The organism is Streptomyces sp. NPDC041814 (assembly GCF_055590565.1).
This window is the reverse complement of the sequence record NZ_JBVJAM010000003.1, coordinates 173,014-229,650: the sequence shown is the minus strand read 5'-3', so window position 1 is coordinate 229,650 and position 56,637 is coordinate 173,014. Positions and strand designations below refer to the sequence as shown.

Genomic DNA, 56,637 nt, shown 5'->3' with positions numbered 1-56,637 from the left:
GCCCTGATCACCACGGACGCGACCGCCCTCGCCAAACGCGGCGACCTCGACGTCGTCATCGAGGTCATCGGCGGCATCGAGCCCGCCCGCACGCTGATCAGGACCGCCTTCGAGCACGGCGCGAGCGTGGTCTCCGCCAACAAGGCCCTGCTCGCCGAGGACGGCGCGGCCCTGCACGCCGCCGCCGAGCAGTACGGCCGGGACCTCTACTACGAGGCCGCCGTGGCCGGCGCCATCCCGCTCGTACGGCCGCTGCGCGAGTCCCTGGCCGGCGACAAGGTCAACCGGGTGCTCGGCATCGTCAACGGCACCACCAACTTCATCCTCGACAAGATGGACACCAGCGGCGCCGGATACTCGGAGGCGCTGGACGAGGCCACCGCCCTCGGTTACGCGGAGGCCGACCCCACCGCCGACGTGGAGGGCTTCGACGCCGCCGCGAAGGCCGCGATCCTCGCCGGGATCGCCTTCCACACCCGGGTCCGCATCGGCGACGTGCACCGCGAGGGCATCACCGAGGTCACCGCCGCCGACATCGCGTCCGCCCGCCGCATGGGCTGCACCGTCAAGCTCCTCGCCATCTGCGAGCGCGCCGCCGACGGCGCCTCCGTGACGGCCCGCGTGCACCCCGCGATGATCCCGCTCAGCCACCCGCTCGCCTCCGTGCGCGAGGCGTACAACGCGGTCTTCGTGGAGGCCGAGGCGGCCGGGCAGCTGATGTTCTACGGGCCCGGCGCGGGCGGCGCGCCCACCGCGTCCGCGGTCCTCGGCGACCTCGTGGCCGTCTGCCGCAACAAGCTCAACAAGGCCCCCGGGCCGGGCGAGTCCGCGTACACGCGCCTGCCGGTGAGCCCCATGGGCGACGTCGTCACGCGCTACCACATCAGCCTCGACGTGGCCGACAAGCCGGGCGTGCTCGCCCAGGTCGCGACGGTCTTCGCCGACCAGGGCGTATCCATCGATACGGTCCGCCAGCAGAGCCGGCCGGACAGTCAGGAAACCGACGGCGAGGCATCGCTCGTCGTCGTCACCCACCGCGCGCCCGACGCCGCCCTCTCGGGGACCGTCGAGGCGCTGCGCAAGCTCGACACCGTGCGCGGTGTCGCCAGCATCATGCGTGTTGAAGGGGAGTAAGGACCCATGACCACCAAGGGCACCCACCAGTGGCGCGGCATCATCGAGGAGTACCGGGACCGTCTCCCGGTCACGAGCACGACGCCGGTCGTCACGCTCCGTGAGGGCGGTACGCCGCTCGTCCCCGCTCAGGTCCTCTCCGAGCGCACGGGCTGCGAGGTGCATCTCAAGGTCGAGGGCGCCAACCCCACCGGGTCCTTCAAGGACCGCGGCATGACCATGGCCATCACCCGGGCCAAGGAGGAGGGCGCGCAGGCCGTCATCTGCGCCTCCACCGGCAACACCTCCGCCTCGGCCGCCGCCTACGCGGTCCGGGCCGGCATGGTCTGCGCGGTCCTCGTGCCGCAGGGCAAGATCGCGCTCGGCAAGATGGGCCAGGCGCTCGTGCACGGCGCCAAGATCCTCCAGGTCGACGGCAACTTCGACGACTGCCTGACGCTGGCCCGCTCGCTCTCGGACAACTACCCGGTCGCCCTGGTCAATTCGGTCAACCCGGTCCGTATCGAGGGCCAGAAGACCGCCGCGTTCGAGATCGTCGACGCGCTCGGCGACGCCCCGGACATCCACGTCCTCCCGGTCGGCAACGCCGGCAACATCACCGCGTACTGGAAGGGCTACACCGAGTACGCCGGGGACGGCATGTCGACGCACAAGCCGCGCATGTGGGGCTTCCAGGCGTCCGGCTCCGCGCCCATCGTGCGCGGCGAGGTCGTCAAGGACCCGTCGACCATCGCCACCGCGATCCGGATCGGCAACCCGGCCTCCTGGAACTACGCGCTGGCCGCGCGCGACGAGTCGGGCGGCTTCATCGACGAGGTCACGGACCGTCAGATCCTGTCCGCGTACCGGCTGTTGGCCTCCCAGGAGGGCGTCTTCGTGGAGCCCGCGTCGGCCGCGTCCGTCGCCGGTCTGCTCAAGGCCGCCGAGGAGGGCAAGGTCGACCCCGGCCAGCGCATCGTCTGCACGGTGACCGGGAACGGCCTCAAGGACCCCGACTGGGCCGTCGCGGGCGCCCCGCAGCCCGTCACCGTTCCGGTCGACGCGGCGGCCGCCGCCGAGAAGCTGGGCCTGGCGTAGTCACGTAACGCCTCACCCCGGGTCCGTCCGCGCGACGGCCCGGGGCCAGGGTCCTTCGTCTGCATCAGGCCGGGCTCGCGGGGCGTGGCACCGCAGCCCGCCCCGCTCCCTGATCCGGCCTGATCCCCACGCAAGGCCCCCTGATCCCCACGCAAGGCCCTGGGCGACGACACGTCAGAAAGGGTGCCCTACCGGCCCTTTCCGGCAACAAGAGCGCACCGCGGGCCTGCGACACGCATCGTGCGCCTCCTGTGCGCCCTATGTCGCCACAGAACCTTCCTTCGATAAGCTGTACCCAACCCGCCCCGCCGCATCTGCCGGGGTGCCCCGGGCCGTTGCGGCTCCCCCGAAGAATTCCCGCCCGCAGCCCCCGGAATCCCCGCCGCCTCACAAGGAGAGTCGTCACAGCGATGGCCGGTCCCGCCTTCCGAGCCGCCGCCGTCCGGGTGCGCGTCCCCGCGACCAGCGCCAACCTGGGCCCCGGTTTCGACGCCCTCGGCCTGTCGCTCGGCCTGTACGACGACGTCGTCGTCCGCGTCGCCGACTCCGGACTGCACATCGACATCGCCGGTGAGGGCGCGGACACCCTGCCCCGCGACGAGAAGCACCTGCTCGTACGGTCCCTGCGCACAGCCTTCGACCTGCTCGGCGGACAGCCCCGCGGCCTGGAGATCGTCTGCGCCAACCGCATCCCGCACGGACGCGGCCTCGGCTCCTCCTCCGCCGCCATCTGCGCCGGAATCGTCGCCGCCCGCGCCGTGACGACCGGTGGCGACGCCCGGCTGGACGACGCCGCCCTGCTGGAACTCGCCACCGAGATCGAGGGCCACCCCGACAACGTCGCGGCCTGCCTGCTCGGCGGATTCACGCTCGCCTGGATGGACGGCGCATCCGCCCGCGCGATCAGGATGGATCCGGCTGATTCCATCGTTCCGGTGGTTTTCGTCCCCGGCAAGCCGGTACTCACCGAGACCGCCCGGGGACTCCTGCCGCGCACCGTCCCGCACGTGGACGCCGCGTTCAACGCCGGCCGTGCCGCCCTCCTCGTAGAGGCCCTGACCAGGCGCCCCGAGCTGCTGCTCACGGCCACCGAGGACCGGCTGCACCAGGACTACCGCGCGCCCGCCATGGCCGAGAGCGTCGAACTCGTGGCCCGGCTGCGCGCCGAGGGCGTCCCCGCGGTCATCTCCGGCGCGGGACCGACCGTGCTGGCCCTGGCCGGGGAGGGCGAGGCCGACAAGGTCGCGGCGCTCGCGGGCGAGGGATGGGCGGCCAACCGGCTCGCTCTCGACGCGCAGGGCGCGAGCGTCCTGCCCCTGACGCCGTAGCCGCGAGGCCGCTGGCCGAGAAGTGATTGCCGGTGAGTGAGAGGGGGAATGTTTGTTGGAGCCGGTAGTGTTAACCTCAAGTCTGCAATCGACGTCCATGAGGCGCGTTGCTTCGTGTCCCCTCCGGGACCACCATTTCTTCCGGGAGCCTCCCCAACTGCCTGAGCAGCCTGCCTGAGCAGTTGCGAGCACGCTCCGGAACCGGCACGACACCCCTCGCTCGTCCAGGAGTGGGACCGAGCAGGGGGATGCTCGCGCCGGGCACATGCACACCTCATCTCTCCGCCGTTCCATCCGGCGGTCCACCGCCCCGGCACGGGCCGCACCAACCGAGGACCGCAGCCGGACAGCACAACCGGTCGCCGAGCCAGAAGGCCGACGTCCGCTCCAGGGAAGGACCCTTCGTGAGCGACACCACCGATCTGATGGGCGTGACTGCCGACAAGAACGTCGACAGCGCCGCGCCCGCCGAAGGTGCTGCCACTGGCACCACCGCACGGCGCCGCCGCTCCGGCACCGGCCTTGAGGGCATGGTCCTGGCCGAGCTGCAGCAGGTCGCGTCCGGCCTCGGCATCAAGGGCACCGCGCGGATGCGCAAGAGCCAGCTGATCGAGGTCATCAAGGAGGCCCAGGCCGGCGGCGGCTCCTCCGCCCCCAAGGCCAAGGCCGCCGCGGCCCCCGCCGAGGGCGCCGAGACCAAGCCGAAGCGCCGCGCCACCTCCAAGGCCCGCACCGGCTCCGACGAGGCCCCGGCCGCCGCGCCCGCCGAGAAGGCCACGGCCCAGCAGCAGATCGACATCCCGGGCCAGCCGGCCAGCGACGACCAGCCCGCGGGCGAGCGCCGTCGCCGCCGCGCCACCGCGCAGGCGGGCAGCCCGGAGAGCAAGCCGGACGCCAAGGCGCAGACCAAGGACCGCGCCCAGGACGAGCCGAAGCAGGAGCAGAAGCACGAGGCGCCCGCCGAGGACCGCTCCGCCGAGTCCAAGGCCGAGGCCGGCGCGGACAACGCCGAGGGCCGCCGGGGCGACCGCGGCGACCGCCAGCGCGGGGACCGGGGCGAGCAGCGCCGCGACCGCCAGCGCGACGGCCGGCGTGGCAAGGGCGACGACCAGGGCGGCAACCGGCGCCAGGGCCAGGGCGGTGGCGGCCAGAACCAGGGCGGCAACAACGGCCCGCAGGACGACGGCTTCGACGACGACGGCGGCCGGCGCGGCCGTCGCGGGCGCTACCGCGACCGCCGGGGCCGTCGTGGGCGCGACGAGTTCGCCGACGCCCCGCCCGTCACCGACGACGACGTCCTGATCCCCGTCGCGGGCATCCTGGACATCCTCGACAACTACGCGTTCATCCGGACCTCCGGCTACCTGCCCGGCCCGAACGACGTGTACGTCTCGCTCGCCCAGGTCCGCAAGAACGGCCTGCGCAAGGGCGACCACGTCACCGGTGCGGTGCGCCAGCCCAAGGACGGCGAGCGCCGCGAGAAGTTCAACGCGCTGGTCCGCCTCGACTCGGTCAACGCCGGAGCGCCCGAATCGGGCCGGGGCCGCCCCGAGTTCCAGAAGCTGACCCCGCTCTACCCGCAGGACCGGCTCCGCCTGGAGACCGACTCCAACGTCCTGACGACGCGGATCATCGACCTGGTCGCCCCCATCGGCAAGGGCCAGCGCGGTCTGATCGTGGCCCCGCCGAAGACCGGCAAGACCATGATCCTCCAGGCCATCGCCAACGCGATCACGGTCAACAGCCCCGAGTGCCACCTGATGGTCGTCCTCGTGGACGAGCGTCCGGAAGAGGTCACCGACATGCAGCGGTCGGTGAAGGGCGAGGTCATCTCCTCGACCTTCGACCGCCCCGCCGAGGACCACACCACGGTCGCGGAGCTGGCCATCGAGCGCGCCAAGCGCCTGGTGGAGCTGGGCCACGACGTGGTCGTCCTGCTGGACTCGATCACCCGCCTGGGACGCGCGTACAACCTCGCCGCCCCGGCCTCCGGCCGCATCCTGTCCGGTGGTGTCGACTCGACCGCGCTCTACCCGCCGAAGCGCTTCTTCGGTGCCGCGCGCAACATCGAGGACGGCGGCTCGCTGACCATCCTGGCCACCGCGCTCGTCGAGACCGGCTCGCGCATGGACGAGGTGATCTTCGAGGAGTTCAAGGGCACCGGCAACATGGAGCTCAAGCTCGACCGCAAGCTCTCCGACAAGCGGATCTTCCCGGCGGTGGACGTCGACGCGTCCTCCACCCGCAAGGAGGAAATCCTGCTCGGCAGCGAGGAGTTGGGGATCGTCTGGAAGCTGCGCCGGGTGCTGCACGCGCTCGACCAGCAGCAGGCCATCGAGCTCCTGCTCGACCGGATGAAGAAGACCCAGTCGAACGCGGAGTTCCTGCTCCAGATCCAGAAGACGACGCCGGCCCCGGGCAACAACGACTAGTCGTCGCCCCGCCGGCAGCACACAGGGCCGCCCCCGCACTTCCGGTGCGGGGGCGGCCCTGTGCCGTACACCGTTGCCGTCCCGAGACCTTCGCCACACGGACGCCGTCGCGCGGCACCTTCGTACGACCGTTGTACTGCCCACGAAACCGCAGGTGAGCGCGGGAATGCCGGCCGGCACCGCGCCCGTGCGAGGTGTTCCGGACACACACGGGGGCCACAGCCGCCTGTGCCACGCTTCTTGTCGCCGCCAACGCAAGGGGGTAGCCGACGGAACGAGGGAGACGCATGAGCGAGCGAAGCGGGAGCAACGGCCGAATACGAGCCACCGGCAAGCGCCGGAAGAAGCCGTCCCGCGGCCGCAGGGCGAAGCGCCTGGCCGTCTGGAGCCTGGCCGGAGCGGTCGTCGTGGGCGGTGCGGGCCTCGGCTACGCGTACGTCCATCTCAACGGCAATCTCCAGGCCGTCGACATCAACACCGCGCTCGGCAAGGACCGCCCGGAGAACGTCGACAACGGCTCCGAGGACATCCTCGTCCTCGGCTCCGACTCCCGCTCCGGCGCGAACGGCGAGTACGGCGCGGACGAGGGCGCGGCCCGCTCGGACACCGCGATGGTCGTCCACGTCAACAAGGGACACAAGACCGCGAGTGTGGTCTCCATCCCGCGCGACACCCTCGTCACCCGGCCGGACTGCACCGGCGACGTCAGCGGCGATCCCGTGCCCGGGCAGCAGCGCGCCATGTTCAACACGGCGTACGAGGTAGGCGGGCCCGCCTGCGCGGTCAAGACCGTCGAATCCATGTCCGGCATCCGCATGGACCACTACCTCGAAGTCGACTTCACCGGCTTCAAGAAGCTGATCGACAAGCTCGGCGGCGTCGAGATCACCACCACCAAGGCGATCGACGACCCGGACAGCCACCTGGACCTCGAACCCGGCACCCACACCCTGGACGGCGAGCAGTCCCTCGGCCTGGTCCGCACCCGGCACAGCGTCGGCGACGGCAGCGACCTCGGCCGCATCCAGCTCCAGCAGGCGTTCATCAAGGCGCTGATGCAGCAGGTCAAGAGCGTGGGCGTGTTCGACGGCAGCAAGCTGTACGGCATCGCGGACACCGCCACCAAGGCGGTCACCACCGACTCCGATCTCGGCTCGGTCACCAAGCTCGCGGGCTTCGCCAAGGGCCTCAAGGGCCTCGGCTCCGACCACGTGAACATGGTGACCCTGCCCGTCCAGTACGACCCCGCCGACCCCAACCGCGTCATCCCGCTGGAGAAGGCCGACCGGCAGGTCTGGGCCGCGCTGAACGCCGACAAGCCGGTCCCCGCCGCCGCGACGAAGCAGTCGGCGGGCGACAAGGGCGACGCGGGCGCGATCGTCCGGTGACCCGGACCCCCGGTCGCATCCCGGGGGAATACCCGGCCGTCCACCCTGGTTTTGGGAGATACGGCCGGTCCTGGCAGACTGGTACGTCGGCCCCGGTTCACGGACGCGCAATCCGCGCGTGCGACCCGGAGCCCTCCCGAACCTAGGAGACACCCTTGAAGCGCGACATCCACCCCCAGTACGTCGAGACGCAGGTCAGCTGCACCTGTGGCGCGTCGTTCACCACCCGCTCCACGCTGGACAGCGGCACCATCCGTGCCGAGGTCTGCTCCGAGTGCCACCCGTTCTACACGGGCAAGCAGAAGATCCTCGACACCGGTGGCCGTGTGGCCCGCTTCGAGGCCCGCTTCGGCAAGGGCGCCAAGGCCGCCGGCAAGTAGCGAGCCGTCCGCGCCGGTCCGCGGTGCCCTCTTCCCGGGGGCGCCGTGGCCGGCGTTTTTTTCCGGTCCGGGCACGGGGTCTCCGTACCCCGGCCCCGGCAGGCACCCACCGGCCGGCAGGCACGACGAGCGAAGGAACCAGGAGCCCGAGATGTTCGAGGCGGTCGAGGAACTGATCGGCGAGCACGCCGATCTTGAGAAGCAGCTCGCCGACCCCGCGGTCCACGCCGACCAGGGCAACGCGCGCAAGCTCAACAAGCGCTACGCGGAGCTGAGCCCGATCGTCGCGACGTACCGCTCCTGGAAGCAGTCCGGCGACGACATCGAGACCGCCCGCGAGTTCGCCGCCGACGACCCCGACTTCGCCGCCGAGGTCAAGGAGCTGGAGCAGCAGCGCGAGGAGCTCACCGAGAAGCTCCGCCTCCTGCTCGTTCCCCGCGACCCCAGCGACGACAAGGACGTGCTCCTGGAGATCAAGGCCGGGGCGGGCGGCGACGAGTCCGCGCTGTTCGCCGGCGATCTGCTGCGCATGTACCTGCGCTACGCCGAGCGCGTCGGCTGGAAGACCGAGATCATCGACTCCACCGAGTCCGAGCTCGGCGGCTACAAGGACGTCCAGGTCGCCGTGAAGACCAAGGGCGGCAACGGGGCCACCGAACCCGGCCAGGGCGTCTGGGCCCGGATGAAGTACGAGGGCGGGGTGCACCGCGTGCAGCGCGTGCCCTCCACCGAGTCCCAGGGCCGCATCCACACCTCCGCCGCCGGTGTCCTCGTGACGCCCGAGGCCGAGGAGGTCGACGTCGAGATCCACGCCAACGACCTCCGTATCGACGTCTACCGCTCGTCCGGCCCCGGCGGCCAGTCCGTCAACACGACCGACTCCGCCGTCCGCATCACGCACCTGCCGACCGGCGTCGTCGCCTCCTGCCAGAACGAGAAGAGCCAGCTCCAGAACAAGGAGCAGGCGATGCGCATCCTGCGCTCCCGGCTCCTCGCCGCCGCCCAGGAGGCCGCCGAGCAGGAGGCTTCGGACGTACGTCGCAGCCAGGTGCGTACGGTCGACCGTTCCGAGAAGATCCGGACGTACAACTTCCCGGAAAACCGGATCTCGGACCACCGCGTCGGCTTCAAGGCGTACAACTTGGACCAGGTGCTCGACGGCGACCTGGACGCGGTGATCCAGGCGTGCGTCGACGCCGACTCCGCCGCCAAGCTGGCCGCCGCCTGAGCCCACCGCCCGCCCCGCCCCGCCCGTGAACCCGTACGGAGAACCGCGATGAACCTGCTGCTCGCCGAGGTGGCCCAGGCCACCCAGCGGCTGGCCGACGCCGGTGTTCCCTCACCGAGATTCGATGCCGAGGAACTCGCCGCCTTCGTCCACGGCGTCAAGCGGGGCGAACTGCACAACGTGCCGGACGCCGACTTCGACGCCCGCTACTGGGAGACCATCGCCCGCCGCGAGGCCCGCGAACCCCTCCAGCACATCACCGGACGCGCCTTCTTCCGCTACCTGGAGCTCCAGGTCGGGCCCGGCGTCTTCGTGCCCCGCCCCGAGACCGAGTCGGTCGTCGGCTGGGCCATAGACGCCGTCCGCGCGATGGACGTCGTCGAGCCGCTGATCGTGGACCTGTGCACCGGCTCGGGGGCCATCGCCCTCGCCATGGCCCAGGAGGTCCCGCGCTCCCGCGTACACGCCGTGGAGCTCTCCGAGGACGCCCTGAAGTGGACCCGGAAGAACGCCGAGAACTCCCGCGTCACCGTCCACCGCGGCGACGCGCTCACCGCCCTGCCCGAGCTGGACGGCCAGGTCGACCTGGTCATCTCCAACCCGCCGTACATCCCGCTCACCGAGTGGGAGTACGTGGCGCCCGAGGCGCGCGACCACGACCCCGAGATGGCGCTGTTCTCCGGCGAGGACGGCCTCGACACCATCCGGGGCATCGAGCGCACCGCGCACCGCCTGCTCCGCCCCGGCGGCCTCGTCGTCATCGAGCACGCCGACACGCAGGGCGGCCAGGTGCCCTGGATCTTCACCGAGGAACGGGGCTGGGCCGACGCGGCCGACCACCCCGACCTCAACCGGCGGCCCCGGTTCGCCACCGCCCGCAAGGCGATGCCGTGACCGGGGGCCGCCATCCGTACCAGCCCTACCCGTACATGCTTGAGGAGGCCGGCTGATGGCACGGCGATACGACTGCAACGACGCGACCGACCGCACGACGGGGCTGCGCGAAGCCGCGTCGGCCGTCCGCCGCGGCGAGCTCGTCGTGCTGCCCACCGACACCGTGTACGGGATCGGTGCGGACGCCTTCGCCTCCGAGGCGGTCGGTGACCTCCTGGAGGCCAAGGGCCGGGGCCGCAACATGCCCTCGCCGGTCCTCATCGGCTCCCCGAACACCCTGCACGGCCTGGTCACCGACTTCTCCGAACAGGCGTGGGAGCTCGTCGACGCGTTCTGGCCGGGCGCCCTGACCCTGGTCGCCAAGCACCAGCCCTCGCTCCAGTGGGACCTCGGCGACACCCGGGGCACCGTCGCCGTCCGGATGCCGCTGCACCCGGTCGCCATCGAGCTCCTCACCGAGGTCGGCCCGATGGCCGTGTCCAGCGCCAACCTGACCGGCCACCCCTCGCCGGAGACCTGTGACGCCGCCCAGGAGATGCTCGGCGACTCCGTCTCCGTCTACCTCGACGGCGGCCCGACCCCCGGCATCGTGCCCTCGTCCATCGTGGACGTCACCGGCAAGGTGCCCGTCCTGCTGCGCGCCGGAGCGCTCTCGGCGGAGGAACTGCGCAAGGTGGTACCCGACCTTGAGGTGGCCAATTGACCGCCCCCGAGGGGCGTGGCATAGCGGGGCGGCCCGACACTTTCCGCATTCTCCACGTCAGCACCGGCAACGTCTGCCGCTCGCCGATCACCGAGCGGCTGACCCGGCATGCCCTGGTGCACCGGCTCGGGGACCCGCTCCAGGGCGGGCTGATCGTGGAGAGCGCCGGGACCTGGGGCCACGAGGGCGCCCCGATGGAGGCCAACGCCGAGGTGGTCCTCGCCGACTTCGGCGCCGACGCCACCGGCTTCACCGGCCGTGAGCTGCTGGACGAGCACGTGATCCGTGCCGACCTCGTGCTCACGGCCACCCGCGACCACCGCGCCCAGGTCATTTCCATGGGCCACTCGGCCGGGCTGCGCACCTTCACGCTCAAGGAGTTCACCAGGCTGGTCCGGGCCATAGACCCGGCGACCCTGCCCGACGCCCGCGAGGAGGGCGTGGTCGAGCGTGCCCGCGCCCTGGTCCGGGCCGCCGCGGCGCTGCGCGGCTGGCTGCTCGCCCCGACCGCGGACGCCGACGAGGTCCACGACCCGTACGGCGCCCCGATCACCTTCTTCCGGTCCATCGGCGACGAGATCAGCCAGGCCCTGGACCCGGTCGTCACCGCGCTGACCGGCGTCTCCGCGCCCCACTGACTTCCTCTGTGCAACCATCACGGCGGGCTCCGTGTCCTCAACCATGGGACCTGTCTAGTTAAGGTGTGGGCTGAGATGGCCGGCGATATCTGTGGGGCAGCCCGTGCGTGATTACTTGCTGACACTCTGTGTCACGGCCGCTGTGACCTACTTGCTCACCGGTCCGGTGCGCAAGTTCGCCATCGCGGTCGGGGCGATGCCCGCGATCCGCGCGCGCGACGTCCACCGCGAACCGACCCCGAGGCTCGGCGGCATCGCCATGTTCGGCGGGCTGTGCGCGGGGCTCATCGTCGCCAACCACCTGGCCAACCTCGACGGGGTCTTCGAGCTCTCCAGCGAGCCGAGGGCGCTGCTCTCCGGGGCGGCGCTGATCTGGCTGATCGGGGTCCTGGACGACAAGTTCGAGATCGACGCCCTGATCAAGCTGGGCGGGCAGATGCTCGCCGCCGCCGTCATGGTCCTCCAGGGCCTCACGATCCTGTGGCTGCCGATCCCGGGCGTCGGCACCGTCGCCCTCACCCCGTGGCAGGGCACGCTGCTCACCGTGGCGCTGGTCGTCATCACGATCAACGCGGTCAACTTCGTGGACGGCCTGGACGGACTGGCGGCGGGCATGGTCCTCATCGCCGCCGCCGCGTTCTTCCTGTACACCTACCGGCTCTGGTACGGGCACACCATCGAGGCCGCCGCCCCGGCGACGCTGTTCTCGGCGATCCTGATGGGCATGTGCCTCGGCTTCCTGCCGCACAACATGCACCCCGCGCGGATCTTCATGGGCGACTCGGGGTCGATGCTGATCGGCCTGGTGCTCGCGGCCGGGGCGATCTCGGTGACCGGGCAGGTCGACCCGGACACCATGAAGATCTTCGAGGGCAGTGAGCGCCAGGCGACCCACGCGATGCTCCCGGTCTTCATCCCGCTGCTGCTGCCGCTGACCATCATCGCCATCCCGGCGGCGGACCTGGTGCTGGCCATCGTGCGGCGCACCTGGAACGGCCAGTCGCCGTTCGCCGCGGACCGGGGCCACCTGCACCACCGGCTGCTCAACATCGGCCACTCGCACAGCCGGTCGGTGCTGATCATGTACTTCTGGTCGGCGCTGATCGCGTTCGGCGCGGTGGGGTACTCGGTGCACTCGACGTCCCTGTGGATCGTGATCGTGATCGTGGGGCTGAGCGCGCTCGGGCTGATCCTGCTCCTGCTGCCCGCGTTCACCCCGCGCGCCCCGCGCTGGGCGGAACGCTTCGTGCCGCCGCGCTACCGCCGCGGACGGCGTCGTCCGGAGGAGCCGGGTGCCGCCGCGTCGGAGGAGGCCACGGAGGGCCAACAGGGGGCCGTGGACGGCCAGATGGAGACGGGTGCGACGGGTGGGGCCGGGGGTGCCGCCGAGGAGCGTGAGACGGCTTCCGGGGCTCCCGTCGCCGCGGGTGTCTCGGGCGTCAACGGGGCGACCGCCATCGGCCACCGTTCGCGTGCGGGGGACCGTCGGGCGGCCGGTTCCACCCGTCACTGACCCGGTCACCGACACCCAATAACAGACAAATCGAAGCTGCGCCTCGCTCACACGTGCTCATTAGCCCTCACGTGTGACAGCAAGCACACTTTCTTGGTAAAGACCTCATCAAATAGTTTGTGATACCGTTCACGAAGCCCGGTGACAGAGCCGAAGGACCTGATGTAGCACGGTCCATCGGCCCGAGGCATCGACTCGGACCGGGCCTACGCTCGTCCATGACGACACACTGCCCACCCCCAGCAAGCGGAGCTGCCGCCATGCCGTCCAACGACGTCCGGACTCTCCTCCAGACCGCCGTACCCACCGCTGCCGCCGGCGCCGTAGCCGTCGCGATCAGCGCTGGCGTCGCCGGTGGCAAGGGAGCCCTGGGCGCGATCGTGGGGACGATCGTGGTCATCCTCTTCATGGGGATCGGGCTCGTGGTCCTGCAACGGACCGCCCGGTCCATGCCCCACCTCTTCCAGGCGATGGGGCTCGCGCTCTACACGGCGCAGCTCCTGCTGCTGTTCATCTTCGTCGCCGTATTCAAGAACACCTCGCTGTTCAACCCGAAGGCGTTCGCGATCACCCTGGTCGCGACGACCCTCGTGTGGATCGGCGCACAGGCGCGTGCGCACATGAAGGCGAAGATCCTTTACGTGGAACCCGAATCCGAGAAGGCCGAGAAGGCCGGGAAACCGGGGTCCGACGCGTGAAGGGTAGGGGCGGAATAAGTGCGGGGTCAGGACCCTGCTATCGTCCGGTTCCAACTGCGGCACTGCGGGCGCGTGCATGTGAGCTGACGCCTGCTCGATCGCGAGGCTCACATGCCTGACTGCCGCTCACACATCCGAAACACCAGTCCAGTGCCGAACCGCGGCTGCGCGCCGCGCCGACACAACGAGGTTGCCGTACCTATGCGCCACGCTGAAGGAGCCCGCGGTGAGTGCTGACCCGACACAGGTGCTCGCCTTCGAGACCGATTGCCACCTCTTCGACGGTTGTGGCTTTCCGGCACCCGGCCTGCACTCGTTCCTGTTCGAGCCCCTCTGGGGCGACGCGGACAGCAACCTGTACTTCAACAAGACGATGCTGCTGGCCCTGCTCGGCTCGGTGATCATCGTGGGCTTCTTCTGGGCCGCCTTCCGCAAGCCGAAGTTGGTGCCCGGCAAGCTCCAGATGACGGCCGAGGCCGGATACGACTTCATCCGCCGCGGCATCGTCTACGAGACGATCGGCAAGCGCGACGGCGAGAAGTACGTCCCGCTGATGGTCTCGCTGTTCTTCGTCATCTGGATGATGAACCTCTGGTCCATCATTCCGGTTGCCCAGTTCCCCGTGACGGCGATCATCTCGTACCCGGCCGCACTGGCCGCGATCGTCTACTTCCTGTGGGTCGGCCTGACCTTCAAGAAGCACGGCTTCGTCGGTGCCCTCAAGAACTTCACGGGTTACGACAAGAGCCTCGGCGGGGTCCTGCCGCTCTCGATGACCATCGAGTTCTTCTCGAACCTGTTCGTCCGGCCGTTCACGCACGCGGTCCGGCTCTTCGCCAACATGTTCGCGGGCCACACGCTCCTGCTGCTCTTCACGATCGCCAGCTGGTACATGCTCAACGGCATCGGGATCGCCTACGCAGGTGTGTCGTTCGTGATGGTCATCGTGATGACCGCCTTCGAACTCTTCATCCAGGCTGTTCAGGCTTACGTCTTCGTGCTGCTGGCCTGCAGCTACATCCAGGGCGCTCTCGCCAAGGGCCACTGAGCACCCCACTCCTGAAGCACCCGGTGGCCAACCCCCACCGGACATTGAAAGAGAAGGAAGAACCGGCATGTCCGCTCTCCAGACCCTCGCCGCCGGCGTCGAAATCAAGGGCAACCTCGGCTCGATCGGTTACGGCCTCGCCGCGATCGGCCCCGGCGTCGGCATCGGCATCATCTTCGGTAACGGCACCCAGGCGCTCGCCCGTCAGCCCGAGGCTGCCGGTCTCATCCGCGCCAACCAGATCCTCGGCTTCGCCTTCTGTGAGGCGCTCGCCCTGATCGGTCTGGTCATGCCGTTCGTCTACCCGACCTCCTGACCGGTCGCGAACAGCCCATTCGACGGAAGGCACTGACGTGAACCCCCTGGTTCAGCTCGCGGCGGAGGAAGCGGAAAACCCGCTCATCCCGCCGATCCCTGAGCTCGTCATTGGCCTCATCGCTTTCGTCATCGTCTTCGGCTTCCTCGCCAAGAAGCTCCTCCCGAACATCAACACGGTTCTGGAAGAGCGCCGCGAGGCCATCGAAGGCGGGATCGAGAAGGCCGATGCGGCCCAGACCGAGGCCCAGAGCGTTCTTGAGCAGTACAAGGCTCAGCTCGCCGAGGCCCGCCACGAAGCCGCTCGTATGCGCCAGGAGGCGCAGGAGCAGGGCGCCGTGATCCTGCAGGAAATGCGTGCCGAGGGCCAGCGCCAGCGCGACGAGATCGTCGCCGCCGGCCACGCCCAGATCGAGGCCGACCGCAAGGCCGCCGCCGCCGCGCTGCGCCAGGACGTGGGCAAGCTCGCCACCGACCTGGCCGGCAAGCTCGTCGGTGAGTCCCTGGAGGACCACGCCCGGCAGAGTGGCACCGTCGACCGCTTCCTCGACGAGCTCGAGGCGAAGGCCGAGGCCGTCCGATGAACAGCGCGAGCCGCGAGGCACTGGCTGCCGCACGCGAGCGCCTCGACGCGCTGACCGACTCCACGTCGGTCGACGCGGCGAAGCTCGCCGAGGACCTGGCCGGCGTCACGGCGCTGCTGCACCGCGAGGTGTCGCTGCGCCGGGTCCTGACCGACCCGGCGCAGCCGGGCGAGGCCAGGGCCGAGCTGGCAGGCCGCCTGCTCGGCGGACAGGTGGGCGGCGAAGCCGTCGACCTGGTCTCCGGCATGGTCCGCTCGCGCTGGTCGCAGTCGCGTGACCTGGTCGACGCGGTCGAGGAGCTGGCGAACACCGCCGACCTCACCGCCGCCCAGCGCAACGGTGCCCTGGACGACGTCGAGGACGAACTCTTCCGGTTCGGCCGCATCGTCGCCTCGGACACCGCCCTGCGTGCCGCGCTCACCAGCCGGACCGCGACCCCCGCCGCCAAGGGCGAGCTGCTCCGCAGCCTGCTCGGCGGCAAGGCGCGGCCCGCCACCGAGCGCGTCATCGTGCGGCTTGTCACCCAGCCGCGTGGACGTAGCCTGGAAGCGGGACTCGACTCCCTCTCCAAGCTGGCCGCGGAGCGCCGGGAGCGCATGGTCGCGATCGTCACCTCCGCGGTGCCGCTCAGCGACCGGCAGAAGCAGCGCCTGGGTGCCGCCCTGGCGAAGATCTACGGCCGCCAGATGCACCTGAACCTCGACGTGGACCCCTCGGTCCTCGGCGGGATCGCGGTGCGGGTCGGCGACGAGGTCATCAACGGCACCATCGCGGACCGCCTCGACGAGGCGACCCGCCGCATGGCCGGCTGACGCAAGCGCGGAGCAACAGAACAGAGCAAGACCAGCGGCCCGGTTGGGCCGTGCAGAAACTGCAGAAGATTCCTGGGGGTCGGCCCCCAGACCCCCTTAAGAAACTTCGGGCCCAACAAGGAGAGCAGGGAACCCAGATGGCGGAGCTCACGATCCGGCCGGAGGAGATCCGGGACGCGCTGGAGAACTTTGTCCAGTCGTACAAGCCGGACGCGGCCTCGCGCGAGGAGGTCGGTACGGTCAGCGTTGCCGGCGACGGCATCGCGAAGGTGGAGGGCCTGCCCTCCGCCATGGCGAACGAGCTGCTGAAGTTCGAGGACGGCACCCTCGGTCTCGCCCTCAACCTCGAGGAGCGCGAGATCGGTGCGATCGTCCTCGGCGAGTTCAGCGGCATCGAAGAGGGCCAGCCGGTGCAGCGCACCGGTGAGGTGCTCTCCGTCGGCGTCGGCGAGGGCTACCTCGGCCGCGTCGTAGACCCGCTCGGCAACCCGATCGACGGTCTCGGCGAGATCGCGACCGACGGCCGCCGCGCCCTCGAGCTGCAGGCCCCTGGCGTCATGGTCCGCAAGTCGGTGCACGAGCCGATGCAGACCGGCTACAAGGCCGTCGACGCCATGGTGCCGATCGGCCGCGGCCAGCGTCAGCTGATCATCGGCGACCGTCAGACGGGTAAGACCGCTCTGGCCGTCGACACGATCATCAACCAGCGCGACAACTGGCGCTCGGGCGACGTGAACAAGCAGGTGCGCTGCATCTACGTCGCCATCGGTCAGAAGGGCTCCACGATCGCGTCCGTGCGCGGTGCCCTCGAAGAGGCCGGTGCGCTGGAGTACACGACCATCGTCGCCGCCCCGGCGTCCGACCCGGCCGGCTTCAAGTACCTCGCGCCGTACACCGGCTCGGCCATCGGCCAGCACTGGATGTACCAGGGCAAGCACGTCCTGATCATCTTCGACGACCTCTCGAAGCAGGCCGACGCCTACCGCGCCGTCTCCCTGCTGCTGCGCCGTCCGCCGGGCCGTGAGGCGTACCCGGGCGACGTCTTCTACCTCCACTCGCGTCTGCTGGAGCGCTGCGCCAAGCTCTCCGACGACATGGGTGCCGGTTCGATGACGGGTCTCCCGATCGTCGAGACCAAGGCGAACGACGTGTCGGCGTTCATCCCGACCAACGTCATCTCCATCACCGACGGCCAGTGCTTCCTGGAGTCCGACCTGTTCAACGCCGGCCAGCGTCCGGCCCTGAACGTCGGTATCTCGGTCTCCCGCGTCGGTGGCTCCGCCCAGCACAAGGCCATGCGCCAGGTGTCCGGCCGGCTCCGCGTGGACCTCGCCCAGTACCGCGAGCTGGAGGCGTTCGCCGCCTTCGGTTCCGACCTGGACGCGGCCTCGAAGGCGTCGCTGGAGCGCGGTAAGCGCATGGTCGAGCTGCTGAAGCAGCCGCAGTACGCCCCGTTCCCGGTCGAGGAGCAGGTCGTCTCCGTCTGGGCCGGCACGAACGGCAAGATGGACGACGTCCCGGTCGAGGACATCCGCCGCTTCGAGACGGAGCTGCTGGAGTACCTGCGCCGCGAGCGCAAGGACCTCCTCACCAGCATCCGCGAGGGCGCCAAGATGTCCGACGACACGCTGCAGGCGATCGCCGACGCCGTCGCCGCCTTCAAGCAGCAGTTCGAGACCTCGGACGGCAAGCTCCTGGGCGAGGGCTGATCGATGGGCGCTCAGCTTCGCGTTTACAAGCGCCGCATCCGCTCCGTCACCGCCACGAAGAAGATCACCAAGGCGATGGAGATGATCGCCGCCTCGCGCATCGTCAAGGCGCAGCGCCAGGTGGCGGCGTCGACGCCGTACGCGACCGAGCTCACCCGTGCGGTGACCGCGGTGGCGACCGGCTCCACCACCAAGCACCCGCTGACCACCGAAGCCGAGTCCCCGGCCCGGGCCGCGATCCTGCTCGTCACGAGCGACCGCGGCCTGGCCGGCGGTTACTCCTCCAACGCCATCAAGGCCGCGGAGAAGCTGACCGAGCGGCTGCGCGGTGAGGGCAAGGAGGTCGACACGTATGTGATCGGCCGCAAGGGTGTCGCCTACTACGGGTTCCGCGAGCGCAAGATCGCGGACTCGTGGACCGGCTTCACCGACAGCCCGACGTACGCGGATGCCAAGCGGGCTGCTGCCCCGCTGATCGAGGCGGTGTCGAAGGAGACCGCCGAGGGCGGCGTCGACGAGCTGCACATCGTCTTCACGGAGTTCGTGTCGATGATGACGCAGAACCCGGTGGACGACCGGATGCTGCCGCTCAGTCTCGGTGCCACGGAGCAGGAGACCGGCAAGGGCGAGATCCTGCCGCTCTTCGACTTCGAGCCGTCGGCGGAGGACGTCCTCGACGCCCTGCTTCCGCGGTACGTCGAGAGCCGTATCTACAACGCGCTGCTGCAGGCCGCTGCTTCCGAGCACGCCGCCCGCCGCCGCGCGATGAAGTCGGCCACCGACAACGCCGGTGAGCTCATCAAGACGCTCTCCCGGCTTGCCAACGCGGCCCGCCAGGCCGAAATCACCCAGGAAATCAGCGAGATCGTCGGTGGTGCCAGTGCGCTGGCCGACGCGACCGCGGGGAGTGACAAGTAATGACGACCACAGTTGAGACGGCCGTTGCCACGGGCCGCGTCGCCCGGGTCATCGGCCCGGTCGTCGACGTGGAGTTCCCCGTCGACGCGATGCCGGAGATCTACAACGCGCTGACCGTCGAGGTGGCCGACCCGGCCGAGGACGGCAAGCTCAAGACGCTGACGCTCGAGGTCGCCCAGCACCTCGGCGACGGTGTGATCCGCGCGATCTCGATGCAGCCGACCGACGGTCTGGTCCGCCAGGCCCCGGTCACCGACACGGGCACCGGCATCACGGTCCCCGTCGGCGACATCACCAAGGGCAAGGTGTTCAACACCCTTGGCCAGATCCTGAACAAGCCCGAGGCCGAGGCCGAGGTCACCGAGCGCTGGCCGATCCACCGCAAGGCGCCCAACTTCGACCAGCTCGAGTCCAAGACCGAGATGTTCGAGACCGGCGTCAAGGTCATCGACCTCCTCACCCCGTACGTCAAGGGTGGAAAGATCGGTCTGTTCGGTGGTGCCGGTGTCGGCAAGACCGTGCTGATCCAGGAGATGATCTACCGCGTCGCCAACAACCACGACGGTGTGTCGGTGTTCGCGGGCGTCGGTGAGCGCACCCGTGAGGGCAACGACCTCATCGAGGAGATGGCCGACTCCGGCGTCATCGACAAGACGGCGCTCGTCTTCGGCCAGATGGACGAGCCGCCGGGGACCCGTCTCCGCGTCGCCCTGGCCGGTCTGACCATGGCGGAGTACTTCCGCGATGTGCAGAAGCAGGACGTGCTCTTCTTCATCGACAACATCTTCCGGTACACCCAGGCCGGTTCCGAGGTGTCCACCCTGCTCGGCCGTATGCCGTCCGCGGTGGGTTACCAGCCGAACCTGGCCGACGAGATGGGTCTGCTCCAGGAGCGCATCACGTCGACCCGCGGTCACTCGATCACCTCGATGCAGGCGATCTACGTCCCCGCGGACGACCTGACCGACCCGGCGCCGGCGACCACCTTCGCCCACCTCGACGCGACGACGGTTCTCTCCCGTCCGATCTCCGAGAAGGGCATCTACCCGGCCGTGGACCCGCTGGACTCCACGTCCCGGATCCTGGACCCGCGGTACATCGCCGCGGACCACTACGAGGCCGCCATGCGCGTCAAGGGGATCCTCCAGAAGTACAAGGACCTCCAGGACATCATCGCGATCCTCGGTATCGACGAGCTGGGCGAGGAGGACAAGCTCGTTGTCCACCGTGCCCGTCGCGTCGAGCGCTTCCTGTCGCAGAACACTCACGTCGCCAAGCAGTTCACCGGCGTGGACGGTTCGGACGTTCCGCTCGACGAGTCGATCGCCGCGTTCAACGCCATCTGCGACGGTGAGTACGACCACTTCCCCGAGCAGGCGTTCTTCATGTGCGGTGGCATCGAGGACCTGAAGGCCAACGCCAAGGAGCTCGGCGTCTCCTGAGCCTCCGGCTCACCGAGGGGGGCGGGTGCGTCCCGTCCCCCTCACCACGCCCCGTAGAATTGACCCAACACCCGGCACGACCGCCGGGTGGTGACCCGAGGAGCCACCCTTGGCTGCTGAGCTGCACGTCGAGCTGGTCGCCGCGGACCGCAGTGTCTGGTCCGGCGAGGCCACCCTGGTCGTCGCGCGCACCACGTCCGGCGACATCGGCGTCATGCCCGGTCACCAGCCGCTTCTGGGTGTGCTGGAATCGGGCCCGGTGACGATCCGTACGAGCGAGGGCGGGACCGTCGTCGCCGCCGTGCACGGCGGTTTCATCTCGTTCGCCGACGACAAGCTCTCTCTTCTCGCGGAGATCGCGGAGCTTGCCGACGAGATCGACGTCGAGCGCGCTGAGCGTGCGCTTGAGCGTGCGAAGTCGGACACGGACGGCGCTTCCGAGCGGCGCGCCGAAGTGCGACTGCGTGCGGTGGCGGCACACTAGCCACCTCACGACATGGTTTTACCCTCAGCCGCGGCCCGTGCCGGAGACCTCTCCGGACCGTGTCGCGGCTGAGGCGATGCAGATGCAGGTGACGTACGGACGGTATCCGTTTACTCGATGATGCGAGGAGGTCGGTGGAGATGTACCTCGCGCTGTGGGTGGGCGGACTGGTCGTCGCACTGGTCGTACTGGGACTCTTCGTCTTCGGTCTGCGCCGGCGGCTGATCCAGCGTTCCGGCGGGACCTTCGACTGCAGTCTGCGGTGGAACGTACCCGAGGAACCCGACCTGTCCGGCAAGGGCTGGGTGTACGGTGTCGCCCGGTACAGCGGCGACAAGGTGAACTGGTTCCGGGTCTTCAGCTACTCGCCGCGTCCGCGCCGGGTCCTGGAACGCTCCGCGATCGAGGTCGTGGCCCGCCGGATGCCGGAGGGCGAGGAGGAGCTGGCGCTGCTCTCCGACGCGATCGTGCTCGGCTGTCTCCACCGGGAGACCCGCCTGGAGCTGGCGATGAGCGAGGACGCGCTGACCGGCTTCCTGGCCTGGCTGGAGGCGGCCCCGCCCGGCCAGAGGGTGAACGTGGCCTAGCGCCTAGCGCCACACGTCCGATGAGCCCGCGACCGCCGGCCGGACCCGCGTCAGCATCAGCTCCAGGAAGCGCTCCGGGTGCCGGAACGACGCGAAGTGGCTCGCGTCCTCGATGAGCGCGAAGTCCTTGGCGGGGGCGGTGACGGCCTCGTAGAACGCGCGCGCCGGGGCCGGCGGCGTCAGGACGTCGTGCGCTCCCTGGAAGATGAAGAACGGCAGGGCGAAGTCGGTGCCGTCGGCCCACTCGTCGATCGTCACGGCCTCCGGCCCCACCTGTTCCGAGAAGGTCATCGCGCCCATGTAGGAGCGCAGCCCGCGCAGCGTGTGCAGGGGTGAGAACCACAGCGAGCGGACCACCACGGTCTTCATGGTGTCGTAGGTCAGCGGGTCGGACGTGGTGACGGTCCTGGCGTGGGCCGCCCACTGCTCCGGGGTCCAGGCGGTGGGGTCGGGGCCCATCGCGACGACGGCGGCCAGGTCCTTGCGCTTCCCGGCCGCCCGCAGCCGCTCCAGCAGGGCGTCGAAGGCGCCGTGGTCGCGGCCGCCCCCGTAGATGTTCTGGTCGGTGCCCACGTACGCGGAGTACCGCTCGGGGTGGCGGCGGGCCAGCCGCAGTCCGATGACCGTGCCGAACGAGTTGGCCACCAGCAGGACCTTGTCGACGCCCATCCGGGACCGGATGTGGTCGGTGACCTCCAGGGCGTCCTCGTACAGCCGGTCCAGGGTGAATTCTCCCTGGCCGTCGGGGCCGTGGGCGGCGAAGGTGCGGCCGGCGCCGCGCATGTCCCAGCGGACGACGGTGAAGTGCTTCTCCCAGGCGCGGGTGCGCGGCAGGAAGATGTGGTTGGAGGCGCCGGGGCCGCCGTGGATCTCCAGGATCACCGGGTTGGCGCGGTCGTCGCCCCGTACGGAGATCCACTGGTCGATGCCGCCGATCCGGACGAAGCCGGACTCCTCGATCCCGCCCGGCGCGGTGACGCGCAGCGCCCTGGCGGCGGCGGTGCGCTTGAGCCGGCGGTAGCCCAGCATCCCCACGACGGGGCCGGCCACCAGGGTGGCGGCGGATGCGGTGATGAGCGTGGTCAGCACGGCTGACTCCTTAAACTGTTTATGGCGTAAGCAGAAGCGTTTAAGGTATATACAGTTGGTCGGGGGGTGTCAACCGTCCGACCGAGACCAGGGAGAACGCGATGGCCGGGGCAGCCGGGAGAAGCAAGCGGGCGGGGCCGAGGGACATGCGGGCGGGCGTCGAACTGCTCTGGGGCGAGCGGGACCGGCCCGCCCGGGGCCCCAAGCCCTCACTGACCCCGCGGCGGATCGCCGACGAGGCGGTCGCGGTCGCCGACGCGGAGGGCCTGGACGCGGTGTCGATGGGCCGGGTGGCGGCCGGACTCGGCGTCTCCGGGATGGCGCTCTACCGCTATGTGCCCGGCAAGACCGAGCTGGTCGAGCTCATGGTGGAGGTGGTGCTCGCCGGTGTACCCGACCTCACGGACGCGGGCCCGGGGTGGCGGGAGCGGCTGGCCACCTGGAGCCGCCGGTCCTGGCAGGTGTACGTGGACCACCCCTGGCTGCTCGCGGCCACCGCGATGCGCCGCCAGATCATGGGCCCCCACCAGCTGGGCTGGCTGGACGCGGCCCATGCCGCGCTGGAGCCGACGGGGCTCGGCGCGGCCGACCGGCAGCGGGTCGTCCTCCTCCTGATCGGGCAGGTGCGCAGCCTGGCCCAGCAGCGGGCGGACTTCGACGCGGAGCATGCCCGGGAGTGGGGCCGGCTGACCGGTGAGCTCCTGGAACGGCACTCCGACCGGTTCCCCGCGCTCACCCGGGCCATCGCCGCGGGGGCGTTCGAGTCGAACGGCGCCGAGTCGCTGGACTTCGGCCTGGACCGCATCCTCGACGGTGTCCAGGCACTGATCGCCGAGGCGTCGCCGTAAGAAGCGCGCGGGCACGCGAAAACCGGGGAGACAGGGGGCGGACCTGTCTCCCCGGCGTCTTTCGGGGGGCTGAGCCTCGGGGGTTACTTGAGGCCGGTGTTCATCGCGCTCACGAGTTCACCGTTGCTGGTGTCCCCGCTGAACTCCCAGAAGAACGCGCCTCCCAGGCCCTGCGTCTTCGCCCAGGCCATCTTCGACTTGATGGTGGCCGGGGTGTCGTAGCTCCACCAGTTGGTGCCGCAGTGGGCGTACGCGGTGCCGGCGATCGTGCCGGTGGTCGGGCAGGTGTTCTTGAGGACCTTGTAGTCCTCGATGCCCGCCTCGTACGTGCCCGGGGCGGCGCCGGTGGCGGTGCCGCCGGGCGCGTCCTGGGTGACGCCGGTCCAGCCGCGGCCGTAGAAGCCGATGCCGAGCAGCAGCTTGGACGCGGGGACGCCCTGGGTCTTCAGCTTGGCGATGGCGTCGGCGGAGTTGAACCCGGCGATCGGGATGCCGGAGTACGAGTTCAGCGGGGAGTGCGGGGCGGTCGGGCCCTTCGCGTCCCAGGCACCGAAGAAGTCGTACGTCATCACGTTGTACCAGTTGAGCGACTGCGCGGCGCCGGCGTAGTCCGCCAGGTCGATCTTGCCGCCCTGAGAGCCGTCGGCCGTGATGGCGGCGGTGACCAGGTAGTCCTTGCCGAACTTGGTGCGCAGCGCCGAAGTGAGCTTCTTCAGCGCGTCCGGGCCGCTGGTGTCACAGGTCAGGCCGCAGGCGTTGGGGTACTCCCAGTCGATGTCGATGCCGTCGAAGACATCGGCCCAGCGCGGGTCCTCGACCAGGCTGTAGCAGGAGTCGGCGAACGCGGCCGGGTTCTGGGCCGCCTGGCCGAAGCCGCCGGACCAGGTCCAGCCGCCGAAGGACCACAGCACCTTGATGTGGGGGTACTTCGCCTTCAGCTTGCGCAGCTGGTTGAAGCTGCCGCGCAGCGGCTGGTCCCAGGTGTCGGCGACGCCGTCGACGGACTGGTCGGCGGTGTACGCCTTGTCGTAGTCGGCGTAGGAGTCGCCGATGGTGCACTTGCCGCCCTGGACGTTGCCGAAGGCGTAGTTGATGTGCGTGATCTTCGCGGCCGAACCGGACGTGTCCAGGTTCTTGACGTGGTAGTTGCGTCCGTAGACGCCCCACTCGGCGAAGTAGCCGAGGTTGACCTTGTCGCCGGTGCCCGGCTCGCCGGGGTCGGTGCCGCCGCCGGTGGTGTGGACCTTGACCGCGCCGCTGACCGGGCCGGTCTGGTCGGCGGTGTCCCGCGCCTGCACGCTGTACGAGTAGTCCGTGCCCGCGGTGAGGCCGGTGTTCGTGTACGTGGTGCCGGTGACCGTGGCGACGACCGCGCCGTCCCGCAGGACGTCGTAGTTCTTGACGCCCTTGTCGTCGGTGGCCGCGGTCCAGCCGAGCTTCACCGAGGTGTCGGTGATGGAGCTCGCGGTGGGGGTGCCCGGCGCCGAAGGGGCGTTGTCGCCGGGAACGGTGGGACCGCCGTCGCAGGAGGCGCCGTTCAGCGTGCAGTTGGTGGCGGCGCCGCCGCCGGAGCCGGTGCCGTTGAAGCCGAAGGAGACGCTGGCGCCGGGGGCGATGGTGCCGTTCCAGCCGACGTTCTTGGCGGTCCAGTGGTTGCCCGTGTGGGTGACGGTGGCGTCCCAGGCGGAGCCGACGCCGGTGCCGCTGGGGAAGTCCCACTCGATGGTCCAGGAGCTGAGGGACGTGGTGCCGGTGTTCTTCACCGTCCACTGGCCCTCGAAGCCGGTGCCCCAGTCGGACTTCTTGAGGTACGTGGCGGTGGCGGAGGTCGCCGCCTCGGCGGGGGACGCCAGGCCGACCATCGCGGCGAGGGGAAGGAGCAGTGCGGAGAGGCCCGCGACGGCTCTGGTTCTGGTGGCTCGACCGGTCCCGAGTCTGAATCGGGTCCGGCGGGGGGTCTCAGTGCTCAACGGTGCTCCTCGGGTGAGGTCCGGACATACGGGGTGGTCCGTGAACTGCAACCCTGCGCCGCCCTGAGCCCGCTTTTGTCATGGCAGGCTCACCGCAGTGTGTTCGGTGAGATTAAGAAGGTCTGGACCAATCGTCAAGAGGTCCAGACCAAAGATCGTGGCCGTCCGCCGAATAAACCTCAGACACCCAACTCCTGTGCCAGTACGGCCGCCTGGACCCGGCTGCGCAGCTCCAGCTTGCCCAGCAACCGGCTGACGTGCGTCTTCGCCGTCGCCTCCGCCATGGAGAGCCGCTCGGCGATCTCCGCGTTCGACAAGCCCTCGCCCAGGCACCCCAGCACCTCGCGCTCCCGCCGGGTCAGCGCCTCCAGCACCGACGCGTCCGGAGCCTCCGCCGCCCGTCCGGGCCCGGTCCCGGCGAACTCCGCGATCAGCCGCCGCGTCACGGCCGGCGCGATCATCCCCTCACCGCGCGCCACCGTGCGCACCGCGTCGAGCAGCCCGGCCGCCTCGGTGTCCTTCAGCAGGAAGCCCGAGGCCCCCGCCCGCAGCGCCCCGAACACGTAGGCGTCCAGGTCGAACGTCGTCAGCACCAGCACGTCCGCCAGCCCCTCACCGGTCACCTGCCGGGTCGCCGACACCCCGTCCAGGCGCGGCATCTGCACGTCCATCAGCACCAGGTCCGGCCGCAGCTCGCGGGCCAGCCGTACCGCCTCCTCGCCGTCCCCGGCCTCCCCGACGACCTCGATGTCCGGCGCGCTGCCCAGGATGAGCACCAGGCCCGCCCGTACCGCCGTCTGGTCCTCCGCGACCACCACCCGGACCGTCATGTCCCCGATTCCCCTTCGTCCGCGGGCAGTTCCGCCCGCACCCGCCACATCCCGTCCACCGGGCCCGCCCCGAACTCCCCGCCGAGCAGCGCCACCCGCTCCCGCATCCCCACCAGACCCGCTCCCGACCCCGGCGCGCGCGGCCCCGTCCGCTCCCCGAGCACGCTGGTCACCTCCACCGTCAGCCGCCGCCCCGCCCGCCCCAGCCGCACCGTGACCGGGCCCGGCGCCGCGTGCTTGAGCGCATTGGTCAGGGACTCCTGCACGATCCTGTACGCGGCCAGCTCGACCGGCGCCGGCAGGGGTGCCCCGCCGTCCCCGGCGTCCTCCAGCACGCAGCTCAGCCCGGCGTCCGCGGCGGCCGCGCGGTGCTGCTCGACCAGCGCGTCCAGTGAACCCAAGGACGGTGTGCTGCTGGGCTCGGCGTCGGCGGCCCCGGTGCGCAGCAGCCCGATCAGGCGGCGCATTTCGGCCAGACCCTCGACGCTGTTCTCGCGGATGACCCCGAGGGCGTTGCGCGAGGTCTCCGGGTCGCCGAGGGAGAGCGCGGCGGTGGAGTGGATGGCGATGGCGGACAGGTGGTTGGCGACCAGGTCGTGCAGCTCGCGCGCCATCCGGGCCCGCTCGGCGGTCACCGCCTGGGCGCGGTCCATCTCGGCGAGCAGGGCGGTCTGGTCGGCGCGCAGCCGGGCCGCGTCGGCGGCGTCCCGGTGGTTGCGCACGCTGACCCCGGTGAGGGCGGGCACGAAGACGACGAGGGCGGTGACGATGCCGACGAGCAGGGCCTCGGGGCTGCGGATCCACGCGAGCGAGCCGATGGTGACGACGAGGGAGATCAGGAAGGTGATCACCGGGATGCGGCGGGCGGCCGTCGGGGTCCCGTACAGCACCGCCGCGTACATGACGTCGGTGTACATCGCCACGGTGGCCAGGTTGCCGTGGGTGCACTGATCCGCGACGAGCGCGACGGAGCCGATGGTGAGGGCGGTGCGCGGCGAGCTCCTGCGCAGCAGTTCCGCCGCCGACATGACGACGAGCGGGATCAGCGGGAGGCGGGTGTCCCCGAGGACGTCACCGGTCCGCATGTAGAGGTTGAGCAGCCACAGCACCAGTCCGCCGAGCAGCCCGAGGGCCGCGATGAGCACGTCGTCGCGGTGCGGGCGGGGCAGGGAGGGAGTCGGCACTACATCGAAGTATGCAGCCGTCTCTCGTCACCTGGGCCGATGACCCTGGCCCGCGCGGCGGCCAGGCTGGAAGGGAGAGAAAGGGAGCCGACCGTGATCGTCACACTGATCGTGGCCTGCGAGATCGCCTTCTGGGTGCTGCTGGCCGCCGGGCTGGCGCTGCGCTACGGGGCGCGCAAGCCGCGCCTGGGCGCCGCGGTGCTGCTGTGCGAGCCGGTGCTGGAGCTCGTCCTGCTCGCGGTGACCGCCGTGGACCTGAAGAACGGCGCCGAGCCGGACTGGAAGCACGGGCTCGCCGCGGTGTACATCGGCTTCACGGTCGGCCTCGGGCACTCCACCATCCAGTGGGCCGACGCCCGCGTCGCCCACCGGTTCGCCGGGGGCCCGCCGCCGGTGAAGCCGCCGAAGTACGGGAAGGCGCGGGCGGTGTACGAGTGGAGGACCGCCGCCCGCTGGACCGTGGCCGCCGCCACCGCGCTGGCCCTGCTCCAGGCGGCCGTCTGGTACGTGGGCGGTGACGGGGACGTGAGCTCGCTGCGGTCCTGGCAGCGGACGATGCTGCTGGTCATCGGGATCAACCTGGTGATCGCGGCGAGCTACACGCTGTTCCCGAAGCGGGCGCCGGACCCGGATGCCTAGCGCTCGCCGCCCGGCACCCACAGGACGTCGCCGACCTCCTTGTTCGCGACCCGGGCCAGGATGAACAGCAGGTCCGAGAGGCGGTTGAGGTAGGTCGCCGTCAGCGCGTTCATCACCTCGCCGTGCACCTCCATCGCGGCCCAGGTGGACCGCTCGGCGCGCCGGACCACCGTGCACGCCTGGTGGAGCAGCGCGGCGCCCGGCGTACCGCCCGGAAGGATGAAGCTGCGGAGCTTCTCCACCTGCTCCAGGTAGTGGTCGCAGTCGGCCTCCAGCTTGTCGACGTACGACTGCTCCACCCGCAGCGGCGGGTACTTCGGGTCCTCGACCACCGGTGTGGAGAGGTCCGCGCCCACGTCGAACAGGTCGTTCTGCACGCGGACGAGGACCTTCACGACGTCCTCGTCCAGCCGCCCGAGGGCGATCGCGGTGCCGATGACCGCGTTGGCCTCGTTGGCGTCGGCGTACGCGGAGATCCGCAGATCGGTCTTGGCGGTGCGGCTCATGTCGCCGAGGGTGGTGGTGCCGGTGTCGCCGGTACGGGTGTAGATGCGCGTCAGATTGACCATGCGGCCAGCCTAGTTAGGCCCCGGCCTTCCGGAAGACACGTGTGCCCACCGTCACGGCCAGCGCCGCGAAGCCGAGGGCGACCAGGACTCCGTACAGCATGTGGCCGGTGGCGTACGAGCCCACGTACGCGTCCCGGACCGCGTCCACCAGGTAGCGGAACGGCGTGAAGTGCGAGAGGACGTCGAGCCACTTCGGGCCGAGGGTCATCGGCAGCATCAGGCCGGACAGCAGCATGGCGGGCATGGTGAGCGAGTTGATGACGGGCCCGAACTCCTGCGGCGTCGAGACCCGCATCGCCAGCGCGTACGAGAGCGAGGCCAGCGAGACCGTCAGCAGGCCGACGAAGACGAAGCCGGTCAGCACCCCGGCCAGCGGCGCCCGCAGCCCCATCAGTACGGCGACGAGCACCAGCAGCACCGCCTGGAACATGAAGAGCAGCGCGTCCCGCAGCACCCGGCCCAGCAGCAGCGCCGCCCGGCTCACCGGGGTCACCCGCATGCGCTCGACCACCCCGGTCGACTTGTCGATGATCAGGCCGAACCCGGCGAACGAGGCGCCGAACAGGCCGAGCTGGAGCAGCAGCCCGGGCACCAGGATCTGCCAGGAGTCGGTGCCCCCGCCGAGCGGCAGTCCGGTGAGCAGCGGGCCGAAGAAGAGCAGGTAGAGCAGGGGCATCAGGATGCCGAAGAGGATCTGGAACTTGGAGCGCAGGGTCTGGCGGGCGTAGCGCCCGAAGATCAGCGCGGTGTCGTGCAGCAGCATGGGTGTCCCGAGGGGTGTCAGACCGTGAGGGGGGCGGTGTCGGCGGCGGGGGCGCGTCCGGTGACGGCCAGGAAGGCGTCCTGGAGCGTGGCGTCGGGCGAGCCCGCGTAACGGGTCTTCAGCGTGGCCGGGGAGCCCTCCGCCGCCACCAGGCCGCCGTCGATGACGACGAGCCGGTCGGCGAGCGCGTCCGCCTCGTCCAGGTAGTGCGTGGTGAGCACGACGGTGGTGCCGTGCGCGTCGCGCAGGCGGCGCACCAGGTCCCAGAGGTCGGCCCGGCTGCCCGGGTCGAGCCCGGTGGTCGGCTCGTCCAGGAAGAGCACGGCGGGGCGGTGGGTGAGCCCCATCGCGATGTCCAGGCGCCGGCGCTGGCCGCCGGAGAGAGTCGCGGTCCGCCGGTCGAGCAGGTCCGACAGGCCCAGTTCCCCGGCGAGTTCGGCGGCCCGGGCGACCGCCGCCGCCTTGCCGAGCCGGTACATCCGGCCCTGGGTGACCAGCTCCTCCCGCACGGTGGTGTGGGGGTCGACCCCGCCCGACTGGGCGACGTAACCGCACTGGGCGCGGACGCCCGCCGGGTCCGCGACGAGGTCGCGGCCGGCGACGGTGGCCGCGCCGCCGGTGGGGGCGAGCAGCGTGGTGAGCATGCGCAGGGTCGTGGTCTTGCCCGCGCCGTTGGGGCCGAGCAGGCCGACGATCTCGCCGGCCGCGACGGTGAGGTCGAGGCAGCGGACGGCCTCGACGGGGCCGGCCTTGCTCATGAAGGTCCGGGCCAGCCCGGACGTGCTGATGACGGTCATGGCTTCCACGAAAACAGAGTCACTGAAAAAATGCAATGACTCCAATTTTTAAGGGACCCCAGGCGATCTACGATGGACCCATGGCTGAGGGACTCAGGGAGCGCAAGAAGCGGCAGACCAGGCAGCACCTCTCGGACGTGGCCACCGGCCTCTTCCTGGAGCGGGGCTTCGACGCGGTGACGATCGCCGAGATCGCGCACGCCGCCGATGTCTCCGTCAACACCGTGTACAACTACTTCCCCGCCAAGGAGGACCTGTTCCTCGACCGGAGCATGGGCGTCGTGGAGCGCCTCTCGCGGTACGTCAGGGGCCGGGACAAGGGCGAGTCCGCGGCCGACGCCGTGCTGCGGGAGCTGCGCATCCAGGTCGAGGGCGTCTCGCCCACCGTCGGCCTGATGGACGGGTACGCCCGCTTCATGCGGGTCATCGAGGAGGCCGACAGCCTCAAGGCCCGCCTCTGGCACATCCAGCAGGAGGCCGCGCGGCACCTGGAGGCCACCCTCACGGAGGTGAGCGGTGCCGGGGCGGGGGACCGGACGCCGGTCCTGGTGGCCGGTCAGCTCTCCTGGGTCCACAGCACCCTCATGGCGTACATCGGGCAGGAGATGGTGGCCGGCGGCAAGCCCGCCGAGGTGTCCAGGCGCGCGCTCGTCCTGCTCGACGACATCGAGGACCTGCTGGGCGAAAAGGTGCTCAACTACGCCCGGCGCGCCGCCGAATGACGGCCCCCGGTGTGATGTCCGTCATTTGAGACGTGACGCGCATCTCTTCACCGCCCCAGCGCCCGCCCCGGGTACTAACCTCCGCCGGAGGGCATGGACCAGAACCAGCGACACATACAGAGGGGTGCCAACGTGGCCAGGAAGCTCGCCGTCATCGGAGCCGGACTCATGGGGTCCGGCATCGCGCAGGTCTCCGCCCAGGCCGGCTGGGACGTCGTGCTGCGCGACGTCACCGACGAGGCCCTGACCCGCGGCCGCGACGGCATCAAGGGCTCCCTCGACAAGTTCGTCGCCAAGGGCAAGCTGGACGCCGCCGACGCCGAGGCCGCGCTGGGCCGGATCACCACGACCACCGACCTGGACGCCGTCGCCGACGCGGACATCGTGGTCGAGGCCGTCTTCGAGAAGCTGGAGGTGAAGCACGAGATCTTCCGGTCGCTCGACAAGATCGTCCGGGACGACACCGTGCTGGCCTCCAACACCTCCGCCATCCCGATCACCAAGATCGCGGCCGTGACGGAGCGCCCGGAGCGCGTGGTCGGCGTGCACTTCTTCTCGCCGGTTCCGATGATGCAGCTCTGCGAGCTCGTACGCGGCTACAAGACCAGCGACGAAACCCTGGCCGCCGCGCGGGAGTTCGCCGAGTCCGTCGGCAAGACCTGCATCGTCGTCAACCGCGACGTGGCCGGCTTCGTCACCACCCGGCTGATCTCGGCGCTCGTGGTCGAGGCCGCCAAGCTGTACGAGTCGGGCGTCGCCACGGCCGAGGACATCGATGTCGCGTGCAAGCTCGGTTTCGGCCACGCGATGGGCCCGCTCGCGACCGCGGACCTCACCGGCGTCGACATCCTGCTGCACGCCACGAGCAACATCTACACCGAGTCGCAGGACGAGAAGTTCGCCGCCCCGGAGCTGATGCGCCGGATGGTCGATGCAGGTGACATCGGGCGCAAGAGCGGGCAGGGCTTTTACACCTACTGATCATTTTCGGTCCGGTCCGGCTGATCCGCTGTCAGCCGGACCGGGTGCCGTTCGGTACACGCCGTCCGGATCCACTGGATCCAGCAGCGTTCGCGACCCTTCCGTATCACTCCTCGGAGTGAATTCGGTATCGGTTCGCTTACAGACGGCAACTACCCTGTCGCTGCCGCAGTCAGTTGGGGCAGAGACAGTTTCGGACAGACGGACCGGGCCACGGAGCATTCCAGGGGAGCGCATATGCACATCAGGGGCGACCACGCCGAGCTGGTCGTCGGGGGCCGCCTCGACGTCCGAAGCGCGGCGGACGCCCGTACGGTCCTGCACTCGGCCCTGGACGACGGCGTCGGCGATCTGGTGCTCGACCTGACCGAGCTGGATTCGTGGGACGCCACCGGTCTCGGCGTCATCATGGGCGCACACCGCAGGGCCGGGCGCGCCGGACGGCGCCTCGTGCTGCGCGGCGTGCCTCCGCAGATGCAACGCCTCCTGGTGGCCACGAGACTGCACCGCATCCTCGCCATCGAGGGCGGGATCGCGGCGGAGTCCCTGCCCCGCGTCTGAGGCCGGTACGGGCACACCCCGTGCCCCCTCGGTGACCGTACGGCGAGAAGGCACACAATCCTCACGAGACCGTGATCTCGGGGCGGCGCGCCACCCCGGATGGTCATGGATACTGTGCGAAGGTTTAGGGTTCGGCCGTCTGCCGATTGACGGACCCGACCCGGCGGACACCGGACCGTGGGCGGCATCAGGACGTGCGAGGCCGGGAGGGACAACCGCGCTCGACGCGTCTTGGGGGCTTTGGCGATGGACCCGATACACCGGGGGCCGGAAGAGTTCGGCCACGACAGCAAGGACTTCGCCGAGGAGGCCGGCCGACGCCGCCCCTCCCGCGATCCACTGACCCCGGATTTCGGTCAGCAAACGCCGCAGCAGGTCCGCATGGTCACCCTCGTCGCCGGCGACCTGACGCTCACCGTCAACCCCGTCGACGGCAGCGAGGTCGAGCCGTGCCCTCCCGGTGAGCGGCCCGCGGCCCCCGTCCGCCGCACCCCCGCCGAGCGCGCCGACCGCGCCCGCGCCGCGACGCCCCCCGTCCCGCCCGGCCCGACCGCGCCCCGGCTCCCGCTGCTGCGGCGCGACGAGGAACGCGAACGGCTGACCCGCCTCCTCGCCCGCGGCCGCTCCGTCCGGCTCACCGGACCGGCCGGCTCCGGCCGCACCGCCCTGCTCGACGCCGTCGCCGCCGACTGCGCGGACTTCGCGCCCGACGGGGTCGTCCGCCTCAGTGGCCACAAGCGCACCGCCACCGATCTGCTGTACGCGCTCTTCGACGCCGTCCACGACGCCCCCCTGCACCGGCCGGACCGGCCGCTCCTGCTGGAGGCGCTGCGCACCACCGGGGCCGTCGTCGTCCTGGACGACCTGGAGCTCGGCGGCGCCGCCCTGGACGAACTCCTCGACGCGACCCCCGAGTGCGCCTTCCTGCTCGCCGCCACGCCCGAGGTCGCGGCGCCCGGCGCCGACGCCGCCCTCGAAGAGGTCTTCCTCACCGGCCTCGACCGCGCCACCTCCCTGGACCTGCTGAGCAGGGTGGTCGAACGGCAGCTCACCGAGGAGGAGGCCAACTGGGCCGGAGACCTCTGGTTCGAGTCCGAGGGCCTGCCCCTGCGCTTCGTCCAGGCCGGTGCGCTGCTGCGCCAGCGCGACCAGCTGCGGCCCGACGCCACCGCGTACGACGAGTACGGCTATCTGGAGAACCGGCCCGCCGACGCGCCGCCCGCGCCCGAGGCGGCCGGGGAGTCCGATGTGCCGCTGCCCAGCCTCGGCGAGGGTGCGGCGCCCGCGGCCCTGCTCGCCTCCCGGCTGAGCGAGGCCGCCCGCGACACGCTGCGGTTCGCGGTGGCCCTCGGCGGTGAGGTGCCGCACCAGGCCCATCTGCCCGCGCTCGTCGGGGACACCCACGCCGACGCCGCCCTCGGCGAGCTGGCCGGCTGCGGGCTGCTCTCCCCGTCCGGCTCCCGCTACCGGCTGGCCGCCGGGGTCCTGGCCCAGCTGGCGGCGGCCGGTTACGAGGACGACGCCGCCGACCGCGCCCGCACCGCCGCCCAGCACTACGCCTGGTGGACCGGGCACCCCTCCGTCACCCCCGAACGGGCGGCCGCCGAGGCCGACGCGATCATCGCCGCCCTGGGCCGGCTGGTGCCGGGGGAGGAGGCCGGAGGGACGAGCGCCGCCGTGCTCCTCGCCCGCAGCGCGGCGCCCGCCTTCGCGGCCGGGCTGCTCTGGGGCGCCTGGGAGCGGGCCCTCCGGATCGGCCAGGAGGCCGGACGGCTCGCCGGGGAGGTCGCGGAAGAGGCGTACTTCCACCACGAGTTGGGCGTCCTCGCGCTCTGCACCGGTCACCCCGACCGGGCCAGGGCCGAGCTGGAGACCGCGATCAGCATGCGCGGGGCGCTCGCCGACAAGAGCGGCGCGGTGGCCGGGCGGCGGGCGCTCGCCCTGGTCGAGGACCGGGCCGCGGGGCCGGCGGCGGGAGGCGACGGGGCGTTCGAGGCGTCGCCGCCGCTGGGGGTACCGGCCGTCGTGCCGGTCTCGATGACGAGTGCGTTCGCCGACACCGCCGTGGTGCCCCGGCAGGAGCCGATGACGGTGGCCGTGCCGACGCCTGCCGCGGGGGGCGGCAAGGGTGCGTCGCGGGGCGGGCCGCTGGCCCTGATCGGCGGGGCCCGGCGCAATCTGGTCGCCGCCGGGGCGGGCGTGCTGCTGGCCGGGGTGCTCGGCACGGTGGTGACGCTCGGGCTGACGTCGAGCAGCGACCCGCAGGGCGGGGCCGGTACGTCGACCGAGCAGGAGGTGCCGGACGACGACAGCATCTACGACGAGGAAGTGGAGACCGGGCAGCCGGCGGACGGGCCGTCCACGGACGGGTCGCCGTCCGGGTCCCCGTCCTCGTCGGCCTCGGTGACGCCGTCCGCGACGGGGAGCGGGTCGGCGCCTACGGTGTCGCCTTCGGCGTCGTCCTCGGCGCCGGACACGCCGTCGTCCCCCGGGTCGCCGTCGTCGCCCCGGGCGACGGAGTCGTCGCCGAAGCCGACGTCTTCGTCGCCGACGCCCACGAAGTCGGCGTCCGCGCCCACGCCGACGGAGACGCCCACGGAGACGGAGTCTCCGACGGAGGACCCGGAAGAGCCGCCCACGAAGCCGGAGACGCCTGAGCAGGCGAGTGGGTCCACGAGTGCGGCGAGCGGTAGCCCTTCGGGAGAGTAGTCCGAGAGTGCGCCGGCCCTCGGCCCCAGGGTTCCGTCCTCAATCGCCGGACGGGCTTGAGAGGGCCGACGGGCCCGAAGCCCGTAGAAGTGGCACCGCCGCTCAGAACAGGCGCAGCTTGTCGTCCTCGATGCCCCGCATCGCGTCGTAGTCCAGGACCACGCAGCCGATGCCGCGGTCCGTGGCCAGGACGCGGGCCTGCGGCTTGATCTCCTGGGCGGCGAAGATGCCCTTCACCGGGGCCAGGTGCGGGTCGCGGTTGAGGAGTTCCAGATAGCGGGTCAGCTGCTCGACGCCGTCGATGTCGCCGCGCCGCTTCAGTTCGACGGCCACCGTCTGCCCGTCCGCGTCGCGGCACAGGATGTCGACCGGGCCGATGGCCGTGAAGTACTCGCGGCGGATCAGCGTGTAGCCCTCGCCCAGGGTCTCGATGCGGTCCGCGAGCAGTTCCTGGAGGTGCGCCTCGACGCCGTCCTTGATCAGCCCCGGGTCGACGCCCAGTTCATGGCTTGAGTCGTGGAGGATTTCCTCCATCGTGATGATCAGTTTTTCGCCCGCCTTGTTCACCACGGTCCAGACGCCCTCGGTGTCGCCGCTGCCCTCTTTCAGGGTGCAGGGCGGCGACATCCAGTTGAGCGGTTTGTACGCCCTGTCGTCGGCGTGAATCGACACGCTCCCGTCCGCCTTCACCAGGATGAGGCGGGGAGCGGAGGGCAGGTGGGCCGTGAGCCGGCCGGCGTAGTCCACGGAGCAGCGGGCGATGACGAGACGCATGGTCGGCAACGCTACTCGACGTCGGGGGGCCGGCGCGATTCACCCATCCGTCACTCCCGTCCCTTCCGGAGTTGTCGCTTTCTGTCTTGCCCCTCTTTGAACCCCTTCGTTATTGGCCGGTTGTGTTCCCAATCTCCTGGTGCGGCCCGGACTGCGCCCTTACCGTGGAAGCGGGAGGTCGCCGTGCGTGCACGCTGCGTCGTCGTCGGCCTTCTTCCCTGCCCGTAAGGCTTCGGTAATCCGCCGGGGCCGCGAGAGGAGAACCCATGTCGCTCGACGTCTCACCGGCTCTGTTGGAACAGGCCGAGCGAGGCGAGGTCGACGAAGCCGACTTCGTCGACTGCGTCCGGACCTCCCTGCCCTACGCATGGGAGATGATCAGCTCGTTGGTGGCTCAGCTGAAGGTCGACGGCGGGGAGTTCGCCGACAACCAGACGCCGCCGCCCAACGAGCAGGCACGTGGTCAGCTGCTGCGCGCGCTCGCGAGTGATGCGATACGCGGAGCGCTGCAGCGGCACTTCGGGGTGCGTCTCGCATTCCAGAACTGCCACCGCGTCGCGGTGTTCCCGCTGGACGCCTCGGTCGACGACCGACTGGCCAAGTTCACCTCGGTGAGGGGCCAGTTGCTCAACCAGTCGCCCGAACTACGGGACTGCTGAACGCTTCCGTCGCCGTTCCGGGCCGCGGGAGGTGCAACTGGTCCGGGGCGGCGGCTCCGTCAGCACACCGCCGTACACCCTTCCGTCCGTGTGCGGGGGTCATTCGAGGAGTGGCCGTACCTCCGTGCCCAGCCGCGCTACGTTCTCCTCCGTGGCGACGAGATCTCCGGAACCCTCCACCAGGAGCGCGAAGCGGGTGATGCCCGTGCGCTCGGCGGTCACCGCGAGGCGCTCGGCCGCCAGCTCCGGCGTGCCCACCGGATGAAGGCCGCACAGCAGCTCCGCGTACCCCACGGGGTCCCGCATCACGCGGTGCCGGCCGTCGACGGTGACATGCGCGCCGAGCCCCTGGCGCAGCCAGCCCGGCATCGCCTTCACCAGCGTCTCGACGGCGTCCTCGGTGCGGTCGGCGATCTGGGCCACCCCGGCCGAGACATGCCCCGCCCCGCGCACCTTCTCCGGCGCATGGCCGGCCGCCAGCGCGCGGGACCGCCAGAGCGCCACCATCTCCGCCTTCTCCTCGTCCCCGCAGTGCATGCCGAGCAGCATCGGCAGACCCCGGTCGGCGGCGAGCTCCACGGTCTTCCGCGAGGTGCACGCGACGATCACCTCGGGCCCGGCCCCCTCCGCCCCGTCCGCGCCGATCAGTTCGTCGGCCCGGGGGACGACCGCGACCTCGCGGAAGGCGTACCGCTCGCCCCGGCCGGCCACGCGCGGCTCGCGCAGCCAGTCGAGCAGGAGCCCCAGCGACTCCGGGAACCCCTTCTCGTACGCCTCCAGGCCACCGCCGAACACCTCCAGATCCACCCATGGACCGCCCCGGCCCACCCCGAGGCTGAACCGGCCGCCGCTGGTCAGGTGGAGCAGCGCGGCCTGCTCGCCGAGCGCCACCGGATGCTGCGTGGGCAGCACGCTCACCGCCGTACCGACGCGGATGCGGCGGGTCCGGCCGAGCAGCTGCGCGGCCAGGGTGACGGCGGACGGGCAGACCCCGTACGGCACGAAGTGATGTTCGGCCAGCCAGACCGAGTCGAGCCCGGACTCCTCGGCTACCTCGGCGGACCGGATGGCGCGGTGCAGCGCTTCCCCCGGTCCCTGGCCCGGAAACTGGGCCGCCAGTACGAACGTTCCGACACGCATCGCCAATTGCCTCCTTATGGCCGACGCGGCTCTCCCCTACTGGCAACAACGTCTGACACGTGCCAAAGGCACGGTCCGGCGCGGAGTTGTTGCGATTTTCCGGTAACCCGTCGCGCCGCGAAGCCGGAGAGTCGGGTGCCCCGCCCGAATGGCCCTACGCTGGACGAGTCCCTACCAGCTCGTTCCGTGAGGTGAAACGTGTCCCCGCGCCGCAACCGCCCCCGAGGCGGCGAGAGCCGCAACGACAGTGCGAGCGATGCGGGCGACCGGTACGGCGGGGGCGGGCGTACGGAGGAGTGGCAGGGCGAGGAGTGGTCGGTGCGCCCGGTCAGCGGCGCGAGCGCGGCCGGCAAGCGCTACCGCTGCCCCGGCTGCGACCAGGAGATCCCGTCCGGCGTCCCGCATCTGGTGGCCTGGTCCGAGTACGGGGGCGTCGACGACCGCAGGCACTGGCACAAGGCCTGCTGGAACGCGAAGGACCGCCGCACCACGAAGGTGCAGCGGTCCAGGAACGCGCCCCGCTACTGAGGCGGCACGGCCTCAGACGTCGCGCTGGTTCATCGAGAGGTACGCCCCGCCCATGGCGACCGCCGTCACGCCGAGGATGATCCACAGCGGATCCCAGCCGGACGGGCCGGACGTCGTGACCGAGTTGTCGTAGAAGACGCTCAGCTGGTTCGGGACCGAGTACTCCAGCAGCGTGTCCCGGAGCCCTTCCAGCGAGCTCGCGAACATGAAGAGCGCCAGCACGAGCGGGAGCAGCACCACGCCGATCATGATCGTGATCGCGCCGGCCGAGTGCCGGATCAGCGCGCCGACCGCGAGCGCCAGCAGGCCCAGCGTCGCCACGTAGAGCCCGACGCCGACCGTCGCGCGCAGCCACTCCTCGCCGCTCGGGGACGACGCGTCCAGCATGGACGACTGGATCAGGGCGACCACCGACGTCATCACCGTGGTGAGGACGAAGGTGAGCAGGAAGAAGACGAGCGCCTTGGCGCCGAGCACCCGGCCCCGGCTCGGGCAGGCCGTCAGCGTCGTACGGATCATGCCGGTGCCGTACTCCGAGGCGATCGTCATCACCCCGAGCGTGATCACGCAGAGCGTGCCGAGCAGCACCCCGAAGAAGCCGAGGCTCAGGACCGGGGTCCCGTTCATGCTGGAGTCGGACGCGGAGACCGCGACGGCCGTGAGGATCCCGATGACCAGCAGCAGCGCGGTCATGACGCCGAGCGTCCACATGGTGGAGCGGACGGACCGGATCTTGGTCCACTCCGAGGCGATCGCGTCCCCCAGCGTCGCGGGACGCAGCGGGATCGGCGAGGTGTAGAACCCTTGCTGCTGCTGGTACCCCTGCTGCGGCGCGGGCTGCTGGTACGGCGCCTGCGGCGCCGGCGGCGTGGTCATCGGGGGTCCTCGCTGGTCTCGCGCTTGGTCAGGTCTGCGGGGGCGGGGGCCTCGGCGGGCGCCGCCGGGGCGGGGGCGGTGGGGGCCGGAGGCGCGGGCGCCTGGGCCGGTGCGCCGGCCGCGTACGGGTTCTGTCCGGGCGGCGGCGGGGCGTACCAGCCCTGCTGCGGCACGTCCGGCGCGGGCTGCTGCTGCGGCGGCGGCGCGTAGCCCGGCTGCTGCCCGTAGCCGGGGTGCGGCGGCTGCTGCTGGAGGTGGGCCCGCTGGTCCGCCGTCGAGCGGTAGTCCACGGCTCCCTGCGTCATCCGCATGTACGCCTCCTCCAGCGACGCCTGGTGCGGCGAGAGCTCCCACAGCCGGACGTCCGACTCGTGGGCCAGGTCGCTGATGCGGGGGAGCGCCAGGCCGGTGACCCGCAGCGCGCCGTCCGGCTCCGACAGGACCCGGCCGCCCGCCTCGGTCAGCGTGGCGGTCAGCTTCTCGCGCTGCTCCGGCGTCTCGTCCGGGACGCGGACCCGGGCGAAGTCGGCCGAGTTGGCCGAGATGAAGTCCTTGACGCTCATGTCGGCCATCAGCTGGCCGCGCCCGATCACGATCAGGTGGTCGGCGGTGAGGGCCATCTCGCTCATCAGGTGCGAGGAGACGAAGACCGTGCGGCCCTCGGACGCCAGCATCTTCATCAGGTTCCGGACCCAGAGGATGCCCTCCGGGTCGAGGCCGTTGACCGGCTCGTCGAACAGCAGCACCTGCGGGTCGCCGAGGAGCGCCGCCGCGATGCCGAGGCGCTGCCCCATGCCCAGCGAGAAGCCCTTGGAGCGCTTACGGGCCACGTCCTGGAGGCCGACGACGCCCAGCACCTCGTCCACCCGCGCCTCCGGGATGCCGGCCAGCTGGGCGAGCGAGAGCAGGTGGTTGCGGGCGCTGCGCCCGCCGTGCACCGCCTTCGCGTCGAGCAGGGCGCCCACCTGGCGGGGCGCGTTCGGCAGGCTGCGGAACTCGTGGCCGCCGATGGTGACGCGGCCTGACGTCGGCCTGTCCAGGCCGAGGATCATGCGCATGGTGGTCGACTTGCCGGACCCGTTGGGACCGAGGAACCCGGTGACGGCCCCCGGCCGCACCTGGAAGGAAAGGTTGTACACGGCCGTCTTCGCGCCATAGCGCTTGGTCAGGCCGACTGCCTCGATCATGCTCCAGCCCCATCGACTTATCTGTCGTCGGGGCACACGCCGTCCGGCCGTACGCCCCCGTAAGAGTTAGGAGGATATCCGCGCCTTGACGGTTCCGGCCAAGTCGTACAGGGGCGAGTCCCGCGCCGCCCGGCTCAGGCGTCGCGCTTCTTGAGTACGAGGAAGCCGCCGAGCACCGCGGCCGCCACCCAGCCCACCATGATCAGCAGCCCGGCCCACGGCCCGTACGGCGCCGGATCACTGTTCATCGCGTCCGGCACCACCTGCATGATCTTGGAGCCCGCCTGGTCCGGGAAGTACTGAGCGACCTTCTTGGCGCCCGGCACCGCCGACAGGATCTGCGAGACCAGGAAGAAGAACGGCATCAGGATGCCCAGCGACAGCATGGAGCTGCGCAGCATCGCCGCCACCCCCATCGAGAACAGCGCGATCAGGCCCATGTAGAGCCCGCCGCCGACGACCGCGCGCAGCACGTTGTCCGCGCCGATGTCCGTACCGTGGTCGCCCAGCAGCGCCTGGCCGAGGAAGAACGTGACGAAGCTGGTGACCAGGCCCACCACCAGCGCGAGGACCCCGGCCACCAGCATCTTGCTGAACAGGAAGGTCGCCCGCTGCGGTACGGCGGCCAGCGAGGTGCGGATCATGCCGGAGCTGTACTCCGTGCCGACGACGAGCACCCCGAACACCACCATCGCCAGCTGACCGAGGATCATCCCGGAGAAGCTGATGAACGTCGGGTCGAAGGTGATCCGCTCCTCCGGCTTGAGGTCGTCGAACTGCGCGTTCATCACCGCGCACAGGGCCGCGCCCATCGCCACGGTGACCAGGAACGCCGAGATCAGCGTCCAGGTGGTGGAGGAGACCGTGCGGATCTTGGTCCATTCGGAGGTCAGGACCGCGGGGACCGAAGCCATCGTCACGCCCCCTCTCCGCCGCCGGGCCGCTGTACCCAGCCCTCGCCCCACTGCGGGCCCTCGGGCGGTGGCGCGCCGCCGCCCGGCTCCGAGTGCGCGTGGTATTCGACCGCGCCCGCCGTCATCTGCATGAACGCCTCCTCCAGCGACGCCCGCTGGGCGCTCAGCTCGTGCAGCGTGATGCCGTGCCGGGCGGCCAGCTCGCCCAGGTCCTCGGTGGTGGCGTCGTCCACCTCCAGCGTGCCGCCGTCCGCCTCGACGGCGACGACGCCCTCCTGGTGCAGCACGTCCCGCAGCCGCTCCGGCTGCGGGGAGCGCAGCCGGACGTAACTGCGCGAGTTCTCCTGGATGAAGTCGGCCATCGACGTATCGGCGAGCAGCCTGCCCTGGCCGATCACGATCAGGTGATCGGCGGTCAGCGCCATCTCGCTCATCAGGTGCGAGGAGACGAAGATCGTCCGGCCCTGCGAGGCGAGGGTCTTCATCAGGTTCCGGATCCAGTGGATGCCCTCGGGGTCGAGACCGTTCACCGGCTCGTCGAACATCAGGATCCGGGGATCGCCGAGCAGCGCCGAGGCGATGCCCAGGCGCTGGCCCATGCCGAGCGAGAAACCCTTCGACTTCTTCCTCGCCACCGCGGTCAGGCCGACGGTCTCCAGCACCTCCGCCACCCGCTGTTCGGGAATGCGGTTGCTCTGCGCCAGGCAGAGCAGATTGTTGTACGCGCTGCGCCCGCCGTGCATCGCCTTGGCGTCCAGGAGCGCCCCGATGTACTTCAGCGGCTCGGAGAGTTCGCGGTAGTGCTTGCCGTCGATCCGCACGGAACCGCTGGTCGGGTTGTCGAGATCGAGCATCATCCGCATCGTGGTGGACTTGCCCGCCCCGTTGGGTCCCAGAAAACCCGTCACCATTCCCGGTTTGATCACGCACGACAACTGGTCGACGGCGACCTTGTTCCCGTACCTCTTCGTGAGGCCATCGAGCTCGATCATGCGTTCACGCTAGAACGGCCGCGTGCCCGGCGCCACCACAAGGGCGGGGCCGGGCACGCGGGCGAGCCGTGCGGGTGTTGCTTCCCGTGATCAGCGGGTCTGCTGGGCCGGGACGCCGCGCGAGGCGGGCTCCTCCTCGGCGGGGGTGCCGGCGGCGGCCACCGCGGCACCGGTCAGCGTCGCCAGCATCTCGCGGACGTTGGTCAGCTGCGCGTTGATCGAGTCGCGGCGGTTGGTGAGGGCCGCGAGCTCGCGCTCCGACTCGCTGCGGATGCGGTCGGCCTTCGCGTTGGCGTCCGCCACGATGTCCTCGGACTGGCGCTGTGCGGTCTCCACCGTCTGACGGGCCCGGCGCTCGGCGTCCGTGCGCAGCTTCTCGGCCTCCAGACGAAGCTGCTCGGCGCGGTGCTCGATCTCGGCGAGGCGCTTCTCGGCCTTGGCCTGGCGGGACGCGAGGTCGCGCTCCGACTGGTCGCGGCGCTTGGCGAGGTTGGTCTCGAAGTCCGCGGCGGCCTGGGCGGCCTTGGCGCGGGTCTCCTCGAAGAGGGCGTCGGCCTCCTCGCGCTTCTGCGCCGCGTCCTTCTGCGCGTCCGAGCGCAGCGCGGTGGCCTCACCCTTGGCCTTGTCGACGATGCGGACGCCGTCGTCCTCGGCCTTGGCCTTGCGCTCGGCGGCGAAGGTCTCGGCGTCGTTGCGCACCTGCTGGGCGGCGGACTCGGCGAGCTCGCGGTGCTGCTCGGCGGCGCGACGGGCCTCCTCGCGCAGGTCCTTCGCCTCCTCCTCGGCCAGGCGGAGGATCTTCTCCACACGCGCGCCGAGCCCCGCGTACGACGGCTCCGCGTCGTTCACCTGGGCCTGGGCGTTCTGCGTTTCGAGGTGCAGTTCCTCGATGCGCTTTTCCAGCGATGTGATGCGGGACAGGGCACTATCACGGTCGGCGACGAGCTTGGTAATGCGGTCATCCACCTGACCGCGGTCGTAACCACGCCGCACGAGTTCGAAGCCGAAGGGGGAGGAAGGGTCACTCATGGGGTTCCTGTCGAAGTGAGACCGGTGAGGTGATAGAGGGAATCCTAGGGGCCGAAACGGCGTGTCATCGAGCAGATGCCGGTTTGATCTGGAGAATGACACCCCTTTTGAGTGGCTGACCCGCGTAACTCTTGCCACTCGGACGAATGACGGTCCATGGGCAACCACGGACGACGGCCCGTCGGCTACCCATCGGACTGCTTGCCACTCGATCGAGTGCCCGCCGCGGCCCCGGCCTTGACGCCACCGGCCGGTGCGGAGCCCCCGCCCTTACCGCCCGCCGCCGGGGTCTCGAAAGACTCCAACGCCTCCAGCACGTCCTGGACACGGGAGATCTCCGTGTTGATGTCCTCGCGCCGGCGCACCAGGACCTCCAGCTCGTGCCGGCCCTCGTCCACCATCCGCTTGGCCTCCGCCTCGGCGTCCGCCCGCAGCTTCTCGGCCTCGCGCACCAGGCTGGCCTTCTTCTGCTCGGCCTCCTTCAGCAGCGACTCCGCCCGCTTCACGGCGGCGATCCTGACCTTGCTCGCCTCCGAGTTGGCGTCGGCCAGCAGCTCCTTGGACTTCGCCGCGGCCTCCTCGCGCTGCTCGGTGGCGGCCTTGATCAGCTTGTCGACCCGCTCGCCGACCGTCTTGACCTGCTCGGCCGTCTCGCGGCGCGCCCGGTCGTGCAGCTCCTGGACCTCGGTCTCCGCCCGGGTCTTCAGCTCCTCGGCCCGCTCCCGGATCTGTGTCGCGTCCCGGCGCGCGCCGACCAGCAGCTCGTCCGCGTCCGTCCGGGCCCGCTCCACCAGCGAGTTGCCCTCGACCGTCGCCTCCGAGGTGATCCGCACGGCCTCCTTGCGCGCCGCGCCGACCATCGCGTCCGCCTGCTCCTCGGCCTCCGTGGCGGCGCGCAGCGCCTCCTCCTGGGCCTTGGCGATGAGCTGGTCCGCCTGCGCCGCCGCGTCCGCCCGGCGCTTCGACGCCGCCTCGCGCGCCTCGTCCAGGAGCCGGTCCGCCTCCTGGCGCGCCTCGGCCCGCATCTGCTCGGCCGCCGCCTCCGCGTCCGCCCGCAGCCGCTCCGACTCCTCCCGGGTGCGCGCCGCGTGCTCCTGCGCGGAGCCCACCGTGGCCGAAGCCTCCGCGCGCATCCGCTCCGCGTCGCCCGCCGCCTCGTCCACGGTCCGGGCCGCCTGGCGCTCCGCGTCCGTGCGCAGCCGCTCGGCCTCCGCGGACGCCTCGGACACGAGCAGGTCGGCCTGGGCCGCCGCCTCGGTCCGCATCCGGTTGGCGTCCTCGCGGGCCTCCGCCCGGCTGCGCGCCGCGTCCTGCTCGGCGGACGCCAACGCGTCCGACGCCTCGGTGCGCATCCGCTGGCTGTACTCGGCGGTGTCCGCCCGCAGCCGCTCGGACTCCGCGATCGCGTCGGAGACCGTACGCTCCGCCATCGCCTTCGCGGCGTCCGTCTCCTCCCTGGCCACCTGGCGGATGCGCGCGGCGTCCTCGCCCGCCCGCTCCCGCTCGGCGTGCGCGTCGGCCCGCAGCCGGTCGGCCTCCTCCTGGGCCTCCGACTTCGTCCGCTCCGCGACATGCTCCGCCGTCGAGCGCAGCCCGGCGATCTCCGCCTCGGCCTGCTCCTGGAGCCCGCTGACCGAGTCGCGCACCTGCTGGGCGGTCTGCTCGGCCGTCGCGACCAGCTCGGCCGCCCGGGTCTCCGCCTCGCCGGTCAGGCGCTGCGCCTCGGCCTGCGCCTCCTCGACCCGCTTGCGCGCCGAGGCCAGCAGCTCCTCGCTCTGCTCCCGGGCGCGCTCGCGCTCCTGGTTCGCCTCCGAGCGGGCCGCGTCCAGCGTCTCCTCGGCCGCGCGCCGGCGCCGGTTCGCCTCCTCCTGCGCGGCGGCCAGCGCCTCCGCGGCCTCCGTGCCGACCCGCTCCGCCGCCGCCGCGGCCTCCGACCGCATCCGGTCGGCGCTCTCCTGCGCCTCGGTCCGCAGCCGCTCCGCCTCGGTGGCGGCCTCGGTGCGCAGCCGTACGGCGACGGCCTCGCCCTCCGCACGCGACTGCGAGGCGTCCGCGGCGGCCTCGTCGCGCAGCCGCTGGGCCTCGGCCTCCGCCTGCTCCTGGAGCGCCCGCAGCCGCTCGGCGGACTCCGCCCGCAGCCGCTCGGACTCCTCACCGGCCTCGCGACGGATGCGCTCCGCCTCCGTACGCGCCTCGCCGAGCACCTGCTCGGCCGCGGTGAGCCGGGTCCCGGCCTCGTCCTTGAGCCGGGTCAGCTCGTCGGCGGCCTCCGCCTGCCGGGCCGCGACGGCGAGCTCGGTCTCCTCGCGCAGGGCGGCCGCCGCCTCCTCGGCAGCGGTCCTCGCCGCCCCGGCCTGCTCCTCGGCCTCCGTGCGCAGCTGCTCGGCCTCGGCGCGGGCCCGGTCGAGCGCCTCCTCCGCCTGCTTGCGCAGCACGGCGGCCCGCTCTGTCGCCTCGGTCCGTACGCGCTCGCCCTCGGCGGTCGCCGTACCGCGCAGCTCCTCCGCGTCGGCCTTGGCCTTCGAGAGAAGCTCCTCGGCGGTCTTCGCGCCCTCCTCGATCTGCTGAAGGGCCTCGCGGCGGGCCTCGCCCCGGATGCGCTCGCCCTCCGCGACCGCCTCGGCCCGCAGCTGCTCGGCCTCACCGCGCAGCCGGCGCGCCTCCTCCTGGAGCTCGACCGTCTTGGCGCGGTATTCCTTGGTGTCGTCCTTGGCCGCGCCCTTGAGCTGGTCGGCCTGTTCGGCCGCCTCGCCGCGCAGCCGGTCCGCCTCCGCCTCGGCCTCGCGGCGGATGCGCTCGGCCTCCTCGGCCGCGGCCCTGGTGGCCGCCTTCGCGTCCTCGGACGCCTTGGTCAGGATCTCCTCGGCGGACCGGGCGGCCTTCGCGAGCTGGGCCGCCGCGTCCTCGGCGGCGGCGGTGCGCGCGGCCTCGGCGGCCTCCGAGCGCAGCCGCTCGGCCTCGGCGCGGGCGTCCGCGAGCGTCTGCTCCGCCTCCGCCTTGAGGGTCTCGGACTCCTTGGTCGCCTCGCCGACCAGCCGGGCGATCTCGGTCTTGGCGGTCCGGGTGCGCTGCTCGTTCTGCGACTCGGCGGACGCCAGCCGCTTGACCGCGGCCTCCTTGGCCTCCGCGAGGAGCTTCTCGGCCTCCAGCCGGGCCTCGCGCAGCCCGGTCTCGGCCTCCTGCATGCGCTGCTCGGCGGCCCGGTTCAGCTCGGTCGTCCGCTGACGGGTCTGCTCGGTCTCCGCGGTCGTCGTCTGCCGCAGCTGCTCCGCGTGGCTGGTGGCCTCCTGCGCCTGGCCGGCCGCGGCGCTCAGCATCCGCTCCGCGTCCTTGCGCGCCCGCATCAGGATCGACTCCGCCTCGGCCCGGGCGGACTCCGCCTCGGAACCGACGCGCTGCCGGGTCTCCTCGGTCAGCCGGGCGGCCTCGGCCCGGGCGGCGGCGAGCGCCTGCTCGGCCTCGGCCCGGGACTCCTCCATCAGGCGGCGGGCCTGCGACTCCGTCCGGGCCCGCAGCTGCTCGGCCCAGGCGACGTTCTCGTTGACGTGGGACTCGACGGTCTGGCGGCGCTCCGCCAGCTCCTGGTCGAGCTGCTGGCGGCGCTGCACCGCCTCGTTGTGCAGCTCGGCCTGGAGGCGGGCCTGGTGCTCGGCGTGCTCCTGGAGGATGCGCTGGGTCTGCGCGCGGGCGTCGCGCAGCTCGCGCTCGGCGTCGCTGCGCAGCTGCTCGGCCTGGACCTGGGCGTTCCGGAGCAGCTGCTCCGCCTGGTAGCCGATGTCCGCGCTGTCGTAGGCGGGACGCATCGCCAGACTGCGCCGTGCCTCGTGCAGCTTGGCGCGCAAGACCTCGACCTGGTAGCCGAGGTCCTCGGCGTGCTGGACGGCCTTCTCCCGGTCGGTCCTGAGCCGGTCCATCTCGGCCTCGAACCGCGAGAGATGGTCGTCTTCAGCTCGGTGGCTCTCCTGGCGTTCGTAGCCCCGCACTGCGCGGTCCCATCCTTCCCCGAGCTCTCAACGTTCGGGGAATGGTGACAGATCAACGGCTGGGGACGCGGCGCGCCCCCGACCCGGCCCCGGCCCGGAAGGGCCCACTCTACCGGGCGGGTATGGCCGGGGTCAGTGCTCCGCCTTCGCCGTGACCAGTTCGGTGAGGACTCCGTGGCAGTCCTTGGGGTGGAGGAAGGTGATCCGGGACCCCATCGAACCCGTCCTGGGCTCGTCGTACAGCACCCTGACCCCCTTCTCGCGGATGTCCGCGGCGTCCGCGTCGACGTCCGCCGTACCGAAGGCGATGTGGTGCACGCCCTCCCCGTTCTTCGCCAGCCACTTGCCCACGGCGGAGTCCTCCCGGGTGGGCTCCAGGAGCTGGAGGTACGAGGCGCCGCCGTCGGACGTACCGTTGATCTTGAGCATGGCCTCGCGTACGCCCTGCTCCTCGTTGACCTCGGTGTGGAAGACCTCGAACCCGTAGGTCGAGCGGTAGAACTCGACGGTCGCGTCAAGGTCGGAACAGGCGATTCCGATGTGGTCGATTCGCGTCAGCATGGGACCAGTGCAGCGCGCTCCCGATGGTTACGCAACGTGCGCGCGATCACACTCGCGGGCGGATGACGGGGCGGGTACCGCTCAGTACATTCAAGTAAACCCTCGTTCACATCTAACCCAAGGGGCTGTGCCTCATGTCAGGAACGACCGGTACCACCTCCGTGATCGTCGCGGGCGCCCGGACGCCCATGGGCCGGCTCCTCGGCTCCCTGAAGACCTTCTCCGGCGCGGACCTCGGCGGCATCGCCATCAAGGCGGCGCTGGACCGGGCCGGCATCGGCGGCGACCAGGTCGAGTACGTGATCATGGGCCAGGTGCTCCAGGCCGGCGCGGGCCAGATCCCCGCCCGCCAGGCCGCGGTCAAGGCCGGCATCCCGATGAACGTCCCCGCGCTCACCGTCAACAAGGTGTGCCTCTCCGGGCTCGACGCCATCGCCCTGGCCGACCAGCTCATCCGCGCCGGCGAGTTCGACGTCGTCGTGGCCGGCGGCCAGGAGTCCATGACGAACGCCCCGCACCTGCTCCCCAAGTCCCGCGAGGGCCACAAGTACGGCGCGATCGAGATGCTCGACTCCATGGCGTACGACGGTCTGACCGACGCCTACGAGAACATCCCGATGGGCGAGTCCACCGAGAAGCACAACGCCCGCCTCGGCCTCGACCGCGCCGCCCAGGACGAGATCGGCGCCCTCTCCCACCAGCGCGCCGCCGCCGCCCAGAAGAACGGCCTGTTCGAGGCCGAGATCACCCCGGTCGAGATCCCGCAGCGCAAGGGCGACCCGGTCCTCTTCGCCAAGGACGAGGGCATCCGCCCGGAGACCACCGTGGAGTCCCTGGGCAAGCTGCGCCCGGCCTTCGCCAAGGACGGCACGATCACCGCGGGCACCTCCTCGCAGATCTCCGACGGCGCCGCCGCGGTCGTCGTCATGAGCAAGGCCAAGGCCGAGGAGCTGGGCCTGGAGTGGATCGCCGAGATCGGCGCCCACGGCAATGTGGCGGGCCCGGACAACTCGCTCCAGTCGCAGCCGTCCAACGCCATCCGGCACGCCCTGAAGAAGGAGGGCATCGGCGTCGAGGACCTGGACCTCATCGAGATCAACGAGGCGTTCGCGGCCGTCGCCGTCCAGTCGATGAAGGACCTCGGCGTCACCTCGGACAAGGTCAACGTCAACGGCGGCGCCATCGCGCTCGGCCACCCCATCGGCATGTCCGGCGCCCGCGTGGTGCTGCACCTGGCGCTGGAGCTCAAGCGGCGCGGCGGCGGCACCGGTGCGGCGGCGCTGTGCGGCGGCGGCGGCCAGGGCGACGCGCTGATCCTGCGCGTGCCGGGCAAGTAGAGCGGTACGGGAACGAGCGGCGAGCGGAACGGAGCGGTGATGGTGGACGTCCCCACCCTGGTGGAGCAGGCCCGCGCGGGCGGACCCCGGGCGGTGGCCCGGCTCATCTCCCTGGTGGAGGGTGCCTCGCCGCAACTGCGCGAGGTGATGGCGGCCCTGGCGCCGCTGGCGGGCAGCGCGTACGTGGTCGGCCTGACCGGTTCGCCCGGCGTCGGCAAGTCCACGTCGACGTCGGCGCTCGTCTCCGCGTACCGGAAGCAGGGCAAGCGGGTCGCGGTGCTCGCCGTCGACCCGTCCTCGCCGTTCTCCGGCGGGGCGCTGCTCGGTGACCGCGTCAGGATGTCGGACCACGCGTCCGACCCGGGCGTCTACATCCGCTCCATGGCGACCCGCGGCCACCTCGGCGGCCTCGCCTGGGCGGCCCCGCAGGCGATCCGGGTGCTGGACGCGTCGGGCTTCGACGTGATCCTGGTGGAGACGGTGGGCGTCGGCCAGTCCGAGGTGGAGATCGCCTCGCAGGCCGACACCTCGGTCGTCCTCCTCGCCCCCGGCATGGGCGACGGCATCCAGGCCGCGAAGGCGGGGATCCTGGAGATCGGCGACGTCTACGTGGTGAACAAGGCGGACCGGGACGGCGCCGACGCCACCGCCCGCGAGCTCAACCACATGCTGGGCCTCGGGGAGTCCCGGGGCCCCGGCGACTGGCGGCCGCCGATCGTGAAGACGGTCGCCGCCCGGGGCGAGGGCGTGGACGAGGTGGTCGAGGCCCTGGAGAAGCACCGGGCCTGGATGGAGGAGCGCGGTGTCCTCGGCGAACGCCGGGCGGCCCGCGCCGCCCGCGAGGTCGAGACGATCGCGGTCACCCGCCTCCGCGAACGCATCGGCTCCCTGCACGGCGACCGCCGCCTGGACGCCCTGGCCGAGCGCATCGTGGCGGGCCGCCTCGACCCGTACGCGGCGGCGGACGAACTGGTGGCGGGGCTGACGGGCGAGGGCTGACGGCCTCCCGGGCGCGGCGTGCGGGCCGCGTCCGGGAGCCCCGTAGGCGCCTCAACTCCCGCGCCCCCGTGGCAGGATGGCCGCCGGTCATGCGTGCGAGGGGGGAACTGCCACATGCTCGGTCCGCTCAGGGACGACTCGCCCAGGGCCATCGGCCCGTACACGATCCGGGCCCGGCTGGGCGCGGGAGGCATGGGGGAGGTGTTCCTCGGTGACCGGGGCGGTTCCGCCGCGCCCGTCGCCGTCAAGACCGTCCGGCGCGACGTGGCGCAGTACCCGGGCTTCCGGGACCGCTTCCGCCGTGAGATCGCTGTCGCCCGGTCCGTCACCGGCGCCCACCTCGCCCCGCTGCTCGACGGGGACGCCGAGGCGGACGTGCCCTGGCTCGCCACCGCGTACGTGGCCGGGCCGACGCTCTCCGCCGCCGTGCGCGGGGCGGGCGCGCTGGACGAGGCCGAGGCGCGGATGCTGGGTGCCGGGCTCGCCCGCGCGCTGGCGGCCGTACACGCGGCGGGGATCGTGCACCGGGACGTGAAGCCGGGCAATGTGATGCTCGCCGCCGACGGGCCCCGCCTCATCGACTTCGGGATCGCCCGGGACACCGGTGCCACCCCGCTCACCACGACCAGCCGGATGGTCGGCAGCCCCGCCTTCATGTCCCCGGAGCACGTCGCGGGCAGCGGACGCGTCGTCCCGGCCTCCGACGTCTTCTGCCTCGCCTCCGTGCTCTGCTTCGCCGCCACCGGGCGCGACCCCTTCGGCGACGGTCCCGTGGCGGCCGTCCTGTACCGCGTCAAATACGTCGAGGCCGACCTCGCGGACGTGCCGGACGGGCTGCGCGCGGTCCTGGAGGACTGCCTCACCGCCGACCCGGCCGCCCGCCCCACCGCCGCCGCCCTCGCCGAACGGCTGACGCCCGGCGCCGCCTCCGGCTGGCCCGCCCCGGTCGGCGCGCAGATCGCGGAGTACGGACGGGAACTGGCCCGGGTCCGCGCGCTGGACGGGCCCCTGCTCCCGGGCTACACGCCCACCGAGGTGGCCGCCGGAAGCCTCGGGGGGCCGCACCGGCCGCCGCCGGGCCCGGACCCCGCCCTGCACCTCGCACCCACCCAGGGCCCCGGCGTCCCCGCACCCGCCCGCCGCCCGAGGCGCGCCCTGGGCGCCGCCCTCGCCGCGCTGATCGTGCTGGGCGCGGCCACCGGCGGGTACCTGGCCTGGCGCGATCGAGGCCCCGCCGCCCCGGCCGAGGGGGGCGGCGCGCAGGCGGCCACCATGACGGCGGGGGTGGGCCGGAACGGGGGCCCGGACGCCTCGGGCACCATTCCCTACGGGCGCGACGTGCGCCCTGCGGGCTGGCAGAAGTCCTGGCAGGGGAAGTTCGCCGAGCCCCCGCTCGGCTGCTCGACCGGGCGGGACGTGCTGGTCTGCCGGCTCGTCGACGGCACGTACGAGGCCCTGTCGGCGGCCGACGGGCACCGGATGTGGACGTTCGACTCGGGTGAGGAGCTGGGCGGCCGGGAGGCGGGCTACGGGCCCAGCGGCGCGTTCTTCATGCCGGCCGGGGCCACCCTGCCCACCGTCCACGACGACTCCGTGGTGCTGGCCGCGGGCGGGCGCCTCCACATGCTGGATGCCCGGACCGGGAAGGGGCGTTGGGAGACCAGGGCGGGCCAGGCGCTTGCCCTGGACAGCGCACCGCTCGTCGTGGACGGCCTGGTCCTCGCCGCCGCCTCCGGAACCGAGGGAGCCGAACTCGCCGGATACGACCGCGCGACGGGCGCCGAGAAGTGGCGCCGGCCCCTGGCGCCGGATGACATCTCCAACGCGCAGAGGCTGAACTTCTGGCCCCTGGCCACCGACGGCAAGGTCGCCTATGCCATGGGCCTGACCGGCCCGGAGGCGTTCCGGCCCGAGGACGGCACCCCGGTGGGCTCGGCCGGCGGCAAGGACGAGAAGTCGGGGAACGCGGTGTGCGGAGAGCTGCGCGTGCGGGGCGCGTCCGCGTTCTGCACGACGTACGTGCACAACGACGACCCGTCGGGCTTCGGCGAGGATCTGGCCGTCCTGCGCCTCACCGCCGGCGGCCTCAAGGCACAGGGGCGGGTGCGGGTGGACACCGCCCTGGTGGCCGGGGCGACGCTGACCGCGCTCGACGACCGGGTGGTCGTGCTGCGCAGGGGCGACGAGTACGCGAAGAGCGTGCCCGACGAGATCGCCGTCGTCGGGCAGGCGGACGGCCGGACCCTCGGCCGCTTTCCGCTGAAGATCCATCCGGAGGAGGGGATGAGCAATCCCGTCTCCGCCCCGCTGATCGTCGCCGACACCCTGGTCTGGGCGGACAGCGCGGCGCTGTACACGGTCGCCCTGCACCCGGACGGCACCCTCGGCCCTCTGCGCAGGACCGCGGTCTCCGGGTCCCCGGGGCCGAGCCGGACCCCTCACTACGACCTCGCCAACGGCATCGAACTGGGCAAGGAGCTGCTTCCTCCCCAGGTGCTGCCGGTCGGCGGGGTCGTGCACATCGTGTACGACGACGGCACCGCGGTCTCCGTACCGCTGCCCGACTGACCCAGGAGAGCGCACAGTGATCCAGCCGCTGCCGGCCGGACGGGACCGGCTGACCGGGCCGTACCAACTGCTCGGGCTGCTCGGCGCGGGCGGCATGGGCGAGGTGTTTCTCGCCCGGTCCGTGGGCGGCCCGCAGACCCTCGTCGCCCTGAAGACGGTCCGCCCCGACCTGGACCTGGACGACGGCTTCCGGGTCCGCTTCCGCCGCGAGATCGCCGCCGCCGAGGCCGTCCGCAGCCCGCACACCGCCGCGCTGGTGGGCGGTGACGCGAGCGCCCGGCTGCCGTGGCTGGCCACCGAGTACGTGCCGGGGCCCTCGCTCGCCGAGGCGGTGATCCGGGGCGGACCGCTCCCCGAACCGGTGGTCCGGGCCCTGGGCGCCGGTCTGGCCCTGGCCCTCGCGGACATGCACGCCGTGCGCGTCCTGCACCGCGACCTGAAGCCGGGCAATGTGCTCCTCGGACCGGACGGCCCCAAGGTCATCGACTTCGGGATCGCCCAGGCGTTCGACGCCACGCAGCTCACCCGTACCGGCGTCGTCGTCGGCAGCCCCGGCTACATCTCGCCCGAGCACGTCAACGGCTCCCGCGCCCTCGTGCCCGCGTCCGACGTGTTCTGCCTGGGCGCGGTGCTGGCGTTCGCGGCGACGGGCCACGGGCCCTTCGACGACTCCGACATGGCCGCAGTGATCTTCCGGATCTCGCGGGGCGAGGCCGAGCTCTCCCGCGTACCGGCCGCCCTGCGCCCGCTGATCGAGGCGTGCCTGCACACCGACCCGGCGGCCAGGCCCGCGCCCGGCGCCCTGGCGGAGCTGCTGCTGCCGGAGCGGCCCGCGCCGGGCGCGTTCCCGTGGACCGACGCGGTACGGGGTCAGCTGGCCGCCCACGCGGCGGCGGCCGACGCCTGCGCACGGGTGGCGGTCGCCGTGCCCCCGGCGTACCCGCCCCGTCACCCGGTCTTCGCCCCGACGCCCGTCGTGCCGGGGCCGGGCGGGAGGCGCGGGACCAAGGCGTGGCGGTCCGGGCTCGCGGCGGCGGCCGCGGCGGTGTGCCTCGCGCTCGGGGCGGTGCTGCTGCCGGGGCTCCTCGACGGGGGCGGCGAGGAGAACACCTCCGGCGCGGCCGGCGGACCGGGGCCGGCCGCGTCCGCCTCGGAGGCGGTCGGCACCCGGGCGGGGGCCGCCCTCTTCCCGGGCGCGGACCCCGGCCGTACCGGCGACTTCGGGACGGCGGCCGCCGACGTCTCCACCCGGCCGAAGGGCTGGAAGGTGTGGCACGCCCGGGTTGCCGACGGCCCGGTGAAGTGCGCTCTCGCGGGTGCGTCCCTGGTGTGCGCCGACGCGCGCCGGATCACCGTGCTGGACGCGGCGGACGGCAAGCGGCGCTGGCGCGGCCCGCAGACGGGGAGCGGGTCCGCCCCGGCCTCGGTGGGAGCCGTCCTCGACACCACCGTCTACGCCTTCGAGGGCGACGCCCTGGTGGCTCGAGCCCTGTCCGACGGCCAGGAGAAATGGCGCGAACCGTTGCCGGACGGTGTCCGGGTCGCCGACTCCGTACAGTCCGGCGACGTCCTCTACTACGCCACGAAGGCCGCCGGTTCCGACACCGGCCGGCTGATCGCCCAGCGGCTGACCGGCGAGCACGGGCGGGTCTGGGACCAGGCGTGGCAGGAGCCGGCGGACGAGGCCGAACTGCTCCTCGCCGATGACCGTCTCGTCGCGGTCGGCGACGCCGTCACCGCACTGAAGACCGCGGACGGCGCCCGGCAGCCGGGTGTTCGAGCAGGGGACCTCACCTGCCGGACCCCTGTCCTGAAGGGGCGGCAACTGCTCTGTTCGGGCTCCGAAGGACTGACGATCGTGGACATGGAGGCCCCGGACCGGCGCCGCACCGCCGCCCCCGGCGTGGACATCGCCTACCGCCCCGCGGTCTCGCGGGACGGCATCGTCGTGGCGAGCAGCAGGAACCAGGTGTACGCGTTCGGCCTGGCCGACGGACAGCTGCGCTGGGTGACGTGCGACTGCAGTGACGGCATGGAGACCGAGGGCATGCCGTTCGTCGTCGCCGACCACGCCGTCGTCGTGGAGGGTTACGGGCCCGGAGCGATCCCCCTGAACGCCGAGGGCACTCCGCGACCCGCGGGCCCCGGGCTGATCAAGAACTGGCCGGGCGAACCGGGTGACCCGCTCGACCCGGCCTCCGTCTCGGTCATCGCCCGGGGCGACGTGCTGTTCATGAGCTTCGAGGACGGTACGGTCCTCTCGGCCTACGCCCCGTGACGGCCTGGCCCTGCCCCCGCGCCATGCAGACCCCGCCGCACCGCTACCGCTGACCCCGCAAATGCTCCGCCACGGGCGTCAACGCCGCCCGCAACTCCGCCAGCGCCTCCGGAGAGAGCAGATCCACGAAGTGGCGGCGCACGGACGCCACATGGTGCGGTGCCACCCGCCGCATCGTCTCCGCCCCGTCGTCCGTCAGCACGGCGTACAACCCGCGCCGGTCCGACTCGCAGTTCTCCCGCCGAACCAGCCCCGCGCTCTCCATGCGCGTGATCTGGTGCGAGAGCCGGCTCTTGGACTGCAGGGTGGCGCCCGCGAGGTCGCTCATCCGCATCCGGCGGTCGTCCGACTCCGAGAGGTTGACGAGGATCTCGTAGTCGTTCATGGTCAGGCCGAACGGCTGGAGGTCCTTCTCCAGCTGGTGGGTCAGCAGTCTGCTGACGTCCAGGTGGGTGCGCCAGGTGCACTGCTCGGCATCGCTCAGCCAGCGGGTGGCCGTCTCGGTCTCCATGTATGGATTCTACCTAAGAAGTTGAAAGCCGGACGAAGTCTGGGGGTGTGACACCCGGCACCGCGCACGCGGGCCGCGCCGGGCGCAGGCGTTCGATGTCACACTCCGCAGACTACCGTTCACAAACCGAAGCGACGCTGGAGGTCCCCCAGCTGACCGGGCGCGCGGGGTGTCTGCCCCGGTCCGGCGCCGCCACCCGGCACCCCCGCCTGATGCGGCACCGCCCCCGTCGGCTGTTCGCCCATCAGCGCCTCGGAGGACTGGAGCAGCACCGTACCGGCGCCGACGAACTCGAACTGGTGCTCCTCGCCCGAGGCGCCGCCGATCCCGGTCAACCCGCGCAGGCCGCCGAGGAAACCGGTCATGTAGCCGTGGTCGTAGTGGTGGCAGGGGGAAGGGCAGTCCGCCCAGCCGACCAGTGCCTGCGGGTCCACCCGCAGCGGGGGCTCCATGAAGACCACCGGGCCGTTGGACGCGGCGACGAACTTGCCCGTGCCGATCAGCGTCAGGAACCCGGGCACGATCGACTGCTTCAGCGCCAGCGACGGCTGGTACGCGAGCAGGTTGCCGGACCGGATGGTCAGGTTCCCGTCGTCCAGGTCGTAGGAGTTCACATCGAACGCCCGGTCCGCGAGCAGCATCTTGCCGCTGCCCTCGGCCACCACCCAGTCGCTCGCGTGCAGCGGGGAGTGGAAGCTCGACCGGACCAGCCGCTCGAAGCGGCCGTGCCCGATGCCGTCGAAGTTGATCTGTCCGTAGTAGGCGATCATCTTGCCCTTCTGGAGGAACCACTGGCTCCCCTTGAGCTCCACGCAGAAGGTGTACGCGTTGACGTTGTCGTCCGCCGGCAGCGTCATCGGGTCGAAGACCACGGGCCCGTTCACAGCTTCTCCTCCGACGCCTGGACGTACACCGCACCGCTGCCGCTCAGCTCCAGCTGGAAACCCTCGCCCGAGCCGCGGCCCACCATCTCGCGCCAGCCGAGCGCGGTGGAGAGCTTGTTGCGCACGTCGCCGTGGTGGGCGACGTACGCCTGGGGATCGACGTGCACGTCGCGGCCCGGCGCGATCGGCAGCTCGATCACCCCGCCGTGCGCCATCACGGCCACCGCCCCGTGCCCCTGGAGCGTCGTGGTGAACAGGCCCTGCCCGGTCACCTGACCGCGCACCATGCCCATCACGCCGCCCTGCGAGCCCATGAACATCGTGCCCTGCTGGAGCGTGCCGTCGAAGGCGAGCAGCCGGTCCGCCTCCACGTAGAGGGTGTCCCCGGAGAGGTTGATCACGTGGATGTGGTGCCCGCCGTGGCCGAACATCACCGTGCCGTT

The 56,637-nt window shown here is 71.6% G+C and carries 52 protein-coding genes (2 of these 52 cut by a window edge); 33 read left to right on the top strand and 19 right to left on the bottom strand.

Annotated elements, in window-relative coordinates; genetic code table 11:
- The 21 genes from ACZ6C6_RS10695 to ACZ6C6_RS10595 form a co-directional block, all read left to right on the top strand.
- Positions 1–1,134, top strand: the 3' portion of a protein-coding gene (locus ACZ6C6_RS10695) for a homoserine dehydrogenase (RefSeq protein WP_469201256.1). The gene continues 177 nt to the left of window position 1, outside the view; only the last 1,134 of its 1,311 coding nucleotides appear in the window; the start codon falls outside the window, past its left edge; the stop codon is at positions 1,132–1,134.
- A 6-nt stretch (positions 1,135–1,140) separates the two neighbouring features.
- Positions 1,141–2,211 carry a threonine synthase gene (thrC, locus tag ACZ6C6_RS10690; RefSeq protein ID WP_073963920.1) on the top strand — a complete coding sequence of 357 codons (1,071 nt, stop codon included), beginning with the start codon at positions 1,141–1,143 and terminating at the stop codon, positions 2,209–2,211.
- Positions 2,212–2,621: 410 nt separating this feature from the next.
- A complete protein-coding gene (thrB, locus tag ACZ6C6_RS10685; protein WP_469201253.1) occupies positions 2,622–3,539 on the top strand; it encodes a homoserine kinase in 918 nt (305 codons plus the stop codon).
- Between the two features lie 404 nt (positions 3,540–3,943).
- On the top strand, positions 3,944–5,971 hold the full coding sequence (gene rho, locus ACZ6C6_RS10680) for a transcription termination factor Rho (protein WP_469201251.1): 2,028 nt from the start codon (positions 3,944–3,946) through the stop codon (positions 5,969–5,971).
- 287 nt (positions 5,972–6,258) lie between these two features.
- Positions 6,259–7,359: an LCP family protein gene (locus ACZ6C6_RS10675; RefSeq protein WP_469201249.1), complete on the top strand. Its 1,101-nt coding sequence runs from the start codon at positions 6,259–6,261 to the stop codon at positions 7,357–7,359.
- Between the two features lie 155 nt (positions 7,360–7,514).
- A complete protein-coding gene (rpmE, locus tag ACZ6C6_RS10670) occupies positions 7,515–7,739 on the top strand; it encodes a 50S ribosomal protein L31 (RefSeq protein WP_018102644.1) in 225 nt (74 codons plus the stop codon).
- A 151-nt stretch (positions 7,740–7,890) separates the two neighbouring features.
- Complete coding sequence (gene prfA / locus ACZ6C6_RS10665) at positions 7,891–8,967, top strand: peptide chain release factor 1 (protein WP_018102643.1); 1,077 nt, start codon at positions 7,891–7,893, stop codon at positions 8,965–8,967.
- Positions 8,968–9,015: 48 nt separating this feature from the next.
- A complete protein-coding gene (gene prmC / locus ACZ6C6_RS10660) occupies positions 9,016–9,861 on the top strand; it encodes a peptide chain release factor N(5)-glutamine methyltransferase (protein ID WP_018102642.1) in 846 nt (281 codons plus the stop codon).
- A gap of 55 nt (positions 9,862–9,916) precedes the next feature.
- Positions 9,917–10,564 (top strand): L-threonylcarbamoyladenylate synthase, encoded by a 648-nt coding sequence (locus ACZ6C6_RS10655; protein ID WP_365680579.1) that lies wholly within the window; start codon positions 9,917–9,919, stop codon positions 10,562–10,564.
- Complete coding sequence (locus ACZ6C6_RS10650) at positions 10,561–11,202, top strand: arsenate reductase/protein-tyrosine-phosphatase family protein (protein WP_073963914.1); 642 nt, start codon at positions 10,561–10,563, stop codon at positions 11,200–11,202. The genes ACZ6C6_RS10655 and ACZ6C6_RS10650 overlap by 4 nt, the downstream gene beginning before the upstream one ends.
- Positions 11,203–11,293: 91 nt before the next feature.
- Positions 11,294–12,715 carry an MraY family glycosyltransferase gene (locus ACZ6C6_RS10645; protein ID WP_469201245.1) on the top strand — a complete coding sequence of 474 codons (1,422 nt, stop codon included), beginning with the start codon at positions 11,294–11,296 and terminating at the stop codon, positions 12,713–12,715.
- Between the two features lie 260 nt (positions 12,716–12,975).
- Positions 12,976–13,413: a hypothetical protein gene (locus tag ACZ6C6_RS10640; protein ID WP_469201243.1), complete on the top strand. Its 438-nt coding sequence runs from the start codon at positions 12,976–12,978 to the stop codon at positions 13,411–13,413.
- A gap of 226 nt (positions 13,414–13,639) precedes the next feature.
- Positions 13,640–14,461: a F0F1 ATP synthase subunit A gene (gene atpB / locus ACZ6C6_RS10635; protein ID WP_328902424.1), complete on the top strand. Its 822-nt coding sequence runs from the start codon at positions 13,640–13,642 to the stop codon at positions 14,459–14,461.
- Positions 14,462–14,528: 67 nt separating this feature from the next.
- Entirely contained in the window at positions 14,529–14,777 is a 249-nt protein-coding gene (gene atpE / locus ACZ6C6_RS10630; RefSeq protein WP_018102636.1) for an ATP synthase F0 subunit C, read from the top strand.
- A 37-nt stretch (positions 14,778–14,814) separates the two neighbouring features.
- Positions 14,815–15,360: a F0F1 ATP synthase subunit B gene (locus ACZ6C6_RS10625; RefSeq protein ID WP_469201241.1), complete on the top strand. Its 546-nt coding sequence runs from the start codon at positions 14,815–14,817 to the stop codon at positions 15,358–15,360.
- Positions 15,357–16,172, top strand: coding sequence for a F0F1 ATP synthase subunit delta (locus tag ACZ6C6_RS10620; protein ID WP_458336329.1), 816 nt, complete (start codon positions 15,357–15,359; stop codon positions 16,170–16,172). Before ACZ6C6_RS10625 ends, ACZ6C6_RS10620 begins: the two co-directional genes overlap by 4 nt.
- 137 nt (positions 16,173–16,309) lie before the next feature.
- Positions 16,310–17,881: a F0F1 ATP synthase subunit alpha gene (atpA, locus tag ACZ6C6_RS10615; RefSeq protein WP_111338206.1), complete on the top strand. Its 1,572-nt coding sequence runs from the start codon at positions 16,310–16,312 to the stop codon at positions 17,879–17,881.
- Positions 17,882–17,884: 3 nt separating this feature from the next.
- Positions 17,885–18,799, top strand: coding sequence for a F0F1 ATP synthase subunit gamma (locus ACZ6C6_RS10610; RefSeq protein WP_469201238.1), 915 nt, complete (start codon positions 17,885–17,887; stop codon positions 18,797–18,799).
- Positions 18,799–20,241, top strand: a complete 1,443-nt coding sequence (atpD, locus tag ACZ6C6_RS10605; protein ID WP_161212584.1) for a F0F1 ATP synthase subunit beta — start codon at positions 18,799–18,801, stop codon at positions 20,239–20,241. The genes ACZ6C6_RS10610 and atpD overlap by 1 nt, the downstream gene beginning before the upstream one ends.
- A gap of 109 nt (positions 20,242–20,350) precedes the next feature.
- Complete coding sequence (locus ACZ6C6_RS10600) at positions 20,351–20,725, top strand: F0F1 ATP synthase subunit epsilon (RefSeq protein ID WP_469201236.1); 375 nt, start codon at positions 20,351–20,353, stop codon at positions 20,723–20,725.
- 140 nt (positions 20,726–20,865) lie between these two features.
- The gene (locus ACZ6C6_RS10595; protein ID WP_361020025.1) at positions 20,866–21,312 is read left to right on the top strand and encodes a DUF2550 domain-containing protein; all 447 of its coding nucleotides are present in this window, start codon (positions 20,866–20,868) and stop codon (positions 21,310–21,312) included.
- 3 nt (positions 21,313–21,315) lie between these two features.
- On the opposite strand, the gene ACZ6C6_RS10590 is transcribed toward ACZ6C6_RS10595, so the two are convergent.
- Complete coding sequence (locus ACZ6C6_RS10590; RefSeq protein ID WP_469201234.1) at positions 21,316–22,401, bottom strand: alpha/beta fold hydrolase; 1,086 nt, start codon at positions 22,399–22,401, stop codon at positions 21,316–21,318.
- Between the two features lie 101 nt (positions 22,402–22,502).
- On the opposite strand from ACZ6C6_RS10590, the gene ACZ6C6_RS10585 reads away from it, so the two are divergent.
- Positions 22,503–23,249 (top strand): TetR/AcrR family transcriptional regulator C-terminal domain-containing protein, encoded by a 747-nt coding sequence (locus ACZ6C6_RS10585; protein WP_469201232.1) that lies wholly within the window; start codon positions 22,503–22,505, stop codon positions 23,247–23,249.
- Positions 23,250–23,332: 83 nt separating this feature from the next.
- Here ACZ6C6_RS10585 and ACZ6C6_RS10580 read toward each other — a convergent pair whose 3' ends face one another.
- The 3 genes from ACZ6C6_RS10580 to ACZ6C6_RS10570 form a co-directional block, all read right to left on the bottom strand.
- On the bottom strand, positions 23,333–25,219 hold the full coding sequence (locus tag ACZ6C6_RS10580; RefSeq protein WP_469201230.1) for a glycosyl hydrolase family 18 protein: 1,887 nt from the start codon (positions 25,217–25,219) through the stop codon (positions 23,333–23,335).
- A 179-nt stretch (positions 25,220–25,398) separates the two neighbouring features.
- Entirely contained in the window at positions 25,399–26,049 is a 651-nt protein-coding gene (locus ACZ6C6_RS10575) for a response regulator (protein ID WP_469201228.1), read from the bottom strand.
- The gene (locus ACZ6C6_RS10570) at positions 26,046–27,233 is read right to left on the bottom strand and encodes a sensor histidine kinase (protein ID WP_469201225.1); all 1,188 of its coding nucleotides are present in this window, start codon (positions 27,231–27,233) and stop codon (positions 26,046–26,048) included. Before ACZ6C6_RS10570 ends, ACZ6C6_RS10575 begins: the two co-directional genes overlap by 4 nt.
- Positions 27,234–27,326: 93 nt before the next feature.
- Between ACZ6C6_RS10570 and ACZ6C6_RS10565 the strand changes: the two genes are divergently transcribed.
- The gene (locus ACZ6C6_RS10565; protein WP_469201223.1) at positions 27,327–27,872 is read left to right on the top strand and encodes a hypothetical protein; all 546 of its coding nucleotides are present in this window, start codon (positions 27,327–27,329) and stop codon (positions 27,870–27,872) included.
- Here the strand turns inward: ACZ6C6_RS10565 and ACZ6C6_RS10560 are convergent.
- The 3 genes from ACZ6C6_RS10560 to ACZ6C6_RS10550 are packed head-to-tail and all read right to left on the bottom strand — an operon-like array spanning position 27,869 to position 30,001.
- The gene (locus ACZ6C6_RS10560) at positions 27,869–28,441 is read right to left on the bottom strand and encodes a cob(I)yrinic acid a,c-diamide adenosyltransferase (protein WP_469201221.1); all 573 of its coding nucleotides are present in this window, start codon (positions 28,439–28,441) and stop codon (positions 27,869–27,871) included. The genes ACZ6C6_RS10565 and ACZ6C6_RS10560 overlap by 4 nt on opposite strands.
- Positions 28,442–28,454: 13 nt before the next feature.
- Positions 28,455–29,204, bottom strand: coding sequence for an ABC transporter permease (locus tag ACZ6C6_RS10555; RefSeq protein WP_469201219.1), 750 nt, complete (start codon positions 29,202–29,204; stop codon positions 28,455–28,457).
- 17 nt (positions 29,205–29,221) lie between these two features.
- A complete protein-coding gene (locus ACZ6C6_RS10550) occupies positions 29,222–30,001 on the bottom strand; it encodes an ABC transporter ATP-binding protein (protein ID WP_469201217.1) in 780 nt (259 codons plus the stop codon).
- Positions 30,002–30,081: 80 nt separating this feature from the next.
- Here ACZ6C6_RS10550 and ACZ6C6_RS10545 point away from each other — a divergent pair, with 80 nt between their 5' ends.
- The 4 genes from ACZ6C6_RS10545 to ACZ6C6_RS10530 all read left to right on the top strand — a co-directional run bounded on the left by ACZ6C6_RS10545 (position 30,082) and on the right by ACZ6C6_RS10530 (position 34,974).
- A complete protein-coding gene (locus tag ACZ6C6_RS10545; protein ID WP_469201215.1) occupies positions 30,082–30,723 on the top strand; it encodes a TetR/AcrR family transcriptional regulator in 642 nt (213 codons plus the stop codon).
- Positions 30,724–30,855: 132 nt separating this feature from the next.
- The gene (locus tag ACZ6C6_RS10540) at positions 30,856–31,704 is read left to right on the top strand and encodes a 3-hydroxyacyl-CoA dehydrogenase family protein (RefSeq protein WP_469201213.1); all 849 of its coding nucleotides are present in this window, start codon (positions 30,856–30,858) and stop codon (positions 31,702–31,704) included.
- Positions 31,705–31,941: 237 nt separating this feature from the next.
- Positions 31,942–32,265 carry an STAS domain-containing protein gene (locus tag ACZ6C6_RS10535; protein WP_018102617.1) on the top strand — a complete coding sequence of 108 codons (324 nt, stop codon included), beginning with the start codon at positions 31,942–31,944 and terminating at the stop codon, positions 32,263–32,265.
- Positions 32,266–32,511: 246 nt separating this feature from the next.
- Positions 32,512–34,974 carry a P-loop NTPase family protein gene (locus ACZ6C6_RS10530; RefSeq protein WP_469201210.1) on the top strand — a complete coding sequence of 821 codons (2,463 nt, stop codon included), beginning with the start codon at positions 32,512–32,514 and terminating at the stop codon, positions 34,972–34,974.
- Positions 34,975–35,076: 102 nt separating this feature from the next.
- Here ACZ6C6_RS10530 and nucS read toward each other — a convergent pair whose 3' ends face one another.
- Positions 35,077–35,748 carry an endonuclease NucS gene (gene nucS, locus ACZ6C6_RS10525; protein ID WP_018550058.1) on the bottom strand — a complete coding sequence of 224 codons (672 nt, stop codon included), beginning with the start codon at positions 35,746–35,748 and terminating at the stop codon, positions 35,077–35,079.
- 266 nt (positions 35,749–36,014) lie between these two features.
- Here nucS and ACZ6C6_RS10520 point away from each other — a divergent pair, with 266 nt between their 5' ends.
- Positions 36,015–36,407: an SCO5389 family protein gene (locus ACZ6C6_RS10520; protein WP_018102614.1), complete on the top strand. Its 393-nt coding sequence runs from the start codon at positions 36,015–36,017 to the stop codon at positions 36,405–36,407.
- A 99-nt stretch (positions 36,408–36,506) separates the two neighbouring features.
- On the opposite strand, the gene ACZ6C6_RS10515 is transcribed toward ACZ6C6_RS10520, so the two are convergent.
- On the bottom strand, positions 36,507–37,547 hold the full coding sequence (locus ACZ6C6_RS10515) for an LLM class flavin-dependent oxidoreductase (RefSeq protein WP_365680615.1): 1,041 nt from the start codon (positions 37,545–37,547) through the stop codon (positions 36,507–36,509).
- 198 nt (positions 37,548–37,745) lie between these two features.
- Between ACZ6C6_RS10515 and ACZ6C6_RS10510 the strand changes: the two genes are divergently transcribed.
- On the top strand, positions 37,746–38,075 hold the full coding sequence (locus ACZ6C6_RS10510; RefSeq protein ID WP_469201208.1) for an ATP/GTP-binding protein: 330 nt from the start codon (positions 37,746–37,748) through the stop codon (positions 38,073–38,075).
- Between the two features lie 12 nt (positions 38,076–38,087).
- Here the strand turns inward: ACZ6C6_RS10510 and ACZ6C6_RS10505 are convergent, their stop codons facing one another.
- The 7 genes from ACZ6C6_RS10505 to mce form a co-directional block, all read right to left on the bottom strand.
- Positions 38,088–38,951, bottom strand: a complete 864-nt coding sequence (locus ACZ6C6_RS10505) for an ABC transporter permease (protein ID WP_469201206.1) — start codon at positions 38,949–38,951, stop codon at positions 38,088–38,090.
- A complete protein-coding gene (locus tag ACZ6C6_RS10500; RefSeq protein ID WP_469201204.1) occupies positions 38,948–40,138 on the bottom strand; it encodes an ABC transporter ATP-binding protein in 1,191 nt (396 codons plus the stop codon). The genes ACZ6C6_RS10505 and ACZ6C6_RS10500 overlap by 4 nt, the downstream gene beginning before the upstream one ends.
- Before the next feature lie 134 nt (positions 40,139–40,272).
- Positions 40,273–41,052, bottom strand: a complete 780-nt coding sequence (locus ACZ6C6_RS10495) for an ABC transporter permease (protein ID WP_469201202.1) — start codon at positions 41,050–41,052, stop codon at positions 40,273–40,275.
- A gap of 2 nt (positions 41,053–41,054) precedes the next feature.
- Complete coding sequence (locus ACZ6C6_RS10490) at positions 41,055–42,044, bottom strand: ATP-binding cassette domain-containing protein (protein WP_469201200.1); 990 nt, start codon at positions 42,042–42,044, stop codon at positions 41,055–41,057.
- Between the two features lie 90 nt (positions 42,045–42,134).
- Positions 42,135–43,073 (bottom strand): cellulose-binding protein, encoded by a 939-nt coding sequence (locus ACZ6C6_RS10485; protein WP_469201198.1) that lies wholly within the window; start codon positions 43,071–43,073, stop codon positions 42,135–42,137.
- 185 nt (positions 43,074–43,258) lie between these two features.
- The gene (scy, locus tag ACZ6C6_RS10480; RefSeq protein ID WP_469201196.1) at positions 43,259–47,056 is read right to left on the bottom strand and encodes a polarized growth protein Scy; all 3,798 of its coding nucleotides are present in this window, start codon (positions 47,054–47,056) and stop codon (positions 43,259–43,261) included.
- Between the two features lie 132 nt (positions 47,057–47,188).
- The gene (gene mce, locus ACZ6C6_RS10475; protein ID WP_469201194.1) at positions 47,189–47,617 is read right to left on the bottom strand and encodes a methylmalonyl-CoA epimerase; all 429 of its coding nucleotides are present in this window, start codon (positions 47,615–47,617) and stop codon (positions 47,189–47,191) included.
- Positions 47,618–47,751: 134 nt separating this feature from the next.
- Between mce and ACZ6C6_RS10470 the strand changes: the two genes are divergently transcribed.
- The 4 genes from ACZ6C6_RS10470 (at position 47,752) to ACZ6C6_RS10455 (ending at position 54,799) form a co-directional block, all read left to right on the top strand.
- The gene (locus tag ACZ6C6_RS10470) at positions 47,752–48,954 is read left to right on the top strand and encodes an acetyl-CoA C-acetyltransferase (RefSeq protein ID WP_469201192.1); all 1,203 of its coding nucleotides are present in this window, start codon (positions 47,752–47,754) and stop codon (positions 48,952–48,954) included.
- Positions 48,955–48,993: 39 nt separating this feature from the next.
- Positions 48,994–49,953, top strand: coding sequence for a methylmalonyl Co-A mutase-associated GTPase MeaB (gene meaB, locus ACZ6C6_RS10465; RefSeq protein WP_365680636.1), 960 nt, complete (start codon positions 48,994–48,996; stop codon positions 49,951–49,953).
- 114 nt (positions 49,954–50,067) lie between these two features.
- Positions 50,068–52,521, top strand: coding sequence for a protein kinase domain-containing protein (locus tag ACZ6C6_RS10460; RefSeq protein WP_469201189.1), 2,454 nt, complete (start codon positions 50,068–50,070; stop codon positions 52,519–52,521).
- Positions 52,522–52,537: 16 nt separating this feature from the next.
- The gene (locus ACZ6C6_RS10455) at positions 52,538–54,799 is read left to right on the top strand and encodes a protein kinase domain-containing protein (protein ID WP_469201187.1); all 2,262 of its coding nucleotides are present in this window, start codon (positions 52,538–52,540) and stop codon (positions 54,797–54,799) included.
- A gap of 43 nt (positions 54,800–54,842) precedes the next feature.
- Here the strand turns inward: ACZ6C6_RS10455 and ACZ6C6_RS10450 are convergent, their stop codons facing one another.
- The 3 genes from ACZ6C6_RS10450 to ACZ6C6_RS10440 all read right to left on the bottom strand — a co-directional run.
- Positions 54,843–55,310, bottom strand: coding sequence for a MarR family winged helix-turn-helix transcriptional regulator (locus ACZ6C6_RS10450; protein ID WP_469201185.1), 468 nt, complete (start codon positions 55,308–55,310; stop codon positions 54,843–54,845).
- Between the two features lie 119 nt (positions 55,311–55,429).
- Positions 55,430–56,194 carry an AIM24 family protein gene (locus ACZ6C6_RS10445; RefSeq protein ID WP_469201183.1) on the bottom strand — a complete coding sequence of 255 codons (765 nt, stop codon included), beginning with the start codon at positions 56,192–56,194 and terminating at the stop codon, positions 55,430–55,432.
- Positions 56,191–56,637, bottom strand: the 3' portion of a protein-coding gene (locus tag ACZ6C6_RS10440; RefSeq protein WP_469201181.1) for an AIM24 family protein. It continues 204 nt past the right edge of the window; 447 of the gene's 651 nt are visible here — the last part of the coding sequence; the start codon falls outside the window, past its right edge — the gene reads right to left on this strand; its stop codon occupies positions 56,191–56,193. The genes ACZ6C6_RS10445 and ACZ6C6_RS10440 overlap by 4 nt, the downstream gene beginning before the upstream one ends.

What these genes read in the sequence shown, in the direction of transcription:
- thrB (WP_469201253.1), top strand. Translation starts at nt 2,622, where the DNA reads ATGGCCGGTCCCGCCTTCCGAGCCGCCGCCGTCCGGGTGCGCGTCCCC.
- ACZ6C6_RS10545 (WP_469201215.1), top strand. Translation starts at nt 30,082, where the DNA reads ATGGCTGAGGGACTCAGGGAGCGCAAGAAGCGGCAGACCAGGCAGCAC.
- ACZ6C6_RS10560 (WP_469201221.1), bottom strand. Translation starts at nt 28,441, where the DNA reads ATGGTCAATCTGACGCGCATCTACACCCGTACCGGCGACACCGGCACC.
- ACZ6C6_RS10515 (WP_365680615.1), bottom strand. Translation starts at nt 37,547, where the DNA reads ATGCGTGTCGGAACGTTCGTACTGGCGGCCCAGTTTCCGGGCCAGGGA.
- ACZ6C6_RS10485 (WP_469201198.1), bottom strand. Translation starts at nt 43,073, where the DNA reads ATGAGTGACCCTTCCTCCCCCTTCGGCTTCGAACTCGTGCGGCGTGGT.
- mce (WP_469201194.1), bottom strand. Translation starts at nt 47,617, where the DNA reads ATGCTGACGCGAATCGACCACATCGGAATCGCCTGTTCCGACCTTGAC.
- prfA (WP_018102643.1), top strand. Translation starts at nt 7,891, where the DNA reads ATGTTCGAGGCGGTCGAGGAACTGATCGGCGAGCACGCCGATCTTGAG.
- ACZ6C6_RS10585 (WP_469201232.1), top strand. Translation starts at nt 22,503, where the DNA reads ATGGCCGGGGCAGCCGGGAGAAGCAAGCGGGCGGGGCCGAGGGACATG.
- ACZ6C6_RS10500 (WP_469201204.1), bottom strand. Translation starts at nt 40,138, where the DNA reads ATGATCGAGGCAGTCGGCCTGACCAAGCGCTATGGCGCGAAGACGGCC.
- ACZ6C6_RS10555 (WP_469201219.1), bottom strand. Translation starts at nt 29,204, where the DNA reads ATGCTGCTGCACGACACCGCGCTGATCTTCGGGCGCTACGCCCGCCAG.
- ACZ6C6_RS10655 (WP_365680579.1), top strand. Translation starts at nt 9,917, where the DNA reads ATGGCACGGCGATACGACTGCAACGACGCGACCGACCGCACGACGGGG.
- ACZ6C6_RS10575 (WP_469201228.1), bottom strand. Translation starts at nt 26,049, where the DNA reads ATGACGGTCCGGGTGGTGGTCGCGGAGGACCAGACGGCGGTACGGGCG.
- ACZ6C6_RS10675 (WP_469201249.1), top strand. Translation starts at nt 6,259, where the DNA reads ATGAGCGAGCGAAGCGGGAGCAACGGCCGAATACGAGCCACCGGCAAG.
- nucS (WP_018550058.1), bottom strand. Translation starts at nt 35,748, where the DNA reads ATGCGTCTCGTCATCGCCCGCTGCTCCGTGGACTACGCCGGCCGGCTC.
- ACZ6C6_RS10620 (WP_458336329.1), top strand. Translation starts at nt 15,357, where the DNA reads ATGAACAGCGCGAGCCGCGAGGCACTGGCTGCCGCACGCGAGCGCCTC.
- ACZ6C6_RS10550 (WP_469201217.1), bottom strand. Translation starts at nt 30,001, where the DNA reads ATGACCGTCATCAGCACGTCCGGGCTGGCCCGGACCTTCATGAGCAAG.
- ACZ6C6_RS10640 (WP_469201243.1), top strand. Translation starts at nt 12,976, where the DNA reads ATGCCGTCCAACGACGTCCGGACTCTCCTCCAGACCGCCGTACCCACC.
- thrC (WP_073963920.1), top strand. Translation starts at nt 1,141, where the DNA reads ATGACCACCAAGGGCACCCACCAGTGGCGCGGCATCATCGAGGAGTAC.
- atpD (WP_161212584.1), top strand. Translation starts at nt 18,799, where the DNA reads ATGACGACCACAGTTGAGACGGCCGTTGCCACGGGCCGCGTCGCCCGG.
- atpA (WP_111338206.1), top strand. Translation starts at nt 16,310, where the DNA reads ATGGCGGAGCTCACGATCCGGCCGGAGGAGATCCGGGACGCGCTGGAG.
- ACZ6C6_RS10490 (WP_469201200.1), bottom strand. Translation starts at nt 42,044, where the DNA reads ATGATCGAGCTCGATGGCCTCACGAAGAGGTACGGGAACAAGGTCGCC.
- ACZ6C6_RS10535 (WP_018102617.1), top strand. Translation starts at nt 31,942, where the DNA reads ATGCACATCAGGGGCGACCACGCCGAGCTGGTCGTCGGGGGCCGCCTC.
- ACZ6C6_RS10495 (WP_469201202.1), bottom strand. Translation starts at nt 41,052, where the DNA reads ATGGCTTCGGTCCCCGCGGTCCTGACCTCCGAATGGACCAAGATCCGC.
- ACZ6C6_RS10505 (WP_469201206.1), bottom strand. Translation starts at nt 38,951, where the DNA reads ATGACCACGCCGCCGGCGCCGCAGGCGCCGTACCAGCAGCCCGCGCCG.
- ACZ6C6_RS10610 (WP_469201238.1), top strand. Translation starts at nt 17,885, where the DNA reads ATGGGCGCTCAGCTTCGCGTTTACAAGCGCCGCATCCGCTCCGTCACC.
- ACZ6C6_RS10460 (WP_469201189.1), top strand. Translation starts at nt 50,068, where the DNA reads ATGCTCGGTCCGCTCAGGGACGACTCGCCCAGGGCCATCGGCCCGTAC.
- atpE (WP_018102636.1), top strand. Translation starts at nt 14,529, where the DNA reads ATGTCCGCTCTCCAGACCCTCGCCGCCGGCGTCGAAATCAAGGGCAAC.
- ACZ6C6_RS10530 (WP_469201210.1), top strand. Translation starts at nt 32,512, where the DNA reads ATGGACCCGATACACCGGGGGCCGGAAGAGTTCGGCCACGACAGCAAG.
- ACZ6C6_RS10595 (WP_361020025.1), top strand. Translation starts at nt 20,866, where the DNA reads ATGTACCTCGCGCTGTGGGTGGGCGGACTGGTCGTCGCACTGGTCGTA.
- prmC (WP_018102642.1), top strand. Translation starts at nt 9,016, where the DNA reads ATGAACCTGCTGCTCGCCGAGGTGGCCCAGGCCACCCAGCGGCTGGCC.
- ACZ6C6_RS10450 (WP_469201185.1), bottom strand. Translation starts at nt 55,310, where the DNA reads ATGGAGACCGAGACGGCCACCCGCTGGCTGAGCGATGCCGAGCAGTGC.
- ACZ6C6_RS10470 (WP_469201192.1), top strand. Translation starts at nt 47,752, where the DNA reads ATGTCAGGAACGACCGGTACCACCTCCGTGATCGTCGCGGGCGCCCGG.
- meaB (WP_365680636.1), top strand. Translation starts at nt 48,994, where the DNA reads ATGGTGGACGTCCCCACCCTGGTGGAGCAGGCCCGCGCGGGCGGACCC.
- ACZ6C6_RS10520 (WP_018102614.1), top strand. Translation starts at nt 36,015, where the DNA reads ATGTCGCTCGACGTCTCACCGGCTCTGTTGGAACAGGCCGAGCGAGGC.